The 57,671-nt window shown below is 31.6% G+C and carries 42 protein-coding genes and 13 pseudogenes (2 of these 55 cut by a window edge); 33 read left to right on the top strand and 22 right to left on the bottom strand.

Translation table 11 applies throughout. From position 1 onward, the window contains the following. Both porZ and gdhA read right to left on the bottom strand, forming a co-directional pair. Positions 1-2,119: the 5' portion of a type IX secretion system anionic LPS delivery protein PorZ gene (gene porZ, locus JJC05_RS10000; RefSeq protein WP_235877333.1), read on the bottom strand. The gene continues 170 nt to the left of window position 1, outside the view; only the first 2,119 of its 2,289 coding nucleotides appear in the window; it begins with the start codon at positions 2,117-2,119; its stop codon lies beyond the left edge, outside the window. 116 nt (positions 2,120-2,235) lie between these two features. Continuing rightward, positions 2,236-3,578 (bottom strand): annotated as a pseudogene (gene gdhA, locus JJC05_RS09995) (NADP-specific glutamate dehydrogenase). 193 nt (positions 3,579-3,771) lie between these two features. Between gdhA and JJC05_RS09990 the strand changes: the two are divergent. Then, positions 3,772-4,575 (top strand): THC0290_0291 family protein, encoded by an 804-nt coding sequence (locus JJC05_RS09990; protein ID WP_181142844.1) that lies wholly within the window; start codon positions 3,772-3,774, stop codon positions 4,573-4,575. A 149-nt stretch (positions 4,576-4,724) separates the two neighbouring features. Here the strand turns inward: JJC05_RS09990 and JJC05_RS09985 are convergent. The 4 genes and pseudogenes from JJC05_RS09985 to JJC05_RS09970 form a co-directional block, all read right to left on the bottom strand. Next, positions 4,725-5,873, bottom strand: a pseudogene (locus tag JJC05_RS09985) (cystathionine gamma-synthase). A gap of 986 nt (positions 5,874-6,859) precedes the next feature. Further along, positions 6,860-8,428 carry an L-piperidine-6-carboxylate dehydrogenase gene (gene amaB / locus JJC05_RS09980; protein WP_105195646.1) on the bottom strand — a complete coding sequence of 523 codons (1,569 nt, stop codon included), beginning with the start codon at positions 8,426-8,428 and terminating at the stop codon, positions 6,860-6,862. Between the two features lie 78 nt (positions 8,429-8,506). Further along, complete coding sequence (locus tag JJC05_RS09975; protein WP_235877332.1) at positions 8,507-9,037, bottom strand: 3-hydroxyanthranilate 3,4-dioxygenase; 531 nt, start codon at positions 9,035-9,037, stop codon at positions 8,507-8,509. A 54-nt stretch (positions 9,038-9,091) separates the two neighbouring features. Next, a pseudogene (locus JJC05_RS09970) lies at positions 9,092-10,185 on the bottom strand (endonuclease/exonuclease/phosphatase family protein). 137 nt (positions 10,186-10,322) lie between these two features. On the opposite strand from JJC05_RS09970, the gene JJC05_RS17240 reads away from it, so the two are divergent. The 8 genes and pseudogenes from JJC05_RS17240 (at position 10,323) to JJC05_RS09940 (ending at position 19,750) form a co-directional block, all read left to right on the top strand. Then, entirely contained in the window at positions 10,323-11,039 is a 717-nt protein-coding gene (locus JJC05_RS17240; protein WP_258928518.1) for a carboxypeptidase-like regulatory domain-containing protein, read from the top strand. Between the two features lie 22 nt (positions 11,040-11,061). Then, positions 11,062-11,532: a hypothetical protein gene (locus JJC05_RS17235; protein WP_258928516.1), complete on the top strand. Its 471-nt coding sequence runs from the start codon at positions 11,062-11,064 to the stop codon at positions 11,530-11,532. A gap of 155 nt (positions 11,533-11,687) precedes the next feature. Beyond that, positions 11,688-12,968, top strand: a complete 1,281-nt coding sequence (locus JJC05_RS17230; protein ID WP_258928514.1) for a TonB-dependent receptor — start codon at positions 11,688-11,690, stop codon at positions 12,966-12,968. A gap of 176 nt (positions 12,969-13,144) precedes the next feature. Beyond that, complete coding sequence (locus tag JJC05_RS09960) at positions 13,145-13,777, top strand: choice-of-anchor J domain-containing protein (protein WP_164849087.1); 633 nt, start codon at positions 13,145-13,147, stop codon at positions 13,775-13,777. A 6-nt stretch (positions 13,778-13,783) separates the two neighbouring features. Next, a complete protein-coding gene (locus JJC05_RS09955; protein WP_127823293.1) occupies positions 13,784-15,220 on the top strand; it encodes a DUF5689 domain-containing protein in 1,437 nt (478 codons plus the stop codon). Between the two features lie 98 nt (positions 15,221-15,318). After that, positions 15,319-16,540, top strand: a pseudogene (hflX, locus tag JJC05_RS09950) (GTPase HflX). Positions 16,541-16,836: 296 nt separating this feature from the next. Continuing rightward, positions 16,837-17,763, top strand: coding sequence for a PfkB family carbohydrate kinase (locus tag JJC05_RS09945; protein WP_105195640.1), 927 nt, complete (start codon positions 16,837-16,839; stop codon positions 17,761-17,763). A gap of 89 nt (positions 17,764-17,852) precedes the next feature. Beyond that, a pseudogene (locus JJC05_RS09940) lies at positions 17,853-19,750 on the top strand (amidophosphoribosyltransferase). A 342-nt stretch (positions 19,751-20,092) separates the two neighbouring features. On the opposite strand, the gene JJC05_RS18860 reads toward JJC05_RS09940, so the two are convergent. Together JJC05_RS18860 and JJC05_RS18855 are read right to left on the bottom strand one after the other, a co-directional pair. Further along, positions 20,093-20,440 carry a CvpA family protein gene (locus JJC05_RS18860; protein WP_258928511.1) on the bottom strand — a complete coding sequence of 116 codons (348 nt, stop codon included), beginning with the start codon at positions 20,438-20,440 and terminating at the stop codon, positions 20,093-20,095. Further along, positions 20,434-20,664, bottom strand: coding sequence for a CvpA family protein (locus JJC05_RS18855; protein WP_258928509.1), 231 nt, complete (start codon positions 20,662-20,664; stop codon positions 20,434-20,436). The genes JJC05_RS18860 and JJC05_RS18855 overlap by 7 nt, the downstream gene beginning before the upstream one ends. 198 nt (positions 20,665-20,862) lie before the next feature. On the opposite strand from JJC05_RS18855, the gene JJC05_RS09930 reads away from it, so the two are divergent. The 3 genes and pseudogenes from JJC05_RS09930 (at position 20,863) to JJC05_RS09920 (ending at position 22,994) form a co-directional block, all read left to right on the top strand. After that, positions 20,863-21,219 (top strand): hypothetical protein, encoded by a 357-nt coding sequence (locus tag JJC05_RS09930; protein WP_088394792.1) that lies wholly within the window; start codon positions 20,863-20,865, stop codon positions 21,217-21,219. A 97-nt stretch (positions 21,220-21,316) separates the two neighbouring features. Beyond that, positions 21,317-22,335 (top strand): annotated as a pseudogene (pheS, locus tag JJC05_RS09925) (phenylalanine--tRNA ligase subunit alpha). 252 nt (positions 22,336-22,587) lie between these two features. Continuing rightward, positions 22,588-22,994 (top strand): annotated as a pseudogene (locus JJC05_RS09920) (hypothetical protein). A 72-nt stretch (positions 22,995-23,066) separates the two neighbouring features. On the opposite strand, the gene JJC05_RS09915 reads toward JJC05_RS09920, so the two are convergent. Continuing rightward, on the bottom strand, positions 23,067-24,062 hold the full coding sequence (locus JJC05_RS09915) for an NAD(P)H-dependent glycerol-3-phosphate dehydrogenase (RefSeq protein ID WP_088393923.1): 996 nt from the start codon (positions 24,060-24,062) through the stop codon (positions 23,067-23,069). Between the two features lie 203 nt (positions 24,063-24,265). On the opposite strand from JJC05_RS09915, the gene JJC05_RS09910 reads away from it, so the two are divergent. After that, complete coding sequence (locus JJC05_RS09910) at positions 24,266-24,463, top strand: hypothetical protein (RefSeq protein ID WP_235877331.1); 198 nt, start codon at positions 24,266-24,268, stop codon at positions 24,461-24,463. Positions 24,464-25,236: 773 nt separating this feature from the next. On the opposite strand, the pseudogene JJC05_RS09905 reads toward JJC05_RS09910, so the two are convergent. Next, positions 25,237-26,399: pseudogene (locus JJC05_RS09905) on the bottom strand (iron-containing alcohol dehydrogenase). Between the two features lie 390 nt (positions 26,400-26,789). Between JJC05_RS09905 and JJC05_RS09900 the strand changes: the two are divergent. From JJC05_RS09900 to JJC05_RS09850, 12 genes and pseudogenes are all read left to right on the top strand, one after another. Beyond that, a pseudogene (locus JJC05_RS09900) lies at positions 26,790-27,482 on the top strand (NUDIX hydrolase). Between the two features lie 382 nt (positions 27,483-27,864). Next, positions 27,865-28,707 (top strand): ribose-phosphate diphosphokinase, encoded by an 843-nt coding sequence (prs, locus tag JJC05_RS09895; RefSeq protein WP_235877330.1) that lies wholly within the window; start codon positions 27,865-27,867, stop codon positions 28,705-28,707. Further along, positions 28,692-29,222: a riboflavin biosynthesis intermediates N-glycosidase gene (gene ybiA, locus JJC05_RS09890; RefSeq protein ID WP_235877329.1), complete on the top strand. Its 531-nt coding sequence runs from the start codon at positions 28,692-28,694 to the stop codon at positions 29,220-29,222. The genes prs and ybiA overlap by 16 nt, the downstream gene beginning before the upstream one ends. 17 nt (positions 29,223-29,239) lie before the next feature. Next, positions 29,240-30,874 carry an SIR2 family protein gene (locus tag JJC05_RS09885; protein WP_235877328.1) on the top strand — a complete coding sequence of 545 codons (1,635 nt, stop codon included), beginning with the start codon at positions 29,240-29,242 and terminating at the stop codon, positions 30,872-30,874. Between the two features lie 41 nt (positions 30,875-30,915). After that, complete coding sequence (locus tag JJC05_RS09880) at positions 30,916-31,188, top strand: hypothetical protein (protein ID WP_235877327.1); 273 nt, start codon at positions 30,916-30,918, stop codon at positions 31,186-31,188. A 99-nt stretch (positions 31,189-31,287) separates the two neighbouring features. Beyond that, the gene (locus tag JJC05_RS17215) at positions 31,288-31,422 is read left to right on the top strand and encodes a hypothetical protein (RefSeq protein ID WP_258928497.1); all 135 of its coding nucleotides are present in this window, start codon (positions 31,288-31,290) and stop codon (positions 31,420-31,422) included. Continuing rightward, a complete protein-coding gene (locus JJC05_RS09875; protein WP_127823302.1) occupies positions 31,419-31,733 on the top strand; it encodes an MBL fold metallo-hydrolase in 315 nt (104 codons plus the stop codon). Before JJC05_RS17215 ends, JJC05_RS09875 begins: the two co-directional genes overlap by 4 nt. Positions 31,734-31,823: 90 nt before the next feature. After that, positions 31,824-32,234, top strand: a complete 411-nt coding sequence (locus tag JJC05_RS09870; RefSeq protein ID WP_235877326.1) for an MBL fold metallo-hydrolase — start codon at positions 31,824-31,826, stop codon at positions 32,232-32,234. A 199-nt stretch (positions 32,235-32,433) separates the two neighbouring features. Continuing rightward, positions 32,434-32,976, top strand: a complete 543-nt coding sequence (locus tag JJC05_RS09865) for an RNA 2'-phosphotransferase (RefSeq protein ID WP_127823306.1) — start codon at positions 32,434-32,436, stop codon at positions 32,974-32,976. Next, complete coding sequence (locus JJC05_RS09860; protein WP_235877325.1) at positions 32,973-33,698, top strand: metallophosphoesterase family protein; 726 nt, start codon at positions 32,973-32,975, stop codon at positions 33,696-33,698. The genes JJC05_RS09865 and JJC05_RS09860 overlap by 4 nt, the downstream gene beginning before the upstream one ends. Before the next feature lie 124 nt (positions 33,699-33,822). Next, positions 33,823-35,271, top strand: a complete 1,449-nt coding sequence (locus JJC05_RS09855; protein ID WP_235877324.1) for a nicotinate phosphoribosyltransferase — start codon at positions 33,823-33,825, stop codon at positions 35,269-35,271. A gap of 843 nt (positions 35,272-36,114) precedes the next feature. Further along, positions 36,115-37,017, top strand: a complete 903-nt coding sequence (locus JJC05_RS09850; protein ID WP_235877323.1) for an N-acetylmuramoyl-L-alanine amidase — start codon at positions 36,115-36,117, stop codon at positions 37,015-37,017. A gap of 59 nt (positions 37,018-37,076) precedes the next feature. Here the strand turns inward: JJC05_RS09850 and nadD are convergent, their stop codons facing one another. From nadD to JJC05_RS09830, 4 genes are all read right to left on the bottom strand, one after another. Then, entirely contained in the window at positions 37,077-37,658 is a 582-nt protein-coding gene (nadD, locus tag JJC05_RS09845; protein ID WP_105195601.1) for a nicotinate (nicotinamide) nucleotide adenylyltransferase, read from the bottom strand. A 74-nt stretch (positions 37,659-37,732) separates the two neighbouring features. Then, on the bottom strand, positions 37,733-38,101 hold the full coding sequence (locus tag JJC05_RS09840; protein ID WP_105195600.1) for a four helix bundle protein: 369 nt from the start codon (positions 38,099-38,101) through the stop codon (positions 37,733-37,735). An 80-nt stretch (positions 38,102-38,181) separates the two neighbouring features. After that, entirely contained in the window at positions 38,182-38,757 is a 576-nt protein-coding gene (gene gmk / locus JJC05_RS09835) for a guanylate kinase (protein WP_105195599.1), read from the bottom strand. A 74-nt stretch (positions 38,758-38,831) separates the two neighbouring features. After that, positions 38,832-39,692: a YicC/YloC family endoribonuclease gene (locus tag JJC05_RS09830; protein WP_105195598.1), complete on the bottom strand. Its 861-nt coding sequence runs from the start codon at positions 39,690-39,692 to the stop codon at positions 38,832-38,834. 226 nt (positions 39,693-39,918) lie between these two features. Between JJC05_RS09830 and JJC05_RS09825 the strand changes: the two genes are divergently transcribed. After that, a complete protein-coding gene (locus JJC05_RS09825; protein WP_105195597.1) occupies positions 39,919-40,941 on the top strand; it encodes a cytochrome-c peroxidase in 1,023 nt (340 codons plus the stop codon). Positions 40,942-41,095: 154 nt separating this feature from the next. Here JJC05_RS09825 and sufD read toward each other — a convergent pair. From sufD to JJC05_RS09800, 5 genes and pseudogenes are all read right to left on the bottom strand, one after another. Next, positions 41,096-42,409, bottom strand: a pseudogene (gene sufD / locus JJC05_RS09820) (Fe-S cluster assembly protein SufD). A gap of 359 nt (positions 42,410-42,768) precedes the next feature. Beyond that, positions 42,769-43,518, bottom strand: coding sequence for a Fe-S cluster assembly ATPase SufC (sufC, locus tag JJC05_RS09815; protein ID WP_235877322.1), 750 nt, complete (start codon positions 43,516-43,518; stop codon positions 42,769-42,771). Between the two features lie 12 nt (positions 43,519-43,530). Continuing rightward, a complete protein-coding gene (locus JJC05_RS09810) occupies positions 43,531-44,022 on the bottom strand; it encodes a flavodoxin family protein (protein ID WP_105195594.1) in 492 nt (163 codons plus the stop codon). Next, positions 44,022-45,470, bottom strand: a pseudogene (gene sufB, locus JJC05_RS09805) (Fe-S cluster assembly protein SufB). Before sufB ends, JJC05_RS09810 begins: the two are co-directional and overlap by 1 nt. Before the next feature lie 458 nt (positions 45,471-45,928). Then, complete coding sequence (locus JJC05_RS09800; protein ID WP_088392893.1) at positions 45,929-46,258, bottom strand: HesB/IscA family protein; 330 nt, start codon at positions 46,256-46,258, stop codon at positions 45,929-45,931. A gap of 816 nt (positions 46,259-47,074) precedes the next feature. Between JJC05_RS09800 and JJC05_RS09795 the strand changes: the two are divergent. The 3 genes and pseudogenes from JJC05_RS09795 (at position 47,075) to JJC05_RS09785 (ending at position 51,528) form a co-directional block, all read left to right on the top strand. Then, positions 47,075-47,936, top strand: a pseudogene (locus tag JJC05_RS09795) (MBL fold metallo-hydrolase). A gap of 59 nt (positions 47,937-47,995) precedes the next feature. Continuing rightward, positions 47,996-49,602: pseudogene (locus JJC05_RS09790) on the top strand (S8 family peptidase). Between the two features lie 60 nt (positions 49,603-49,662). Beyond that, on the top strand, positions 49,663-51,528 hold the full coding sequence (locus JJC05_RS09785) for a M1 family metallopeptidase (RefSeq protein ID WP_235877321.1): 1,866 nt from the start codon (positions 49,663-49,665) through the stop codon (positions 51,526-51,528). A 1,504-nt stretch (positions 51,529-53,032) separates the two neighbouring features. Here the strand turns inward: JJC05_RS09785 and JJC05_RS09780 are convergent. Both JJC05_RS09780 and JJC05_RS09775 read right to left on the bottom strand, forming a co-directional pair. Continuing rightward, positions 53,033-53,926, bottom strand: a complete 894-nt coding sequence (locus JJC05_RS09780; RefSeq protein WP_088391215.1) for a DMT family transporter — start codon at positions 53,924-53,926, stop codon at positions 53,033-53,035. After that, positions 53,919-54,275, bottom strand: a complete 357-nt coding sequence (locus JJC05_RS09775) for an arsenate reductase family protein (protein ID WP_088391217.1) — start codon at positions 54,273-54,275, stop codon at positions 53,919-53,921. The genes JJC05_RS09780 and JJC05_RS09775 overlap by 8 nt, the downstream gene beginning before the upstream one ends. A gap of 479 nt (positions 54,276-54,754) precedes the next feature. Here JJC05_RS09775 and JJC05_RS18285 point away from each other — a divergent pair, with 479 nt between their 5' ends. The 4 genes from JJC05_RS18285 to JJC05_RS18270 all read left to right on the top strand — a co-directional run bounded on the left by JJC05_RS18285 (position 54,755) and on the right by JJC05_RS18270 (position 57,047). Then, positions 54,755-55,405 (top strand): AAA family ATPase, encoded by a 651-nt coding sequence (locus tag JJC05_RS18285; protein WP_309597304.1) that lies wholly within the window; start codon positions 54,755-54,757, stop codon positions 55,403-55,405. Between the two features lie 203 nt (positions 55,406-55,608). Continuing rightward, a complete protein-coding gene (locus JJC05_RS18280; protein WP_309597303.1) occupies positions 55,609-55,992 on the top strand; it encodes a hypothetical protein in 384 nt (127 codons plus the stop codon). After that, complete coding sequence (locus tag JJC05_RS18275; RefSeq protein WP_309597302.1) at positions 55,943-56,935, top strand: helix-turn-helix domain-containing protein; 993 nt, start codon at positions 55,943-55,945, stop codon at positions 56,933-56,935. Before JJC05_RS18280 ends, JJC05_RS18275 begins: the two co-directional genes overlap by 50 nt. Then, the gene (locus JJC05_RS18270) at positions 56,925-57,047 is read left to right on the top strand and encodes a hypothetical protein (RefSeq protein WP_309597301.1); all 123 of its coding nucleotides are present in this window, start codon (positions 56,925-56,927) and stop codon (positions 57,045-57,047) included. The genes JJC05_RS18275 and JJC05_RS18270 overlap by 11 nt, the downstream gene beginning before the upstream one ends. Here the strand turns inward: JJC05_RS18270 and JJC05_RS09765 are convergent. Further along, positions 57,009-57,671, bottom strand: partial view of an aminotransferase class I/II-fold pyridoxal phosphate-dependent enzyme gene (locus JJC05_RS09765; protein ID WP_088391221.1) — the 3' portion only. Its footprint extends 504 nt past the window's final position; only the last 663 of its 1,167 coding nucleotides appear in the window; the start codon falls outside the window, past its right edge; its stop codon occupies positions 57,009-57,011. The genes JJC05_RS18270 and JJC05_RS09765 overlap by 39 nt on opposite strands.

Below are 57,671 nucleotides of genomic sequence, written 5' to 3'. Positions count from 1 at the left end.
TAATTTTAACATTACTTTTATCTTTTAATCCTGTAATTTTAACCATTCCTTTGTGTTCTGGTCTATAAGGGTTAGGGTAAATATAGGTATTTGAATAATCTTTAGTACCAGCTGTAGCTAAACTTTGATAAGAGACAGTTCCATTATTGGTAGCAAAATAAACCTTTCCTGTTGTTTGATCAATTTCTATATCATCTACTATATTACTGGGTAAAGGTGAATTTTCTTTTGTAAAATGTAATTTTGTTTGTTGTCCGTCTGGCGAAATCAGAAAAACCCCTGATTCTTCAACTGAAACCCATTTATTATTAGCTCCATCTACTTCTATATCTAAAATATTAGATTGATAAAAAAGTTCTTGAGCGGTTCCATCTTCTAATAAAATAATTTGTTTTGTATCTAACGTAGTATCTGTTAAAAATGAATTAACATTTGGTAAGTATCGTAAACCATTAAAAGTACCAATCCATAATTGATTGTTGTTGTCAAGAGCTAAAGAACGAACATCACTATCAGGCAAGCTTCCTTTTCCTTTTATATGATTTATAACTATGTTTTTATTTAATTTTTCATTAAATCCTATTACTCCTGTTTGTAATGTTCCCAACCATTTTGTCCCATTTTTATCAATTTTCATGGAGGAAAAATTATCTTCTTTGGGTTTTACCGAAATATCTTTTATTGAATAGCTTTTCCATTTATTATTTTTATCAAGAGAAAAAAGTGCATTTTCTGCTCGGCTACTTGTCATCCATAAATCGCCATTCGAATCAAAATTGGGTGTATTTAAAAGAACAACATTAGGTATTAACTCATCTTTTAACGGGCTATTTTCTTTATTATACAAATTAGTAGCTATAAAATTATCTAATTTTAGTAGTCCGCTAAAAAAAGAGCCTATAAATACTTCATTTTTATTTTTAGGATTAAATGCAATACTTGAAAGAGCTCTTGCTTCTAACAAATCTTTGTAATCGAGATTCGTCCATTTTTCATTGGAATAAATACTAATTCCAGATCTACTAGGTCCTCCACAGCAATACTGATAAGGGTTATATTGTTTGCTATATCCACCGAAAACCACCCAAAGCACATCATTGACTGCTTTTATCCTAAAAAAACGATTTTTTTCTGGACAGCTAGGAGTTAAATTAGTAATCAACTGAGGAGTATTTAAATCTATTGAATACAAACCATTGCTTTCTGTTCCTGTATAAATCTTATTATTTCTAAAAGAGGAACTGGTAAAAAATGATTTAAATTGATCTCCCCAAATTAGTTGTTTAATTGATGTTCCGTTTTCATCAAAAATATCAACGTAATTAGAAGAGGTTATAATTAATTTATCTTCATTATAATTGATATCTTTTGGATTTTGTAAAACGGATGTTATGTACGAAATGGAATTATCTTCTTTTAATTCATGTATCGCTCCTGTTTCTGATACTAAAATTTTTTTTGTTTTGGTTGGTTTTAAATTAAACCAACTTCCGGGTTGTATGATTTTCCACTGATTAAAATCAATTAAAAAAGGATTACTTAGTTTAGCGGCATAAAGACCATTAGATTTGACAATTGCATAAATAGTATCATTGACTATTGTAGTACTTATAATTTCTTGCTCTGAACCTCCTGTTCCTATAAAAAATGTATCTCCGAACTGGGAATTATTCATATCTAAAACGGTAACACCATATCCTGTAGAAATATACACTTTCCCTTTATATTCTTCAAAGTGATTGATTCTTTTTTTACTTGCCAAGATATTAGGTTTATCCTCTATTCCTTTTAGATAAAACATCGAACCATCTGTTTCATTTACAATAATAACTAAACCGTTAGAATGACCTACGATTGTTTTATTATAAGTTGGGCTATAATGAATTTGGGTAATAGGATCTCCTGAAAGACCTTCTATTGTTGATTTTTTTTCTGATTGGTTTGTATCGAGATTAGATAAAAAATAGGCATTATCGGCCGCTATTACTATTTTGTTTTCTACTAATTGAAGATCTTTAACTGCATTATAAGAATAATAGCCTTTCCAAGGATTGGCTTCTTGTGTAAAAACGTAAGAAAAGTTTAGGAGTATAAATAAAAATGCAGCCCAATTCTTCATATCTTTTTGATTTCTGGTCACAAATATACTCTAAAAACGAAACAAGTTTATTTTTTGGTATCAATAAAAAAGCACTTGAAAAAACAAGTGCCTTTTATTATTCGAAATGACAGGTATTATACTACTCCTTGCGCTAACATAGCATCTGCTACTTTCACGAAACCAGCAATATTTGCTCCTTTTACATAATCTACAAAACCAGATTCATCTTTACCATAAGTAACACACGCTTCGTGAATATCACTCATGATACGTTGTAATCTTTGATCTACTTCTTCTCTAGTCCAACTTAAACGTAAAGAGTTTTGTGACATTTCAAGACCAGAAGTAGCTACTCCTCCTGCATTAGAAGCTTTACCGGAGCAAATAAGATTTTGTTTTTGATAAAGATTTCAACTGCTTCTGGAGTAGAAGGCATGTTAGCACCTTCAGCTACACAGATACATCCGTTAGTTACTAATAACTGTGCTTCTTCACCATTTAATTCGTTTTGTGTAGCACACGGTAATGCAATATCACATTTTACTTCCCAAGGACGTTTTCCTTCAACGAATTTAGCGTTTGGATATTTAGCTACATACTCATTAATTCTTCCATAACGTTCATTTTTGATTTCCATAATGTACGCTAATTTGTCAGCATCAATACCATCAGCATCATAGATATATCCTGAAGAATCAGAAGCTGTAACAACTTTAGCTCCTAATTGTGTTGCTTTTTCGATAGCATATTGCGCCACATTACCAGAACCAGAAACAACTACTGTTTTACCAGCAAAGCTTTCACCTCTTGTAGCTAACATATTTTGAGCAAAATATACATCCCCGTAACCTGTAGCTTCAGGACGAATTAACGAACCACCAAAAGTAATTCCTTTTCCAGTTAATACACCTGTAAATTCATTACGTAATTTTTTGTATTGACCATACATATAGCCTACTTCACGACCTCCAACACCAATATCACCAGCAGGAACATCTGTATCAGCTCCAATGTGACGTGCTAATTCTGTCATGAAAGCTTGACAAAAACGCATGATTTCATTATCTGATTTTCCTTTAGGATCAAAATTAGAACCACCTTTACCACCACCCATTGGTAATGTAGTCAAAGAGTTTTTGAAAACTTGTTCAAAAGCTAAAAATTTTAAGATGCTTAAGTTTACAGAAGGATGGAAACGTAATCCTCCTTTGTATGGACCAATAGCCGAATTCATCTGAATACGGTATCCTTTATTAACTTGTGTTTGCCCTTTATCGTCTACCCAAGCCACTCGGAACATAATTACTCGCTCTGGTTCTACCATACGCTCTAACAATGTCTTTCCTTGGTATTTAGGATTTGATTCAATGAAAGGTATAACTGTTTCTGCAACCTCTCTTACAGCTTGTAAGAACTCAGGTTCATTTGGATTGTTTTTTGCAACTGCTTCAACAAAAGCTTCAATACTTTGTGACATAATTTTATTCTTTTATTTTCGTTTTAATATAAAAAACGTTTTTTCGTTTGGTGAGCAAATATACAGTTATCTAAATAATTTACATAGTAAAAAATTAATAAACTTCGCGCTTTTTTTTAAATATTTTAAACAATTTATCTCCAAAATGGGTGATGTTTTTATATATTTGTCTAATCAAGCTAAAAATGAGTTTATGCTAAAAATATATCGTTTTGTTTTACTTTTTCTTTTAGGAACGAATTCTAATTTGTTTGCTCAATCTGGTTTTTCCAATGAGCTAGGATTGGTTATAGGCCCTGTTGCTCTTCAATCAGATTACGGAGAGCGTAATAATTTAGAAACAGATGCAGGAAACACAGGAATAGGTATTGGGCTTGTACATTATATAAATTTTGCCTACCGATCTGACTGTAATTGTTATACACATGACACTTATTTCAATGATCACTTTAAAATAAGAACCGAGTTATCATACAATAAAACAAAACTAAATCATTTTGGTAAATTAGCTGACAAAACTTCTATTGGAGGCAGACAACTAAATGCGATGGAAGGATCTTCTTCAATAACTAATATCGGAATGCAGTTAGAATATTATCCTTTAAGCATTCGTGATTTTTCTTCTTACACTGGAAATTTTGCTCCATACATTAGCTTAGGCGCCCAATATAGCTTTTTTAATCCTCAAGTTAAAACTTCTTATGGAAATGGAGTTCTTTTAAATCAAAACAATATTTTTCCAAAATACTGGAGTCCTTCTGACGGAAAGCCTCATGGTTTTTCTAATGATTCTGGAAGCACTTGGTCTGTCGTTGGAAGTGTCGGATCAAGATACAAGCTAAATCTGATGTCTGACTTAATAATTGATTTACGTTGGCAATATTTTAATTCAAACTGGGTAGACGGATTAAATCCAAACCAAAATTTATACCCTGAAAATAAAGCCAATGATTGGCTAGTTTGGTTAAATTTTGGCTATATTTATTATTTAAATTAGCAGGAAGTACAAAAAAACTATCTAAAAAGCAATCAATAAACATCTAGTTTATCACTTCGACAAGGGGAGAAGTCACATTATCAATATTATGCGATTTCTCCCGCTGATCGAAATAAGAAAATGACTATCTTTCTGAGCAACCTTATTTTTTACGCAAATGCTTGCTGTAAATCATCTATCAAATCTTGAATATCTTCAACCCCAACACTCAAACGTACTAAATCATCCGATATTCCTATTTCTTTTCTTTTATCTTCTGGTATTGAAGCATGGGTCATTAAAGCTGGATGATTGGCTAATGATTCTACTCCACCTAAAGATTCCGCTAGTGTAAATACTTTTAATTTCTTAAGAAAACTAACGGCGTCCTCCTTAAGCCCTGATTTAAATGTAAAAGTCACCATACCACCAAAACCTCCTATCATTTGTTTTTTTGCTACCTCATAAAAAGGATGGGTTTCTAACCCGAGGATAATACACCTTTTCAACTTTGGGATTATTTACTAAAAATTCTGCAATCTTGGCTCCATTTTCGCAATGACGCTGAACACGTAAATGCAAAGTTTTAATTCCTCTCAAAACTAAAAATGAATCATTAGGCCCTAAAGTAGCTCCTGTAGCAAATTGTTGAAAATGCAACTGATTTCCTAATTCTTCATCTTTTACAATTAAAGCGCCTGCAATTACATCAGAATGCCCTCCTAGGTATTTAGTAGCTGAGTGCATTACGATATCCGCTCCTAAATCAAGGGGTTTTTGCAAATAAGGTGTTGCAAATGTATTATCTACAGCAAAAAGAATATTAGAGTACTTTTTAGTAATTTGAGCAATCGCTTCAATATCAGCCAATTTCATTAATGGATTAGTTGGTGTTTCAACCCAAACTAAACGTGTATTTTCGTTAATTAATGATTCAAATTTAGGCAGATCATTCATATCTACAAAATGAAACTTTATACCCGATTCTTTATAAATACGGGTAAACATACGATAAGTTCCTCCATATAAATCATCCATAGCAATTACCTCATCACCTGACTTTAAGCCTCTTAAGACACAATCCGTAGCTGCTAAACCCGACGAAAAAGCTAATCCTCGTGTTCCGTTTTCTATACTTGCCAAAGCATTTTCTAAGGCTGTACGAGTAGGATTTGCTGCTCTACTGTATTCATATCCGTTATTTGGAACACCGGATCATGTTGCGCAAAAGTAGAGGTATTATAAACAGGAGGCATAACAGCTCCTGTACTTGGGTCATGCTGTTGACCACCGTGTATGGCTTTTGTATTAAATTTCATATATTTAAATTTTATTTTTAGAAAACATTGTATTGCCTTTTATCATGGGCATTTAAATATGCCGACTAATAGTTTATGATTATTTCATCATTTTTATTTAAAATCAAAAAACAAACCGTTTTGTCTGAACAAAAATAATTAATTAAACACTTGTGCGCCATTTTTTATAAAGGTTTCTTCTGCTGCAATACTTTTCTTATTTTTATTAATAGAATACCTTAGAAGAATTTATTTATATTTTGAATTAACGAATTTTACTCGTTATTCATTTCCAAGAGGGTTTTGTTAGTATGTAATAATTCAGGCAGAGTAACTTCTATTTGATACATCTTATAAATCAGTTCTATGGCTTTATCTGGCGATAGCGCATATTTTCATTTTCAATGTCCTTTCAAGTTTTTTATGAACAGTATAAACAGCAAACAACAGGTAAATGTAAGCTTCGATTCTTTTTGTAAATGATGATAAATGGAACCAGTTCGTAAATCCGTTTTGACATTCTAAAAGCTCTTTCTATCTACCACAAGCTTTTATCGCTATCCATGATTCCCTCTGGTTTTAGGTTCTAATTTGGCTACATAGCTTTTCAAACCCAGATTATGTCTCAGAAATTTATTATAAATAAAAAAGACTTTGAATCTAAAAAAGTGTACTTTTTACCTTCTATTAGGTTATCTTGAAAGTTTGTAATCTTGCCATTTACACAAAAGGGGAGATTATATAATATTAATAATGTGACTTCTTCATTCAGCCTAAGCGGACAAATGAATCGTCAATTTATGGATTTTACCCACACATCTACAAGAAAATTTTCCTTGCCTTTTTATTTTCTTCATCTTCTCATCTTCACCCCGAAATCTGGATTACCTCCTTCTTTCTTAGAATCATCTATATAAATACTAGTTCTATAAATGTCTGAATATTTTTAAAAAAAGAGGTTGTCTAAAAATTTAGAACAACCTCCTAAAAAGATATTATAACTTATATTACAAATCAAATTTTATACCTTGTGCTAAAGGCAAATCCGTTGTATAGTTAATTGTATTGGTTTGTCTTCTCATGTATACTTTCCAAGCATCAGATCCAGACTCGCGTCCACCACCTGTTTCTTTTTCACCACCAAATGCACCACCAATTTCTGCTCCTGATGTACCAATATTTACGTTAGCAATACCACAATCAGAACCTGCGTGTGATAAGAATGCTTCTGCTTCGCGTAAATTATTTGTCATAATTGCAGATGATAAACCTTGCGCTACACCGTTTTGAATTTCAATAGCATTCATAACGTCTCCACTATATTTCAATAAATATAATACAGGTGCAAATGTTTCGTGTTGAACGATTTCAAAATGATTTTGAGCCTCTGCAATTGCTGGTTTCACATAACAACCACTTTCATAACCTTCTCCTGTTAATACGCCTCCTGACACAATAACATTACCTCCTTCTGCCACTACTTTTTCTAATGCTTTGTTATAAGCTACAACAGCATCTGTATCAATAAGTGGTCCTACGTGATTATTTTGATCTAATGGATTCCCTATTCTTAACTGACCATAAGCGGCAACAATAGCATCTTTTACTTTATCATAAATATCTTCATGAATAATTAAACGACGAGTAGAAGTACAACGTTGACCTGCTGTTCCTACTGCTCCAAACACAGCACCAATTACAGTCATTTTAATATCAGCATCTGGAGTAACAATAATTGCGTTGTTTCCTCCTAATTCTAGTAATGAATTTCCTAAGCGTGCAGCACAAGCTTGAGCAACTATTTTACCCATACGAGTTGAACCTGTAGCAGATACCAAAGGAACTCTAGTATCATGTGTCATTAATTCACCTACTTTATAATCACCATTAATGATACAAGAAATACCTTCTGGCAGATTATTTTCTTTTAAAACTTCTGCTATAATATTTTGACAAGCTATTGAACACAAAGGGGTTTTTTCAGATGGTTTCCACACACATACATCTCCACAAATCCAAGCTAAAGCAGTATTCCAAGACCAAACCGCTACAGGAAAGTTGAACGCTGAAATAATCCCTACTACTCCTAGTGGATGGTATTGTTCATACATTCTGTGTCCAAAGCGCTCAGAGTGCATCGTTAAACCATGTAATTGACGAGAAAGACCTACTGCAAAGTCACAAATATCAATCATTTCTTGAACTTCTCCCAAACCTTCTTGGTATGATTTACCCATTTCATACGAAACTAATTTCCCAAGAGGTTCTTTATATTTTCTCAATTTTTCACCAAACTGACGAACGATTTCACCTCTTTTGGGAGCTGGCATCATCTTAAAAGTTTTAAATGCGGTAGTAGCCGCTTCCATTACTTTTTCATAGTCTTCTTTTGTTGAAGCTTTTACTTTTCCAATTAATTGACCATCTACAGGTGAATACGACTCCATGATTTCACCATTAGCAAACCAATTAGATCCTGTTGAGGTACCTAAATTGATATCTTTTACGCCTAATTGCTCTAATGCTTCAACAATTCCAAATTGTTGAGCTACTGTTGATTGTGTTATTGTTGACATTGTAACTTTTTTATCAAGTTTTGTTAAAATAGATTGCAAATTTATAACTTATTATCTAAATAATTAAGTCTATGATTGTTAATCTTGAACAAATCGAGAGTCTGTTTCCATAACATGACGACATTTCGTACAAGTTCTTTTTTCTTTGGAAGAATAAAATGCTTTAAAATGGCTCAGAAAATCTTTTTCAATATCATTTAATTCAAAATATACCTCGTGTAATTTTTCATTACAATTATCACAAAACCACAACAAACCATCTGTGGCTTGTGTTCTTTTACGCTCTATTACTAAACCTATAGAGTTTTCTGTACGACTAGGTGAATGTGGAATTTTAGCTGGATGTAAATACATATCGCCAGCGGCAAGCTTTATTTCTTTTTTTTGTCCATTTTCTTGAATGTAAATGGTTATTTCTCCTTCTAGTTGATAAAACAATTCTTCTGTTTCATTGTAATGGTAATCTTTACGAGCATTAGGTCCGCCTACTATCATTACAATATAATCGTCTGAATCAACATACAGGTTTTTATTAGCAACAGGTGGTTTTAAAAGATGGCGATTATCTTCTATCCATTTATTTAAATTGAATGGTTTTTTCACTGACATTTTTTATGTAAAAATATGAATAAAAAAATCCCGAATAAACGGGATTTTATTTTTTTAGAATTCTTTTATTAGGTAAACATAGGAAGGAAAGTGATCAGAAAACCCCAGGGCCCTTCAGTGGTATTCCTAAGAGCATATCCTTTATATTGTCCCGTTTGTTGAATCATAAATGATTTATTATACACACCTGCTTTCCAATATTTCCAAGTTGAATAATCATTGTTATGTGGCAACAAAGTTTCTGTAAAAATAATTTGATCAAAAAAATCCCAAGCATCACGATGTGCTAAGGTGCCAATTCCTTTTTTTAACATTTTTTCTGCTGGATTATATAACCCTTGTGGTTTAACATCCTCTATCTCTCCTTTAGCTCCTAAAATTTCTTTAACACTCTTATTAAATGGTCCATCATTTAAATCCCCCATTGTGAAAATTTTCGCATTGGGATTAACAGTTTGTAAAGAGTCTATGATTTTCCTATTTAAAGCAGCAGCAGCTTCGCGTAATGGGCTACTAGCTTTTTCTCCTCCACGACGTGAAGGCCAATGATTTACTATAAAACTCATTTCTTCACCATCTAAAGTACCTGTTACCAAAATTTGATCTCTTGTATAAATCCTTCTAGTTTTAGTATCTACACTATTATCATCTGTTTCTCCTTCATTTTTATCTTTATCTTTTGCTTTTTTATCTTGTTGATCTTCCGATATAATTAAAGGGTAATTTTGATAGCTACTTGGATTAAAATGTTTTTTTTGATATAAAAATCCACAATCAATACCACGACGATCTGGAGAGTCAAAATGTACAATTCCGTAATTTAAATTAACCAATAATGGATGTTTAATAAGATCTTCTAAAACACGACGATTTTCTATTTCAGCTACACCTAACACTACGGGAGCGTTTTTTTGTTTATCACTTGTTCCTAACTCCGAAATAACATGAGCTAAATTATCTATCTTCTTTGCATAGTTCTCAGGAGTGTAAACAAAATCTTCATCATTTGTATTGGGGTCATTTACAGTATCAAAGAAGTTCTCCAAATTGTAAAATGCTATTGTATTAATAGCCACTCTTTTTGCCTGCGCAACACCTTCTATCGCCAATATCATAAAAAACAGACAAGTAATTTTAGTAAATTTCATATCTTTATATTAAAAAATCATTAAAACATAGAATATTTTCGCACCAAAAGTAAATAATTATATCAAATGTCATACATTTGTCGCCCTATTTTTAACCATTTAAAGTAGGAAAAGTAAATTAATTTTTAATTTTATTTATGAAAAAACTAGTTTTTAGTACCTTATTGGTACTACAGGCAGTTTTAGTTTTTGCACAACAACCAACAGGAATTTCAGGAAAGGTTATTGACTACAAAACTAATAAGCCTCTACAGAATGTAGTGACTACTATTGAAAACACTAACTTATCGCAGTTAACAAATTCGGAGGGTAAGTTTACCATTAAAGGCCTTCGAGCTGGTAAGCAGCTATTAAAAGTTAAAAGTGATGGCTATAAAGAACAACTTTTAGCCTTAGAAATTATGACTAATCAAATTTTAGATTTAGGGGTAATTATTCTTGAAGATGATTCTCAAAATCAAGAACAACAATTAAGTTTAGTTACTTTAACAGAAAATGATTTAGGTGACGACAATAGTGGCTCTGAAAGCACTTCTGGCCTTTTACAAGCCACCAGAGACACTTATCAACAGGCTGCTGCATTTAACTGGGGAGGAGCTCGTTTTAGAATTAGAGGATTAGACAATGAATACGGGAATACTATGATAAATGGTGTTTCCATGAACAAAATATGGGATGGTCGTGCTCAATGGAGCAATTGGGGTGGCCTTAATGATGCTACTAGAAATCAAGAATTTACTATGGGAAGCACCGCTTCCGACTATACATTTGGTAGTATATTAGGCACTCAAGAAATAAATACTAGAGCTTCTTTGTACAGACCTCGGAACGCGAATTTCTTTTTCAGGAACTAACACTAATTACAACTGGAGAGCAATGGGTACTCATGCTTCTGGTTTAGACAGTAAAGGATGGGCTTTTGTGGTATCTGCTAGTAGAAGATGGGCTCAAGAAGGACATTTTGAAGGAACGGATATGGCGGCCAATTCATTATTTGCAAGTGTTGAAAAAAGATTGGGTAAAAAACATGTTTTAAACTTCACTTCCATTTATGCTCAAAATAGAAGAGGCAGAACCTCTCCTAATACAGATGAAGTAACAGATATTAAAGGATATAAATACAATTCTTATTGGGGTTGGCAAGAAGGAAAAAAACGCAATAGTAGAGACCGTTTTATAAATGAGCCTATCGTAATGTTAAGTCATTACTGGAAATTTAGCGACAAAACCAGATTAAATACGAATTTAGCATTTCAATCGGGTTCTATTGCCAATGCAAGACTAGAATATCCGGTAGTAATAATCCTGATCCTACATACTACAAAAAGTTACCAAGTACTTATCTAAACCTAACAAATGAAAATACGGGTGCATGGATTCCAGACTACACAAGAGCCGCAAACGCTTTAGCTGATTTTAAAAACAATGGTCAAATCAACTGGGATGAAATATATTATGCTAATACAAACCCTAACAATGTAGCTGGAAAAGCCTATTACTTATTGACTGAACAAAGAAATGACGATACACAAATTACCGCCAACTCAATATTAAATTCTCAATTTTCAGAAAAAATAAGTTTTAATGCAGCTGTAAATTTCAAAAAATTAAAATCACATCAATATGCTGTGGCAGCAGATCTTTTAGGCGCTAAATACACCGAAAACTTTGATCCTTTTTATATATCAAAAGGTGATTTTGCCCAATTTGACCTAAATAATCCTAATCAAAAAATTCAACTTAATGATATTTTTGAATATAATTATAATTTAAGAGCTACTGTAATTGACGCTTTTACGCAATTTAAATTTAACTTCAAAAAAGCAGACTTCTACCTATCTCAAACTTTTTCCAGATCGGAATATGAAAGAGAAGGCTTATACAGAAATGGAAAATATGCCGCTAACTCATTCGGGAAAAGCGAACGCCCATCTTTTGACAACTATGGTTTTAAAGGAGGTATAACATACAAATTATCAAGCCGTCATTTATTTGACTTTAATGGTGCCTTTTTAACCAAAGCTCCTAACTTAAGAAATACGTTTGCTAATACTCGCTACAATAACAATGTAACGATTGATCTTGCTAGTGAAAAAATAGTTAGTGCAGATGCCAGCTATATCATTCGTACCCCTAAATTTAAATCTAGAATTACAGGGTTTTATAACAAAGTATCAAACACAACAAATGTAGCTTTCTTTTTTGCCGAAGGAGTTATTGACGAAGACACAAACAACGGTAATGACGATGCTTTTGTAAGTGAAATTGTAACAGGTATGGACAAAAAGAGTATTGGTAGTGAGTTAGGTATAGAATACCAAATTAGCTCCACAATCAAAGCTTCATTAGCTGGTTCATACGGTGAATACACTTACGACAACAATCCAACACTAAGACTTAACAATGATGCTGCGGCTACAGAATCTAACAACTATCCAGTTGAAAATTTTGGAAAAACATATCTAAAAGGATATAGAGTTGGTGGCATGCCACAAATAGCAGGTTCATTTGGTTTAGAATATCGTAATCCTAATTTTTGGTATGTAAGTGCTAATTATAACTATTTTGATCAAACTTATGTTGGCGTTTCAAATATTTTAAGAACAAATAATTTCACTATTGATGATAAAACAGGTATTTCTTACGATGGTGTTAATGAAAATTCAGTAAGAAAAGCTTTACAACAAGAGCGTTTGCCAGCGTACTTCTTATTAAACTTAAGCGGGGGTAAATCTTGGAGAGTAAAAAAAGGAGTTACCTTCGGTTTTTTTTGCCACAGTTAACAACGCTTTAGATAAAATATTTAAAACAGGTGGTTTTGAACAAGCAAGAAAAGCAACATTCCCTTTACTAAACCAAGACTCACAAAGTGGTATCAGAACTTTTGGTTCAAAATATTTCTACGGTTATGGAAGGAATTTCTTTGTGAATTTATATGTTAATTTCTAAAAACACAACTATGAAAAAATTTTTAAAATCAATTATTACTTCAGTTATCGCTGCTGGATTATTCATAGCTTGTGATAAAGAAAAGGATTTTGACATTCCTGAAATTAAAGTGGCCTATTTATTTGAAAACTTTGAAGCAACAACATCAGGTTCAGGATCTACAGAAATACCCATTAATATTAAAGGTTGGTCTAATTATAATCTAAGTACAACAGGAACTAGATTATGGAATAGCCGTTTAGCAGACTCTAATAAGTATGCCGAGTTCTCATCTTTTTATTCCGCTGCTAATACAACAGATGAAGCATGGTTAATCACTCCAAATACGCTACTTGACTCTCAAAAAGAAACTTTTTTCTCTTTCGACACCAAAGTTAGATTCTGGACAGGTAGCAATTTAACCGTTTTGATTTCCGAAAATTACGACGGTACAAAAGCAGGTATCAGTACTGCCACATGGACTCCTTTGAACGTTAAGTTACCCACTTCTACAGAAGTAGATAAATTCATTTCAAGTGGAATCCTTAGCTTATCAGCTTATAAAGGCAAAAATATCCAAATTGCGTTTAAGTACGCAGGAAACAAAACAAACGGTTTAACTACTACTTATCAGTTAGACAATATTAAACTTTTTATGAACTAAGACGTTATGAAAAATATAAATATTAAAAGTTTTTTAGTTTATTCGTTTATACTATGTACAAGCGTAGCCTGTGTAAATGAAAAGTTCGATACACCCAGTACGAATAACCTTTGTGAAAGTCTAACGCCTAATAAAAAAGTTACTGATTTTACAAATCAAGCTCCTACCAATGGTTTTACAACTCATAAAGCAGATGATATCATTGAGGCAATCGTTACTTCAAGCGACGAAGGAGGTACTTTTTACAAATCCATTTCATTTGAATCAGTTGATAATGGATCTGGTACTGTAGGCTTTAGTATACCCGTAGATCAAAGCAATTTACATACTGAATTTGAGCCAGGAAGAAAAGTTTACATAAAAATGAATGGCCTATCCTACACCAATAAAAACGCTTCTACAATAATAGGTGAAATATTTAATAATGAAACACCTAATAATACCGCAGACGATCAAGTTGGAAGAATTTCTTTCGTTACCTATAAAAATATTATCAAAAAGTCATGCGAAAACGTAGGAGAGGAAAAAATTGTTAAAAAACCTTTATTTATCAATCAAATATTAAATGATTCTTATATCAACAAATTAATTGAATTAAAGGATGTTCAATTTTTGGATGCTTCAGTTGGTAAAAAATACTTCGACCCTACTCTTAACAATTTAGGTAGTGCGACAAACCATTTAATAACAGACTTAAATGGTAATAAAATTATTGTAAGAATTAGTGAGTTTGCAAAATTTGCTAGTAAAACCATTTCTAACAAAAATGGTAAAATTAGAGGGGTTTTAACAAAATTTGGTTCTGATTACCAATTTATACCACGTACAGAAAGAGACATTCAGTTAACTGAAGACAGAAAAGAAGTTGATTTAGCTCCTGCTTTAGGAGGTTCTGCTTTAACCTATTCTGGCTCTTTTACAGAAAATTTTGACACCTATACTGCTGGAAGTATTACAACTGGAACAAAAGATTTCCCTAAATATATTAATGACCCTTTATTAGGATCTAAATATTGGTATGTAACGAGCTTTAGCAGTAATAAATACATCGTTATGTCTGCTTTTAACTCTGCATCTAGCGGACAAGAACAAAACAATAAATCTTATTTTATTGTTCCTGTAGATTTTACAGCAGCAAATAGTATGTCATTTAAAACACAGGATCGTTTTAATACAGGAAATGTTTTAAAAGTTTATTATTCTACTAACTATGTTCCTTTTTCAAAAGTAAGTGATGCTTCTTTAACAGATATTACTTCTAATTTTACAATTGCTTCAGGTACTTTAACGGGAACAACAAAACCTTTCGTTAATAGCGGTGTATTTAATTTCCCCGTTAATTTAACAGGTAACGGTTATATCATCTTTGAATACTCAGGAGGCTACAGTTTTAGTCCAGCTAGAACAACTACAATTCACCTAGATGACATCGTAATAAACTAAATAAAAAAATAAATTTAGTATAAAAACCCAATTCAGATTGAATTGGGTTTTTTATTTCTATCATTTTATTGCTTAATTTTGTACCTCAATTAAATGAAATGTTAGAAAAAGAAAAACATATTTTTGAAAGAACAGTAATTGTAGGGATCGTAACTCAAAGTCAAAACGAAGACAAACTAAATGAATATTTAGATGAATTAGAATTTTTGACCTTTACTGCTGGTGGTGAAGTGGTAAAACGTTTTACACAAAAAATGGACAAACCTAATCCTAAAACATTTGTTGGTACAGGAAAACTTGATCAAATTAATATATACATCAAAGAAAACGATATCAAAACAGTTATTTTTGATGACGAACTTTCACCCGCACAACAAAAAAATATTACCCGCGAATTAGATTGTAAAGTATTAGATCGTACCAATCTTATCCTAGATATATTTGCCCAACGTGCTGAAACCTCGTATGCTCGCACGCAAGTTGAATTAGCACAATGTCAATATCTACTCCCAAGACTAACTGGTATGTGGACCCACTTAGAGCGTCAACGAGGTGGAATTGGAATGCGTGGTCCTCGGAGAAACAGAAATTGAAACCGACCGTCGTATTGTACGCGATCGCATTGCGCTATTAAAAGAAAAAATTAAAACCATAGACAAACAAATGGCTATTCAGCGCAGTAATAGAGGAGCTATGGTTCGCGTTGCCTTAGTTGGTTATACGAACGTTGGAAAATCTACTCTTATGAATGCCGTTGGAAAAAGTGAAGTATTTGTTGAAAACAAATTATTTGCAACTTTAGACACTACAGTAAGAAAAGTAGTAATCAAAAATTTGCCCTTCCTCCTTTCAGATACAGTAGGATTTATTCGGAAATTACCTACTCAATTAGTCGAATCTTTTAAAAGCACACTAGATGAAGTACGAGAAGCTGATCTCTTACTACATGTAGTAGATATTTCACATCCTGAATTTGAAGATCATATAGAATCCGTCAATCAAATTTTACAAGACATCAAGAGCTCGGATAAACCCACTATTATGGTATTTAACAAAATAGACTCTTACCAACATTTAACCATCGCAGAAGATGATTTGATTACAGAAAAAACAACTAAGCATTACACTCTTCAAGATTGGAAAAACACATGGATGAATCGTTTAGGTGAAAATCATGCCTTGTTTATTTCAGCTACTGAAAAACATAATTTTGAAGAATTTAGAGAAAAAGTTTACGAAGCCGTAAGACAAATTCACATTACACGATTTCCTTATAATAATTTCTTATATCCTGATTATAAAGAAGCTGATGGAGAATAAAATAAACGAGAAAGCATCCAAAAAATAAAACAATTAGTTTACAACTTTTACTTGCCTAATCATCTTGTATTCTAAAATATTTCAATCTTTAACCAATGATAACAAATCAATTAAAGAAAACACAAGATTTATTTTTTTTGGATGCTTCCTCATTTTATTATCTTTTTCACAAAGCTTTAGAACGATTTGTTCTTTATTCTTTTTCTTAAATTAACGCCTTTCCTTTTTCTAATACTTAAAACTTTGCACTTTACAACTTATAATTGTAACTTTGCGCTCTAATTTTCAATTCGTTTATGAACAAATTATTGATTGTAGGAACAGTAGCTTTTGACGCTATTGAAACGCCGTTTGGTAAAACTGATAAAATTTTAGGAGGAGCTGCTACCTTCATCGGTCTATCTGCTTCTAATTTTAATTTACAATCAGCCATCGTATCTGTTGTGGGAGAAGATTTTCCTCAAGAATATATTGACTTATTAAAATCTAGAAACATAGATGTAAATGGCTTAGAAGTGGTAAAAGGAGGCAAGACTTTTTTCTGGAGTGGAAAATACCATAATGACTTAAATTCTCGCGATACATTAGTAACTGAATTAAACGTATTAGCTGATTTTAAACCTGTAGTTCCTGATAATTTCAAGAATGCAGATGTCATAATGCTAGGTAATCTACATCCATTAGTACAGTCAAGCGTATTAGATCAATTAACCGACAAACCCAAATTAGTAGTTCTGGATACAATGAATTTCTGGATGGATTGTGCTCTAGAAGAATTAAAAGCCGTAATGAAACGTGTAGACGTAATCACAATCAATGATGAGGAGGCACGCCAGTTATCAGGTGAGTATTCTTTGGTTAAAGCTGCCGCTAAAATTCATGAAATGGGACCTAAATATGTCGTAATCAAAAAAGGAGAACACGGCGCTTTACTTTTCAATGAAAAAGAGGTTTTCTTTGCACCCGCATTACCTTTAGAAGAAGTGTATGATCCAACAGGCGCTGGTGATACCTTTGCTGGAGGATTTTCTGGCTTCATTACACAAAGCGAAAATATTTCTTTTGAAAATATGAAATCAGCAATTGTACATGGATCTAACTTAGCTTCTTTTTGTGTAGAAAAATTCGGTACAGAACGCATGGTAAACTTAACAAAGGAAGAAGCCCAAACTCGATTAAGACAATTTAAAGCCTTAACACAGTTTGAGATAGAATTATCATAAATTTTCGCCCCGTTTTTTCGGGGCTTTTTTAATTAAAATTTTACGACACCGATGCTTTTCGGTCTTAACTACACACAACCAACAACACAATGAGCGATGCAATTAAACACGAGTGCGGTATAGCACTTTTGAGATTAAAAAAACCCTTAGAATATTATAAAGAAAAGTATGGCACGGCTTTTTACGGGGTTGAAAAAATGTACCTGCTTCTTGAAAAACAACACAACAGAGGTCAAGACGGTGCTGGCTTAGCAAGTATTAAATTAGATGTAACCCCGGAGTACGTTATATCAGTAGAATACGTTCTAACCAAGCACAACCCATTCAAGATATTTTCGCACAAATTAATTCGCGCATCAATCAAGAACTAGAATTACACCCCGAATATAAAAATAATATAAATTTATTGAAGGAAAACATTCCTTATATAGGAGAGGTTTTTCTTGGACATGTTCGCTATGGGACATTTGGCAAAAACAGCATTGAAAATGTACATCCTTTCCTTCGCCAAAACAACTGGATGAACCGCAATTTAATTGTGGCTGGTAATTTTAACATGACCAATGTAAAAGAACTTTTTGGCGACTTAGTTCGTTTAGGACAACACCCTAAACAAATGGCTGACACAGTAACCGTTATGGAAAAAATAGGTCATTTCCTTGATGACGAAGTAACCGATTTATACCAGAAATGCAAAGAAGAAGGCCTTAGCAAACAAGAAGCATCCCCTGTAATTGCTGAACGACTGGATGTTGGACGTATTTTACGAAGAGCTTCTAAAAATTGGGATGGCGGATATGCCATGGCTGGTTTAATAGGTCATGGAGACGCTTTTGTTACACGTGATCCAGCAGGTATACGCCCCGCTTTTTATTACCATGATGACGAAATTGTAGTAGTTGCCTCTGAACGCCCTGTAATTCAAACTGTTTTCAATGTTCCTTTTGAATCTATTCAAGAAATTACGCCCGGGCACGCCATTATCATTAAGAAAAACGGCCTTGTGATTGATGAAAAAATAAGAGAAGCTACTCTAAAAAAAGCATGCTCTTTTGAACGTATTTATTTTTCTAGAGGAAGTGATGCCGAAATCTATCAAGAGCGAAAAAATCTAGGAAAATTAATCCTTCCCGAAGTTTTAAAAGCAATTGAAAATGACACCGACAATACCGTTTTTTCATACATCCCTAATACAGCTGAAACTTCTTTCTTTGGAATGATAGAAGCCGCTAATGACTTCTTAAACCAACGCAAAATAAACACCATTCTTGAGCAAAAAGAACAATTATCACCCGATCGTCTAAAAGAAATCTTAGATGTTAAAATACGTTCTGAAAAAATTGCGATCAAGGATGCTAAACTTAGAACTTTTATTACAAATGATGATTCTCGAGATGACATGGTAGCTCATGTATACGATGTAACTTACGGAGTCGTAAAAAAATCTGACAATCTCGTAATCATTGATGATAGTATTGTAAGAGGAACAACCTTAAAGAAAAGTATTATCAAAATGATGGATCGTTTAAATCCTAAAAAAATCATTATTGTTTCTTCTGCACCACAAATACGCTACCCCGATTGCTATGGTATTGACATGGCTAAATTAGAAACTTTAATCGCCTTTCAAGCCATGTTAGATTTACTAAAGCAAACCAACAAATACCATCTGGTAGAAGACATTTATACAAAATGTAAAGCACAAGAACACAAGCAAGATTCAGAAGTAATAAATTATGTAAATGAGTTATATGCTCAATTTACAGATGAACAAATTTCAGATAAAATTGCTGAAATGCTAAAAGAATCTACCATAAATGCCGAAATAAAAATAATTTTTCAATCAGTAGAAAACCTACACAAAGCCTGTCCAAAAAATTTAGGCGACTGGTATTTTACTGGCAATTATCCTACGGATGGAGGAAACCGTGTGGTAAATAGGGCTTTCATAAACTTCTACGAAGGAAATAACATGAGAGCATACTAAAAGTGTATTTTATCGTGTTTTTAGGTATTTCATCGATTTTATTTCAATACCACTCCCTCTCTCCATAAATTTGAGGCACCATTACAATAAGTAGGTTAAGTTTATGGTAGATTTGAGGGCAAAAAAGACAGAATTAGGTTCTGTCTTTTTTATTTTACTCCCTTTTCAACTCAAAAATAAAGTTCATACAAATTAGATTTTCCCATTCGCTTCGAATCTAACAAGAAATCTAGGTTAAATTTAAACCATCTTCCGAAAGAACAAAAAACGCTAAAAATAACACTCTAAATGATTAATTCTTATTCCCTAAGTACAGAAAAAGAACCTAACCATTAATCAAACCTACATTTTTTCTTCACTTTTATTTTTTTCTTCACTTTTTGTAGACACTTCCTTTTTATCCCAATTTGCCGTTTTTTCTTTTAAATCAGTAAACCAATCTCCTAAAATAGGTAATAAAAAATACGACGTTTTCATACAAGGATTAAAAAATAAAGAACTTTCTTGCGTCTCCTTGCTAATCATCACATCATTTATATTTACTTTTTGAAAAAGATTTAAAAAAATACCAATTAATAAGGCCGATTTTAAAACAGCAAAAACGCCTCCAGCTAATATATTAGCCCAGCCTAAAAATGCAAAATTAGCAACACTAGAAAGTAATTTTGCAATAAAATGAATTCCTAGCACAACAAATACCAAAGTAAGGACAAAAGCAAAAACTTGAATAGTTTTAGATGACCATAAAAAAAATCTTTTAAAAGATCACTTACAGCATAAGAAAATTTAATAGCAATAAAAACGCCTATAAAAAACGCTATTAACGAAGCTAGTTCTACAAATAAGCCATTTTTTAAACCTTTATAAAAAGCAAAAACTAATAACGCTCCTATTATAATATCTACAAATCCCATTTTTCTTTTTTTCAAATATAACAAAAAGAGAAAAGAAGAAAGAAAAAAGATAGCTATGCTTTATTAGTCTTATATTTGCACAAAAAAGGGAGTATCTCTAAAAGATCGCGATCTTGTTATTTCTCCCATCGTTGAAGAGATAAACAAGACGTTAAATTACTACTTTTTAGATACTCTAAAATTATTCTCTATATTAAAATGAGTCGAGATATACAATTGAAAAAAAGATGGGAACAAATTACAAGTTTCTTATCTAATAAATTTGCAGATGGGGATGAGCTAGACTTAGACGCTATTATTTATTTAATAGGAGTACAAGAATTAGGTAAATTTAACCAGACCTTTAAGAAAGACGAAAAGGTTAATTTAATGCATATAGCCATTTGTAGATTGTTAGAACCTTATGGATATTATGAATTTGATTATTTTGATCAGGAAGGCTGGCCTCATTATAAGATAAAAGAAGAACTACCACCGTTAAAAGCAGGTGAACAATCCGTTTTAATGAAAGAAGCAATTGTAAACTATTTTGTAGAGAAAAGAGTTATAGATTAATTAGATAATGGCTACTGTTGTAATGCTATAACTAATGACTATTTACTTTTGTCTAATACCTAAAAAACCTTAAATTAGCACCTTCAAAGGAGAACCGATGATAGATAAGATTAAAGAATACATTGCAGAAGCACAAACGTTTGATACACAAGATAAGGAAAAATTAGAAGCATTCCGAATTAAATTTCTTGGAAGTAAAGGATTAGTAAAGGATATTTTTGCTGAATTTAAAAATGTTCCAAATGATCAAAAAAAAGAATTTGGTCAGATTATTAATACATTAAAAAAGACAGCCGAAGAAAAGGTAAAATCAATTCAAGAAGACCTAGAAAGCAAAGAAGAAGTTAAGGGGTTATACGGCGATTTAACACGCCCTGCAGAGCCTATTAAGTTGGGGTCAAGACATCCTATATCATTAGTTAAAAACCAAATTATTGATATTTTTTCGAATATAGGTTTCAATGTTTCAGAAGGGCCTGAAATTGAAGACGATTGGCATAACTTTACAGCCTTAAACTTGCCAGAATACCATCCAGCAAGAGATATGCAAGACACATTCTTTATTCAAACCAATCCTGATATTTTATTACGTACACATACATCATCAGTGCAAGTGCGTTATATGGAAAATAATACACCTCCGATCCGTACAATTTCTCCGGACGTGTTTTTCGCAATGAAGCCGTTTCCTCTCGTTCACACTGTATTTTTCATCAAGTAGAAGGTCTTTATATAGACAAAGATGTTTCGTTTGCCGATTTAAAACAAACCTTGTTGTATTTTACAAAAGAAATGTTTGGTAAATCAAAAATCCGTTTGCGTCCATCTTATTTTCCATTTACAGAGCCAAGTGCAGAAGTAGATATTTATTGGGGGTTAAAAAACGAAATTGATTACCGAATAACTAAAGGAACAGGCTGGTTGGAAATTATGGGATGCGGTATGGTAGATCCAAATGTATTAAAGAACTGTGATATTAATCCTGATGACTATAATGGTTTTGCTTTTGGTATGGGAATTGAGCGTATTGCCATGTTATTATACCAAATTGGAGATATTCGTATGTTCTATGAAAATGATGTACGTTTCTTAGAACAATTTAAATCAAGTATATAATAACTATTAAATCTAGATTCAGTATTTGAAATCTATTCTAAAATTATTTTTTTAATAAATTAAAATGCTTACGGAAAATCCTGTATAGAAGAACATATTATTACATGAAGTAATAAAATCAGTATACATACTTGAATTTGAAACAAATAAAACAGAATAGATTCCCAAGATTGACTTTAGATTAAAGTCAAAAATAAAAATCAAAAGTTTAAAAATCAACTTTTGATTTTAGCCTTTAAACTAAAGACTAAAATGAAAAAAGACATTATAATCCCTAAAGTAGAAAATGTATTTTTAGCCGCTATACAAGAATGGAATGATGACTTTATGGATAAAGTATGGAACGTCTACCTAATTAATGATTCCGATTACGATTTAGAAAATATTATAGTAGTTTCTAAAGCTTATGGTAAAATAGAAGGCGAAATGCGTAAAACATCCTTATTACGTCACGGATTTAAAGCTTTACCAAGTGTTTCTGCTTTAAAAATAGAAATGATAGAAAATAGTGTTTTAGTACTTAATAATGAGTTTATGGTGACTTATTTTATAGGAAACACACTTTATGATAAAAATTCACTTTTCGCTCCAATACAATTAATGAGCGAGCTACAGAAGAAGTGCCTCATATATGGCAAAATGGAGTGGTCGTAAAATAAATAAAAAGAAGAGAAAAGAAGACTATAAATTTCAGTATTCTTTTCTCTTTCTTTTTTATATTGCCCTAAAAATCAATCTAATTTTTCAGTTAGTTTTTTAAAGACCTTTTTAGCCTCTTTACCCTCATACAAAACCTGATAAACAGCATCTAATATAGGTGTTTTAGCTTGGTATTCTTCATTTAGTGTCCAAGCACTTTTAGTAGCATAATACCCCTCAGCAACCATACTCATTTCCATTTGAGCTGATTTTACAGTATATCCTTTGCCTATCATATTACCAAACATCCGATTTCTTGAAAAAACAGAATAACCTGTTACAAGTAAATCACCTAAATAAGCTGAATTGTTTATATTACGTTTCATACGATGTACTTGTTTAATAAATCGTTTCATTTCACGAATGGCATTACTCATTAAGACCGCTTGAAAATTATCACCATATCCTAATCCATGGGCAATCCCAGCTGCAATGGAATAAATATTTTTTAAAACTGCAGCATACTCTGTACCTACAATATCATCTGAAGTTTTAGTTTTAATATAATAACTAGAAAGATTAGTAGCTACAATTTTTGCTTTTTCCATATCCCCACAAGCTATAGTTAAATAAGAAAGACGTTCTAATGCAACCTCTTCAGCATGACAAGGTCCTGTAATTACCCCTATATTTTCATAAGGAATAGAATATTTTGTGTGAAAATGTTCCCCTACTATCAAGCTACTTTCAGGAACAATTCCTTTGATAGCAGAAAAAACTACTTTATCTTTAAGATCTTCCGTCATTTTTTCAAGTTCCGTACTTAAAAATGCAGAAGGTATTGCAAAAATCACATAATCAGCGTCTTTAATCGCTTGATTAATATCATTAGTAAGTTGTAATTGGTTAATATTAAATGCTACAGAACTTAGATAATTAGGATTATGTTTGTGCAATTTCAAATGCTCTAATGCGTAAACACTTCGCATATACCAAGCAATTTGATCTACATTTTCACATAACATTTTTACGATTGCGGTAGCCCAACTACCACCACCAATAACAGCAAATTTGGGTTGTGTATTCATATTTTATTACTCCCGATCAATTTTACCACGCTCAGGATAAACGCTTCATCACCTATCTATTAGATTAAGATAAAATATCTTTATGCGTAAAGATGCAATTCTAAATAAAAATCCAAAGTTACAAAAAAATGGCACGTATATTGGTTAGCTAAGTTAGGAAACTTCAAATTCTTAATAGTATGAAAATGATAAAAATATTTTTATTGATAATAATAATACCCTCCTTATTTCAGTCGTGTACTAACGAAGCTATAATTGAAGACCATAGTGAACCGGCTGCAACGAATACAAGCATATCAAAACGAATAGAAAGTTATGATTTATGGTATATAGATTATAATGCTACAGAAGGTTCAGGTAATATCCCTTTCATAACACGCGCTTTCACCATTTCTTTTTAAATGGAGCTTTATATACTAATAATAACTTAGCAGGAATCGGCTCTACAGGCAATGGATTTGGAACAAGAGTAGGAGCGTATAATTACAACTCCAATTCTATTCGTGTTTTTCACGATGTATACGGAACATTTGAATTACAAATAAGCCAACTAACAAAAAATAAAATAAGATTATATGATCCTTTTCGCAAAGTAAGCTACTACTTAATAGGGTATCAACGAAGTAACTTCGATTACGATAAATTATTTAATGATAATATTCATTACTTCTTACAAGAATACAAAGCATGGGAAAAAGTATATACCAGCAGAATAGGAGCTTTAAATGATTTTGATAAGGAAAATTTTATACAATTTTTAGCAGGAGGAACTGACAAACGTTTTCGTTCATCTAAAGATTCACCCAGAACGAATGTAAACAACATTTATTGGGATTTTACAGGTCTGTACGGTATTTCAAATAATCTGAATCCATACACTAAAAAATTAACATTAGATTATGATTTTTGGGGCAATGAATCTTTCACACTAAGCGTTATTAATGACCATCGAATTCGATTGTTTCATAATACAAGTGGAACAACGTATGAGTTTGAAGGGAGAGGATTCATTGAATATCTTCGATTGACTGTTAGCAAAGCAAAAACAGATGTAGAAAAATAATTGGGTTAAAAGTTAAGTTACGTTTTGTTTTTGGTGTTTAGTAAAAAAGCGCACATTGAGTAAATCAAGTGCGCTTTTTGAATTATAATTCAAGTTTTTTAAAAAAACGTTTTAATAGCTCATTTCTATGATAGCTCTTACTTTTTCAGGAGTAATATTTTGTTTTTCCCCTAAAGCTTCCCAGCCTCTTTCTTCAAAACGATTCACAACAATAGAAGCTGTTTCTGAGTAGTTTTCTGTATTTTCAGATAAACGAGTAAGCATTCCCATTACATGAAAAAATGCCGTTGTCTTTTCAATTGCTTTTTCAGCAATTTCATCGTCAGATCCAGTCAAATTCCAAACTCTTTTTCCATATTGTGCTAATTTTTCTTTTTTCGTATCAAACATTACTCTATACAAATTAGGCCCAATAATTGCTAAAGTTCTAGCGTGATCTATTTCATATAAAGCCGTTAATTCATGACCTATCATGTGGGTAGCCCAGTCAGAAGGTACTCCCTTTTGAATTAATCCATTCAATGCCATTGTACAACACCACATAAAATTAGATGCCAGTTTATAATCAGCTGGATTTTCAACTATTGAAGGTCCTATTTCTACTAAAGTTTGTAAGATACTTTCTGCTATTCTATCTTGTAATAACGCATCATGTGGATAAGTTAAATATTGCTCCATAACATGTGTAAAAGCATCTACTACACCATTTTGTAACTGACGTTTAGGTAATGATTCTATCACTGTTGGATCACAAATAGAAAATTGCGGAAATAAAGCACTACCTCCTAAAGTTAGTTTTTCTTGTGTTTCTTCAATTGTAATTACAGCACCCGAATTCATCTCAGATCCAGTAGCAGGTAAAGTTAAAACAGTTCCAAAAGGAACTACCTCGCTAAGCTCTTTAAATAACACTCTTTGACGAAGAATTTCTACTTCATCTCCTTGATATTTAACGGCTCCCGATATAAATTTAGTCCCATCTATTACACTACCACCTCCAACAGCAATAATAAAACCTATATTTTGTTCACGAATAATCTGAACTGCTTTCATCAACGTTTCAAAACGCGGATTGGGTTCAATTCCTCCAAATTCGACCACATCAAATCCCTTTAAAGCAGTTTTAACTTGATCATAAATTCCGTTTTTAAAAATACTCCCCCACCATATGTAAGTAAAATCTTGGTGTTTTGAGGAACTAATTCTGTCAATTTTGTTATCTGCCCTTTCCCGAAAATATAATTTACAGGATTGTATAACTCAAAGTTTGTCATGTTTTTTGTGTTTAAAAACATAAAATTAGGAAACAATTTATCGGGATATTATAAAATAAAGTTAAAATTCAATAGAGAATAGCTTCAAAAATATAAAAAACTGTATTGCAGTTAATTAGCTTGTTAATCCAAACCATTCATTTGTTTAAAACATAAAAATATAACCTAAATTATATTGAAAACGGAATTTTGCACTACATGAAAATCTTTCAGATTTCCAAGATTAATACTTTTTGTATAGAGAATGAAAATCCTCTTTTACTTATATACTTTTACGACATCATAATTTTAAAATCTGTTGTACGATAATATCGTACAACAGATTTTAAAAATGCCTTTTTCAAAAAATTAAAACATATTTTCTAATTTTGCGTAAAATACACGCAAGATATGAGTTTCTCACAAAATATAAAAATAGCGGTCGATGCAGTCGTTTTTGGCTATGCAAATTCATCATTATATGTTTTACTTATCCAACAAAAATTTGGTACAGATACCTTACATTGGGCGTTACCCGGAGGTTTAGTAAAAGCCAATGAACCTTTAATCGATGCAGTTAAGCGTGAATTAAAAGAAGAGACTAATGTTACAGTAAATTATATTGAGCAACTTTATACTTTTGGCGATGATGTGTATCGCGATTCTCGTAACCGAGTAATATCGGTGGCCTATTTTGCGCTTGTTAATCCATCTAAATTAAAATTAATTGCCGATACGGATGCTGACGCTGTTTGCTGGGTAAAAGTAGATGAAATACCAAAAATGGCATTTGATCATAACAAAATTGTGTCTAAAGCATTGGAGCGTTTGAAAGCCAAATTAACTTACCAACCCATAGGTTTTGATTTGCTCCCTCACGAGTTTTTATTTTCTGATTTGGAACATTTATATACTTCTATCATTGGAAAAGAAATCGACCGACGAAATTTTAGAAAAAAATACTCAGTTTAGGTTTTATAGAAGAAACAGATCATATACATCACCCCAAATCGGGTCGCCCAGCTAAATTTTTTTAAATTTAACGTTGCTAAATACGAAGAACTTTCTAAAGACGGAATGGTTTTTGAAATCAAGTTTGCGTAAAGCTTTTATTTCAATAAACTTTTGTTATTGAATTAATTAATAATTCATATAGCACATTTAAAAATTACCACAGATACACCGATTAAAATCATTCATTTAGTTTATTTTATATTTATTACACCCAAGTTTAAAACATAATATAAATTTGGAAGGTAATTATTGCAAAATCTGTGCATCTGTGGCAAATGAAATTATTTTATTATAGTAGTAATACAATTCTTAAAAAAATATACGTTTTAAAAGATGTTATCTGTGCTATCTTATAAACCATTCAACGATTAAATTTTTTCAAAATTAACTTTGCGTAAAAAAACACAAAATATTTTGTCAGTAAAAAAATACGTTTTATATTTGCGTAACATTAACGCAAACCTATATAAATATGTTCGTATTAAATTTAGATAAAGACTTCACTCCCTTTGGAATACAAAACCAAATTGAATGTCAAACATTCACTTTTTCTGGAGGAGAACCACATATAAAAATTCAACCGTTTGATACTACTCAAAAAGTTATCATTACACATCGTGCAAATAGCTTTAACGATTTTGGATTAATCATTTTAACGATTGATGCCTTAAAAAGAATGGATGTAAAAGAAATTGAACTTTTCATTCCGTATTTTCCAGCAGCAAGACAAGATCGTGTGATGATTCCCGGCGAACCACTTTCAGTTAAAGTATATGCTGATATTTTGAATAGCCTCAATCTTTCTAAAGTATATGTTTTTGATGCGCATAGCGAAGTAACTCCAGCCGTTCTAAACAACTGCCAAGTGGTTACCAATTATAAATTTATTGAAAAAGTAATTGAAAACATAGGACAAGAAGTAATTTTAATTTCACCAGATGGTGGCGCTTTAAAGAAAATTTACAAAGTGTCTGAATATTTAGGCGGTGTGGAAGTAGTTGAAGCAAGCAAAAGCCGCGATGTAAAAACAGGAAAACTAAAAGATTTTAAGGTTTATACCGATGATTTACAAGGAAAACCTTGTTTGATAGTAGATGATATATGTGACGGAGGCGGAACTTTTATAGGATTAGCCGAAGCATTACAAAAAAAGAACGCTGGCAAATTATATTTGGCCGTAAGCCACGGAATTTTTAACAAAGGATTCGATCAATTACAAATTTTTGAAAAAATCTTTACGACCAATTCATTTAAGGATTTTGATAATGAAAAAGTAGAAACAATTAAGATTGAAATGAAATGCAATACACAATAGAAAATATAGATAAAAATGCGAAGTTCCTTTTCTTTTGGGGGCATCAACCTTCAAATGACGGAAGTATAACCAAAACTTGTTTTAGTCAATGGTGGCAGAGTTCATTTACTGTGGACGGGATTACGTATCCCACTGCCGAACATTGGATGATGGCACAAAAAGCGAAATTATTTAACGATGAAGAAATGTTTGATAAAATCATCAAAGCAAATTCTCCTCATCAGGCTAAAAAATTAGGTCGATTGGTAAAAGGTTTCGATAATGAAATTTGGAATGCCCAACGTTTTGATATAGTAGTTCAAGGGAATTACCATAAATTCTCTCAAAATGAAGCATTGAAAGAGTTTTTACTAAATACCAATGACAGAATCTTAGTCGAAGCGAGTCCCGTGGATAAAATTTGGGGTATTGGTCTCACAGGTGATGACCCAAAGGCAAATAATCCTAAAACTTGGAACGGACTAAATTTATTAGGATTTGCATTGATGGAAGTGAGGGATGAATTAAATAAATAATCAAATAAACACAACAAATGATAAAGCGCGATATTGATGATTTAGTTTATATATTGAATGAAATAAAACCTAATTCAAGTAAACCAAAGCCGATAGTTTTTATAGGAGCAGGAGCATCTGCCTCAGCAGGAATACCACTTACAGGTAAGATTATTGAAGACATATTGGAAAAATATAAAGAAAAGCCTTTAATAAAACGAATAGATAAAAGTAAAGAATTAAGCTATTACGAATTGATGAGTGCTTTGTCTGCTGATGAACGTAGAGAACTTTTTTCAAACTATATAAATAATGATAACGTTAAATTGAATGTAACGCACATCTTTCTTGCACAATTATTATTAGAGGGGTATGTAGATTATGTATTTACGCCAAATTTTGATGATTTGTTATTGAAAGCATCAATATTGTTTAATAAAATTCCACCCGTTTATGATATAACACACGGTAATGAATTTACTACAACTAATTTTCAAAAGCAATCTATAACCTATTTACACGGTCAACATTTTGGTCAATGGTTATTAAATTCAAAAGGAGAACTTGACAAAACTAAAAATATTGTTCCTTCATTATTCCGTATGGTTTGTAATCAACGAACGTGGATAATCATTGGTTACAGTGGTGAGGATGAGTTGTTAGACGAAATAGCAAAATTTGAAAGTTTTGATAATGAATTGTATTGGGTAGGTTATAAGGAAAATGAACCGAATGAGAAGGTAAAGAATCAATTGCTAAATGCACCTAATAAAAATGCATACTTGATTTCTGGTTACGATTCAGATACTTTTTTTCTGGATTTACATTCTAAATTAAAATTGAAAACACCAGAAATTATCAATAGACCTTTTACCTATTTATCAAGTGTTATTGAAAAAATTAAAGATGTTGAAGAATATAAAATGACAGAAAAAAATTATATTCAAAATTTTGATTTTTTTAAAAATAGATTAGATCGAAATAAAGAAATTACGAACAATGCAATTGAAGAATATGAGAAAGCTGAGGAATTTGAATTAGAGGGTAAAATCTATGATGCCATTTTAAATAATAAGTTTGATGAAACTTTACATTTTAAAGAATTAGTAGAAAGAAGTTATGAAAATTTAAAGCCTTTATTGTCAAATTTATATTATAGGTGGGGAACTTTTGAAGGAACAAAATTTAAAGAAACAAAAGATAACATACAGCTTCAGATAAGCATCGATAAATTTAAAATTGCTACAGGCTTAAATGATAATAATTATGAAATTTATTTTAACTGGGGTTTAAGTTTATATAGTCTAGCTAAAGGCTTAAAAGTTCAAAAAGTATATCAAGAAAGTATAAAAATCTATGAAAAAGCTCTTATGAAATATTATGAAAAATATTCAATGAATAATCATAAAATTTTAAATAATCTAGCTGTATCTATTTTTGACTTAGCAATATTAAAAAATGACAATAAGCTTTTGAATGAAAGTATTGAAAAATTAGAAGAAGCTCTAAAAGTTAAACCTGACTTTATCTTGGCACATAGAAATTTGGCAAATTTTTATCAAAAAATAGGGGAAGAACAAGATGATGATAATTATTTAACTAAAAGTGTTTCAGCATATGACAAGGTAATCCAACTTGCTTCACAAAAAGGAAAGATGATGAAGAATATATAAGCGATATAGATTATGTTAATTGGGGTTTTGCGTTATATAAATTGGCTAAAAACAATGAAAGTTCACTAGAAGATGTGATTGAGAAGTGTGAGCAGGCATTAAAATTTAATTCTATTAATTCATCAGCTTATCAATTGTTGGGATTGACATTTTCAAAGATAGCGAAAATTAAAGGAGATATTGAGATCTATAAATTAAGCCTTCAAAAGTTTGAAGAAGCATTAAAAATAGATAATAGAAGATTTGAAGTTTTAAATAGTTATTCAGCTACACTAATAGAAATTTTCAATTTCACCAAAAAGATAAATACTTGAAGGAAGCTAAAAAAATGCTCAAGAAGCTTATAATCTAAATAACAAAAATTCATATAATCTTGCTTGTTGCTATGCGTTAGAGAACAATAAAAAGAAGCATTGAAATACCTTGAAGAAGTGTTAAAAAATAAATCAGTTTCTATTAAGCACATTTTAAATGATGATGATTGGGGAAATTATAAAGATGATACTGAATTTATTCAATTAATTGCAAAATACAATATAGTAAAATGAAACTCACCATACACGGCTATTCTACTGCATTATTTGCCACTTGGTATGCCATAGAAGAACTCGGAATTATTTTTGATGCAGGCGACGGACTCGTTTCTGGCTTGATGGGAAAGTGCGGAAAGTTCAAAAATCTCTTTATTACGCATCCAGACAGGGATCATCTTACGGGTTTATTAGCATTCAATCAAATGTATGGGTATAATAAACCAACGATTTATTATCCAAAAGATTGTAAATCTTTCCCGTTTTTGGAGACGTTTACAGCAAATTTTGATCCGCAATCAAAAGGGCACCCAATGGATAGGCATTGAAGCTAAGGAATTGGTAACCTTAAAAGAAAAATTAGTAGTCGAAGCCATAAAAACGAACATATTTATACACCCAATGGTGAAAATAAAAGTTTGAGTTACAAAGTTTGGGAAACCAAAAAGAAACTGAAACAGGAATTTTTAGCTTGTTCGGCTAATGAATTAAAAGAATTACGAATACAAAAAGGAGAAACAGCACTATTCAAGGAACAAAAATCACTACTTCTATCCTATTCAGGCGACACCCCTGTAACGGATTACCAACGGTATAACGGTTCAAAAGTTTTAATTCACGAAGCCACTTTTTTAACCAAAGAAGAGCAAGTCACTAAAAATGACAAAAACCAACATAGCTCACTGGAAGAAGTAATGCAAATGATCGCAGAAATTGAAGTCGGAGAAGTTATTTTAGGGCATTTTTCATCACGCTACGCCAACGAACAAATTATCGATGCCATCAAAAATGGAGTACGCATTACAACATCAAAGTACCTATTTATTTGATGCCTATTGGGAAAATGAAAAAGGATATTTTGAATGGGAATACTGTAAATTAAAAACCTAAAAAGTTGAATTATAAAAATTAAATACCACAGAGAAGTACAGAGAAATAACTCAGAGATTCACAGAATTTTAAAAAAAACTTTGTGTGACTTCGTGAAAAAACTTTGTACAACTCTGTGTAACAAAAAATAAAATTACAATGAACGAAAAAGAAATAAAAAATATAAGCAAATTCCTGAGTCTAATTCTCAGACATTCACCCGAAACCATACATCTAAAGTTAGATGAAAACGGATGGGCAGATGTAGAAGAACTCATTACAAAATCGAACAAAAATCGGAAAGCATTGGATTTCGAAACACTTCAATATGTTGTTGAAACCAATGACAAAAAACGATTTTCCTTCAATGAAGATTTAACAAAAATCAGAGCCAATCAAGGACATTCCATTTCAGTCGATTTAGAACTTCAACCACAAACCCCACCGGATGAATTATATCACGGGACTGTAGCTAAATTTATGGACACCATTTTAAAAGACGGATTGCAGAAGATGAGTCGGCAACACGTACATCTAAGCAAAGACAAAGAAACTGCAATCAAAGTAGGAAGCCGTAGAGGAGCAGCGATCATTTTAAAAATTAATACCCACCAAATGGTAAACGATGGTTATCTGTTTTATTGTTCCGAAAATGGCGTTTGGCTAACCGATGAAGTACCACCAAAATATATTCAGCGATGAGAACACTAGTTTTTGGCGATATACACGGAGGACTTCGCGCCTTAGAACAATTGATAGAAAAAGTAGGAATTACTCCAACTGATAAATTAATTTTTCTTGGTGATTACGTCGATGGGTGGAGTGAATCTGCCCAAACCGTAGAATATCTTATCCAATTAAGTAAAAAATATCATTGTGTTTTTATACAAGGAAATCACGATTTGTGGTGCGGACGTTGGTTAAACTTGGGAGTATCAAACCCAGTTTGGGAAGAACACGGTGGAAAAGCAACCATTCAGAGTTATATCCAATCAGGTTTACTAGCTTCCGCTGAACACAAGAGCTTTTATCAAAATCTCCAAGAATACCACATCGACAAGGATAACCGACTTTACATTCACGCAGGTTTCACCTCTATGCACGGAGTAGAAAAAGAAGAAAACCGATTGGATTTTTGTTTTGACAGAACCCTTTGGGAAATGGCATTGACAATGGACAAACGAATTAAAAAAGATTCCAAATTGTTCCCAAAGCGATTATTGCATTACCACGAAATCTTTATTGGACATACACCTACACTAAATTATGATGTTGATGTTCCTATGCAAGGTTGCAATGTTTGGAATATCGACACTGGAGCTGGTTTTTCAGGAAAATTAACCTGTATGGATGTTGCTACGAAAGAGTTTTGGCAAAGTGATATCGTGTGGGAGTTATACCCAAATGAAAGAGGGAGGAATTAAACGCCCCTTAGTGTAACTTTGTGAAAAACTTAGTGCACTTTGTGTAACTGTTTTTGGGTTACACAATGTCACACAAAGTACAAGCACAAAGTTTATAGAAGTTTTTAATTTTATAAAAGAATATATGAACCCATTATTATTAACAGACGGCTACAAAGTAGATCACCGTCGTCAGTACCCAAACAACACCACTTTAGTATATTCCAACTGGACGCCTCGTAAATCCAGAATAGAAGGGGTAAACGAAGTCGTATTTTTCGGCTTACAGTATTTCATCAAGAAATACATTATTGAAGATTTTCAAACCAATTTCTTCAACCAACCCAAAGAAACTGTGGTGTCGCGTTACGCCCGACGTATCAACAACTACTTAGGCGAAAACCAAGTCGGTACAAAACACATCGAAGACCTACACGATTTAGGTTACATCCCAATGGTTTTCAAAGCCCTACCCGAAGGAGTGAGCGTACCTGTTCGTGTGCCAATGTTCACGATGTACAACACCAAATCCGAATTCTTTTGGTTGACCAATTATTTCGAAACCCTATTATCTGCCGTGGTTTGGTTGCCTTGTACCTCTGCAACTATTGCTAAACAATACAGAAAAGTATTAGGTGCTTATGCGCAAGAAACATCTTCCATCCCCGAATTTGTCGATTGGCAAGGACACGATTTTTCAATGAGAGGAATGGGCGGAATAGAATCGGCGGTGATTTCAGGAATGGGTCACTTGTTAAGTTTTACAGGAACTGATACCATACCAGCGATAGATGCATTGGAAACCTATTATAATGCCAACTCCGATGCTGAATTAGTGGGAGGATCCGTAGCAGCAACAGAGCATTCTGTAATGTGTATGGGAACAACCGAAGGCGAGTTTGAAACCTTCCAACGTTTAATCTGCGAAATTTACCCTAAAGGAATTGTATCCATCGTTTCAGATACTTGGGATTTATGGAAAGTTTTAACCGATTATATGCCTCGACTAAAAGAAACGATATTAACAAGAGAAGGTAAAGTAGTCATCCGACCTGATAGCGGGAATCCAGTACTAATTTTATGCGGTAACCCTGATGGAAAAACCGAACAAGAACGCAAAGGAGTAGTAGAATTACTTTGGGATGTTTTTGGAGGAACGACCAATGCCAAAGGGTATAAAGAATTAGCAGCACAAATTGGCGCTATATATGGCGATAGCATTACAGTTGAAAGAGCCACTCAAATTTGTGAAAAGCTAAAACAAAAAGGGTTTGCTTCAACTAATGTCGTGTTAGGAATTGGCTCTTATACCTATCAATATAACACCCGCGATACCTTTGGTTTTGCAATGAAAGCTACTTATGGCGAAGTAAACGGCGAAGGACGCGAAATTTTCAAAGATCCAATTACAGATGACGGTACTAAAAAATCAGCTAAAGGATTAATGAAAGTCGTTTTAGAAAACGGAACGTATCAGTTAATAGATCAAGTTTCTTGGGAAGAAGAAAAACAAGGCGAATTAAAAGAGGTTTTTCGTGATGGGAAATTGACAATCGACCAAAGTTTAAGCGAGATTAGAAGCCGAATCAAATAATAAGTTTTTAACCACAGATGCACAAATGCAAGAGATATTCAATAAGTAATAATTAATCGTTTATTTGTCACTTCGACAAAAGGAGAAGTCACATTACGAATATTATGCGAATTACTTTGTTAATCTAGGATTGTTTTCAAATAAGGTGAAATAAAGTTATATCATTTGAAAATTGAATATCTGTGCATCTCTGGTTAATAATTACAAATAAAATCAATGGAAGGAATCCTGTATATAGAAAATTTCATTAGAAGGCAGAATGAGTTTGACTTTTAGGAAAATTAAATAAAATAGAAATAGACAGAGAAAAGTTCAAAAAATTATTAGGAACAAATTGGTTCAGATTTTATTTAATTAGTATATTTGAATTTATAAATCAATCGCAATACAAAAGATTCAATTTTTATCTTTTTTAAGATTCACTTTGTTTTCACTTAAACTAATTGGGCAAAATTCAATAATGGATATGGCAACAATGAAAGAATGAGCCTAATAAACCAAATGAGCCTAAAACTACACAAAGCACTCTAAAACCGTCCTCTAGTGAAGAAACGGCTAGCAGAGTAATGGAAAATCTTAAAACAGAAATGAATTTGGATGCTTTGCAAGAGATTGTTATTAAAAACATTTTGATCCAAAGTCTAAATACGCGGACGTAATTCTAAAAAAAGGTTCTAACGAAAGTAAAAGCGAGGGTATTAAAGTAATCTCTTAAAATACCGACCAAAAACACTAGAGTTATTAAATCCAGATCAAAAATATATTTACAAAAAAATTATTGCAGTAGGATTCAAAAAGAAATAAAAGAAGCCATACTAGCTATAACAACTAATCAACTTACAAATGTACAAACAACTTTTACTTAGTATTACTTTGGGCTTACTTATAAGTTCATGTGGAACTAATCCTTATAAGGAAAGCAATAAAATATACACGCAACAACTAAAAGTTTTACAGCAAAAACTAGCCGAAAAAAAAGCTATTACCCTAAAAAAAGTAGAGACTAGCACCACTTCTTTGGACACGCTTTACACGAAACAAATTAAAACCCGAAAGGATTCTATCTCTAAATTTAACCCAACTGCGTCAGAAAATGTAACGACAGAATGGATTGGAACAGTAAACTTTAATCTAAGGAAACCAAATTTTGTAATTATACATCACACCGCACAAGATTCTTTAAGACAAACATTGAAAACCTTCACATTAGCAAGTACACAAGTTAGTGCACATTATGTAATCGCAGAAGATGGAAAAGTGGTACAAATGCTAAATGATTACTTAAGAGCATGGCATGCAGGCAGTGGAACTTGGGGAAGAAATAGCGACATCAACTCTGCTTCTATTGGGATTGAACTTGACAACAATGGACTTAAACCCTTTTCAGAACAACAGATCAATAGCTTATTAGCTCTATTAACAAAATTAAAGAAAGACTATAATATTCCTACACAAAATTTCATAGGTCATTCTGATATTGCTCCAACTAGGAAAGTAGATCCTAGTGCTTTATTTCCTTGGCAATTATTAGCTGAAAAAGGTTTCGGAATCTGGCCAGATGCACTATTAGAAACAGCACCTACAGATTTTAATGTCGAAATGGCTTTACGCATAATTGGGTATGATACCAAAAACTTGAGTGCCGCAATCAAAGCGTTTAAATTGCATTATATCAAAACAGAAATCGACTCGGTTATAGACCAAAAAACATTAAATGTTATCTATGCGATTTATAAAAAACAATAAGAGTGTTATCTAAATAAAAAAAGGGGTGAATATCACCCCCTTTTTCTTTATTACTTAATTTATTTCCTATAAAACAAATTATGCTCCACATAACCCCAAACTTTATTGGGTAGCATGGGAATTACATTTTTGTTATTCTTAATACTTTCACGGATAAATGTTGAGGATAGTTCAATGACAGGTGCATCTACTCGGTGAATTTTAGGGTGAGCCACAAATTGACTATCTAGTATTTCCGAATTCATTCTTGGATACACATAGATTTCATGATTTTGAAGAATGACCTCATAGTTCTTCCATTTATGAAACGAATTTAAATTGTCTTCACCCATAATCAGCGAAAACTCATGATTTGGGTGTTTTTCTTGTAAATGAGCCAATGTATTTACGGTATAGTTAGGTTGTGGTAACTTGAATTCAATATCACTGGCCTTGATTTTTGGATAATCTTCAGTTGCTAAATGTACCATGTGTAAACGATGGTAATCCTCTAACAAAGTGTTTTTCTGTTTGTGAGGATTATGAGGTGTAACGACCATCCAAATTTGATCTAAATCAGAATGCTCCGCTATATGATTAGCAATAATCAAATGCCCAATGTGGATGGGGTTAAAAGTTCCAAAGTAAAGTCCTATTTTCATTTTTTGGTTCTTAGTCCTTAGTTCCTAGTCCTTAGTTCAGTATATGGTATTGCTCAGGACAAGTAACCAAGTATTTATAACTCTTTAAGTGATTTAGAGAATGCATTTAGCATTTTAGATTCTTCTTCTATTAAAGAAATAACTTCTTCGAATAAAATTTCGTCAGTAATAAAGTTTAACTCTTTGGCTATGAATATTTGTGTTTCCAATTCATTTAAAGAACCTCTGGAAATATTCAAAAAATGACCAAAAGATTTGTCAGTTCTTCTTCCAAAACCCTCAGCAATATTTGATGGAATTGAGACTGATGCTCTTTTAATTTGACTAGTAAGTGCATAAATCTCATCTCTGGGAAATTTTTCAGTAAGTTTATATACTAGAACTACTAATCTGATTCCCTTTTGCCAAATAATTAGTTCTTTGTAAGTATTCACTCCACTCATTAGGTGTTCTTTTAATGTTTTATTACTTTTTGTAAAAACTAAGTACTGTGAACTAAGTACTGTGAACTAAGTACTGATTACTATTTGGATATAAACTCCTTAACCAATTCATACGCTTCTTGCTTTGCCACATCAAGATCATAATTTTTAATGATGGTGTCAAACTGTGGTGCTGTAGCTAATTCTACGTGTGCTTTAGCAATACGCATATTAATTTTGTCTTCACTTTCGGTTGAACGTTCTTTTAAGCGACGTTTTAATTCGTCCACACTTGGCGGTTTCACAAAAACAGCCAATGTTTGTTCAGGGAATTTCTTTTTGATACGTAACCCACCTGCTACATCAATGTCGAAAATTACATTTTTACCCATAGCCCAAATACGTTCTACTTCCTTTTTTAAAGTACCATAAAAGTTGTCACGATACACTTCTTCCCATTCTACAAAGTCTTCCGCTTTAATATGCTTTTTGAACTCTTCAATTGATATAAAATAATAATCTTTACCATTAATTTCTTGTCCACGAGGTTCACGCGTGGCTGCGGAAATTGAAAATTCTAAATTTAGTTCTTCAATCCCTAATAAATGTCTTACAATAGTGGTTTTTCCAGATCCTGATGGTGCTGAAAATACGATTAATTTGCCTCCGTTATTCATAATTTAGTAATTAGTGAAAAGTGAAGAGTGATTAGTTTTGATTTGCTATTTACTAATCACTCTTTACTCATTACTTATAAAACATTCAATACTTGTTCCTTAATTTTTTCCAATTCATCTTTCATCATTACAACTATTTTTTGCATTTCAGAATGGTTTGATTTAGATCCCATTGTATTAATTTCACGTCCCATTTCTTGCGTGATGAATCCTAATTTTCGTCCGTTAGCTTCATTTCCATTTAACGTCGTTAAAAAGTAATCTAGATGATTTCCTAATCTAACTTTTTCTTCTGTAATATCATATTTTTCTAAATAAAATATCAATTCTTGTTCAAAACGATTTTCATCTACAGTTGCTTCAAGTTCATCTAAAGCGGTACGTAACCTTGTTTTTACAGTTTCTATGCGTTCGGGATCATAAGATACAGCACGATCCATTAATTGTTGAATATTAGCAATTCGTGTTTTAAATTCATTTTCAAGAGCTTGTCCTTCGTCTTTTCTAAATTGATTGATATTAATCAGTGCCTCACTAATAGTTTTTTGAATTTCAGCCCATTCTGTTTCTTCTATTTCTTCACGTTCTGTTTTTAAAGCATCTGGCATACGTACTGCCATCTTCATTAATTCAGTAAGATCTGCTTCGGGTAGTATTTCTTTCATTTGGGCTATATAAGCCTTTATGATAGGAGCATTTATTTTAGAAGTGGTTTCTTCACCTGTTACTTCTAGATATAATGAAAAATCAATTTTACCTCTTTCTAAACTTTGAGAAATTTGATTACGTAAGCCAAGTTCCATCTCACGATAAGTAGAAGGCATACGAACATTTAAATCTAAACCTTTACTGTTTAAGGATTTAATCTCAACGGTAATTTTTTTGGTAGGCAATTGTAATGTTGCTTTTCCAAACCCTGTCATTGATAGTATCATTCTTTTTTATTTGGTCTCAAAGATAATTATTTTTAGTTGTAGTTATCGATTCTTTGTGTAGTTTTCGAGGTTAATTTTCAAGTGATAAAAATCATTTTTTTGGTTATAAAAATGAAGTAATTTGGTACAAATTAAAATAAACAACTACGAAATTGTATCAATAATAAAAAGTGGTAAAAGCTTTAATAGAGATAAACAATTTCCTGCTATTAACTAAATTTTTTTTATGAAAAAAATCGTATTTTTAATTCCGCTAATTTTGACCACTTGTAAAAAGGATCATCAAGAAGATTTCTCTAAACCAACTGAAAATAAAGAGTCTAGGAGTGAATTATTAATTCAATCTTCTCGTTTTTTCAAGTCAATTTCTACAGTTTCGGAAGAGAATATTCCCGAAGAAAAAATCAATTTGGGTAAAAAATTGTATTTTGATTCTTCGCTTTCTAAGAATGGAACTATTAGTTGTAACTCTTGTCACAATTTAGAAAATTTTGGTGTTGATAATAAACCATTATCTTTAGGAGATACCAAAAAAATGGGAGGTAGAAATTCGCCTTCTTCTTTGTATGCTTCCCTGCATTCCATGCAGTTTTGGGATGGAAGGGCAAAGGATGTAGAAGAACAAGCAGGAGGACCTTTGTTAAATCCTATTGAACACAGTATTCCAAATAAAGAGTTTTTGGAAGAAAAATTACGTAAAAAATCAGATTACATAATGTTATTTAAGAAGGTTTATCCAGATGAAAAACAACCTATTACTTTTTTAAACATAACAAATGCAATTGGAGCTTTTGAAAGAAAACTACATCCTAAAAGTAGATTTGATGCTTATTTAGATGGAGATGAACAGGCAATATCCGATACAGAAAAAGAAGGACTGAAATCTTTTATGGATAATAATTGTGTAATGTGTCATAGTGGGGTTGCTTTAGGAGGGCAAATGATGCAAAAATTCGGAATTTATGGGGACTATTCTAAACTTACACATAGTAAAAAAATAGATAAAGGTGTTTTTGAAAGGACTAAAAAAACAGGTGATGAATTTATGTTTAAAGTACCTAGTTTGAGAAATGCTGAAAAAACATATCCTTATTTTCATGATGGTTCCGTTGCTTCATTGTCAGAAGCTATTAAAATAATGGGGAAGGTACAGCTCAATAAAGATTTATCAAAACAAGAAATTAGTAGTATTGAAGCGTTTTTAAAGACATTAACAGCTGAGGTAGATACAAAGTATAAAAAATCATAAATATACTTATAAAGGGGCTATTTTGTAAAAGTATAAATTAAGGCATTTTTAAAACCCCGTTTTAGTTATTCTTGCTAGAAACGGGGTTTAATATTTTCAGAAAAATACTTGATGTAATTTTAGTTATTTGTTTTTAAGGGTATTTGTATTTTTTTTACAGATCAAAACCCATATTGACACCTAATTTAGTGGCAATAATTTTTCCAATTTTTTCTTTTAATTCAGGTATTTTAATGCTTGAGGTTACTTCGCTAGTAAAAGCATACATTAATAATGCTTTAGCTTCTTTTTAGGAATCCCTCTTTGTTGCATATAAAACAAGGCTTTTTCATCTAACTGACCAATTGTGCATCCGTGTGAACATTTTACATCGTCAGCAAATATTTCTAATTGTGGTTTTGCATTTATCGAGGCTTTTTCGCTTAGCAAAACATTATTATTTTGTTGGAAAGCATCTGTTTTTTGGGCTTCTTTTTCAACATAAATCTTTCCATTAAAAACACCTGTTGACTGATCATCTAAAATACATTTGTAATTTTGATGACTCTCGCAATTGGGTTGTGCATGTTGCACCAAGGTGTAATGATCTACATGTTGTTTATTTCCAATAATTGTAATTCCTTTTAAAGTAGAGTCAATACGCTCTCCTTGGTGATAAAAATTTAAATTATTACGTGTAATGTTTCCCCAAAAGAGAATGTATGTACGGAAACTCGACTTTCTTGTTTTTGAGCAATATAAGTATTGTCTACCAAGTTAGCTGATTGTAAATCGTTTTGAATCTTATAATAATCAACAATTGCTCTTTTTTGAGCAAAAACTTCTGTCACTGAATTAGTAAAAACAGGATTTTCATGTAAACTCTGATGACGTTCTATAATTTGTACATGTGCATTTTCGCCTACTACTATTAAATTACGAGGCTGTACCATTAAGGCACTTTCGACTCCAGTTGAAAAGTAAATGATTTCTATTGGTTTTTCAACCACTTTACTTTTTGGGATATTTACATAAGCACCTTCGTAAGCAAATGCTGTATTTAAGCTTGTTAATGTTTCTTCTTTGCTCGCAATTTGATTAAAGAAGGTATCAATAACCATTTTATATTTTGGTTTTGTTAGTGCTGAAGACATTAAACAAACATCTAATCCATCATGTGTAGTTGATGATAAGAAGGTACTAAAAACACCGTCAATAAATACTAATTTATAAGTATCTACATTGTTAACGAAATATTTTTTTACATCCTTAATTTCTACTGCATTTTCTTTTTTAGGAAAAATACTAAAATCGTTTTTTAGTACCGCATTTAACGATGTATACTTCCAAGCTTCCTCTTTTTTGAGGGGAAACCATTCGCTTCAAAATTCTTTAATGCTGAAGTACGAAGATCATGTAATTCGGTTGTTACATCTACCTTCTCTTCAAATGCCATAAAAGAGGAAAGTAATTTTTCTTTTAAATCCATATTAACTGTCGAAAGCCGAAAGTCGAAAGTCAAAAGACGTTCGTAACGACTATCCTATTTTGCTAAATATTTAATAAATCCGTTTATTAACCTCGATGTTTCTAAAACTTTAAAAGCTCGTCTTTTAAAGTTATCTTCATTAATATAATCTAAATCAAAAGTTAAACATAATCATGATTTTACTTTATTACTAAGGCTTTAGCAGTGTAAAGAAAAAGGATCATTTTTTATCTGTATTTCTTTCAAAATTTCCAGCAATATTAGAAGAATTTAAAAAACATGTTCTTCTAATTCATTTGTTAAAATCAATTTTTATTTGAAATTATCTTAATTTACTTTTGACTTTAGACTTCTGACTGTTATATTAATTCATTTTTAATCCAATCATACCCTTTTTCTTCTAATTCAAGGGCTAATTCTTTGGTGCCTGATTTTACAATTTTACCATCCATTAGTACATGAACAAAATCTGGAACAATATAGTCTAACAGGCGTTGATAGTGTGTAATTACTAAAACCGCATTGTTTTCATTTTTTAATTTATTCACCCCATTTGCTACAATGCGTAATGCGTCAATATCTAAACCAGAATCTGTTTCATCAAGGATTGCGATTTTTGGTTCTAGCATTGCCATTTGAAATATTTCATTTCGTTTTTTTTCACCGCCAGAAAATCCTTCATTTAAGGCACGAGAAAGGAATTTTCTATCCATTTCTAACAATTCTGATTTCTCACGGATTTTTTTCAACATTTCGTTAGCAGGCATTTCTTCTTCACCATTTGCTTTACGTTTTTCATTAATAGCTGTTTTAATGAAATTGGTCACTGAAACTCCCGGAATTTCGACAGGATATTGAAAAGATAAGAAAACTCCTTTGTGTGCTCTTTCTTCAGGAGCCATTTCTGAAATTTCTTCACCATCTAAGATAATTTCACCTTCCGAAACTTGGTAATTTTCATTTCCTGCAATGATGGAAGAAAGTGTTGATTTACCAGCACCATTAGGTCCCATAATTGCGTGAACTTCTCCTGCTTTAATTTCAAGGTTTATACCTTTTAATATTTCTTTGTCTTCTACCGAAGCGTGTAAGTTATTAATCTTAAGCATTTTGTTTTTATTTTATAAAAAAGCTAATTCTATGTCGTTTAATTCTTTTGGATCATCTGCATTAATATGCTTATTTCCGAGATATTGTATTCCTAAATATGCTGCTGATTTTTGAAAAGGTATATAGAAGTTATAATCTAAATCTTTTTCTAAATCATGTGAATTCGATATCACAGCCATTTTTTTTTGTCTTAATTGTCTGCCTAAATCTTTTTCAATTCGGATTAAATCTGAAAATCGGTCAAAAAAAACTTTCATGATACCACTCATATTGTACCAATATATTGGAGTTGCAAATAGGAGTGTATCGTATTTTTTTATAATTTGCTTCATTAGTGGAAGAAAATCATCGGTTTTATTCTTATTTTCATAATCATAATAAGAAAATTGATAATCACTTAAATCAATCACATCCATTTTATATTGCTTTGCGATTGTTTCTGCAATTCTGGCCGTATTACCATTCTTACGAGATGACCCCACTATAATTACTGAATTACTCATTATCCTACGGAACCTTCTAAAGAGATTTCTAATAATTTTTGGGCCTCTACAGCAAATTCCATAGGCAATTTATTCAATACTTCTTTACTAAAACCGTTTACAATTAATGCAATCGCTTTTTCTGTAGGAATACCACGTTGGTTACAATAAAAAATTTGGTCTTCACCAATTTTTGATGTGGTTGCCTCGTGTTCGATTTTTGCTGTTGAGTTATTGGATTCAATATAAGGAAAAGTATGTGCTCCACAATTGTTCCCCATCAATAAAGAATCACATTGAGAGAAGTTACGTGCATTCTCAGCACGTGAACTAATTTGTACTAATCCTCTATAACTATTTTGTGATTTTCCAGCGGATATCCCTTTAGAAATGATCGTTGACTTGGTATTTTTGCCCAAATGAATCATTTTGGTTCCAGTATCTGCTTGCTGAAAATTATTAGTTACTGCAATAGAGTAAAATTCGCCTATTGAGTTATCTCCTTTTAATATACAAGATGGGTATTTCCAAGTTACAGCAGAACCAGTTTCTACTTGTGTCCGGAAATTTTGGCATTTTTCTCGCATAAACCACGTTTGGTTACAAAATTATATACCCCTCCCTTTCCTTCTTTATTACCTCGGATACCAGTTTTGAACTGTTGAATATTTAATTTCAGCATTATCTAGTGCAATTAATTCAACAACTGCTGCGTGTAGTTGATTTTCATCACGACTAGGTGCTGTACAACCTTCTAAATAGGAAACGTAACTGCTTTCATCTGCAATTACTAAAGTTCTTTCAAATTGACCTGTTCCGCCTTGGTTAATACGGAAATAAGTTGATAATTCCATAGGACAACGAACTCCTTTTGGGATATAACAAAAACTTCCATCAGAAAAAACAGCAGAGTTTAGAGCTGCATAAAAATTATCTGTTTTTGGCACTACGGTTCCGATATATTTACGAACTAATTCAGGGTGTTCCTGAATAGCTTCTGATATCGAACAAAAAATAATACCTTTTTCAGCTAAGGTCTTTTTAAATGTAGTAGCAACTGAAACGGAATCCATTACGATATCAACCGCAACGCCTGCCAATTGTTTTTGTTCATCAATTGATATTCCTAATTTTTTAAATGTTTCTAATAACTCTGGATCTACTTCGTCTAAACTGTTGTATTTATCTTTTTTCTTAGGTGCTGAATAATATGATACGGACTGAAAATCTGGTTTTTCGTAATGAACATTTGCCCATTCTGGCTCTGCCATTTCGTTCCAAATACGAAATGCTTCTAACCGCCATTCCGTCATCCATTCTGGCTCATTTTTCTTTTTAGAAATAGCACGAACAATTTCTTCGTTTAAACCCGCAGGAAACGTTTCTGATTCGATGTCAGTATAAAAACCGTATTCGTACTCTTTGTTTTCTAATTCTATTTTTAAATCGTCTTCGGTATATTTTGACATAATTTATCTAAAAATATAAAAATTTAAAAAATCTAAAAAACTATGAAAACTTGGACATAATGCCTTACTCTTTTTGTTTTTAAACTTTTTATTTTTTTGATTTACCTTATTCTTTTTATTATTAAAATATTTAACGTTATTCTCTGATTATATGAAAATTCTAGTATTTTACTTCTTTTTCACGAATAACTTTTTTACTAAAAATTTCAAACTAGAGATAATTAAATATAATTTATATTACTAGCTTATACTTTTTGAAATGCGTAAATAGAATTATATCTTTTTATTTATTTCTTAAAATCATTCAGCCATATCGTTTAAAACGGATAGAACGACTCTCTAATAATTAATCCTCGTTAATCTAAAATATTAAATATTGTATATATTTCAATTCTAAAATGAATATCTTTATTATACTTTACTTTTTTAAATTTATTTTTTTTGATTTTTAGATTTAATTATAAAGAAAAACTTTCTCCACAACCACAAGTCCTTTGCGCATTAGGATTGTTAAAAACAAAACCTTTACCATTAAGACCTCCTGAGTATTCGAGCACGGTACCTATTAAATACAAATATGATTTTTTTTCAACAGCTATTTTAATCTTATTATCTTCAAAAACCTTATCATTTTCAGTGGTTTCTTTATCAAATTTAAGTTCATAAGACAAGCCCGAACAACCTCCGCTTTTTACCCCTACTCTTACGAAATCTTTTGAAGCATCAAAGCCGTCTTCTTTCATCATATCCATGATTTTCTTACTTGCTGATTCTGAAACTTTTATCATTTCTTATTTTGATTTTGTCTAAATTAATGACAAAGGTACAACATAAAAATTCTTTTTCATAATATCTAACATTTTTGTAATCAATTTTATAATAAAAAATAATTATGATACATTATTGAAACACTTTACTTAACAAGACAATTTAACTATTATAAAAAATATGAACGAAGTCTAATACGAAATCTAGTTAAAATAATTTCACCATCATGAAGGCCTCTTCTAGTGTTTTCTTATGATCAATGCCTTTTAAAACATCATCAATTAAACCCAGATTACGCATTAGACCCGAGCGTAGCGAATAGACGAAGTAAATCTATTCCACTTTATTTTTCTTCCAATTCAAGCATGTACTCAAATTTTAATCATCAAAATAGTTCACTATTTCTTCTTCTAAAATTTTCCGTGAGCACTTGAATTTATTGAAAAATTTTGTTTCACAACGAAGTCTAATGCGTAATCTGAGTTAAACAAAAAATGATATAATTTTGTTTTTACTAACATCGGTTTTGCTTCTGGTTCGCAAAAAAATTACTTAACCCTTATTTTTCTTCCTTACCTCTTTTAAAGTAGCAACTTGAGTTAATTAATTAGATTTTTTTTAGAAATCAATCCAAAATATAAAATTTGATATTAACAGAAAAACATACTACACAACAATATCTCCCAATAATGATTTTTAAGTAAATAGATTTTTAAGAAAAACTCCAATAGGTTTAGTATATTTGACACAAACTAAAGATATAAACACCTTCTCAAAATCAAGCATACAATAACAATAACTTCATGTATAAACATAACAATTAAAGTTTAAACAGTATGAAAATATATCCCATAGAATCAGGTAATTTTAAATTAGATGGAGGCGCCATGTTTGGAGTTGTACCCAAAACTATTTGGAATAAAACCAATCCCGCAGATGCTAATAACTTAATAGATATAGCAGCTCGTTGTATGTTAATTGAAGAAGGAAACCGACTAACTTTAATTGATACAGGAATGGGTAATAAGCAATCTGAAAAGTTTTTTGGTTATTATTCTTTATGGGGAGACGATACTTTGGACAAATCATTAGCTAAACATGGTTTTCATCGTGAGGATATAACAGATGTATTCATGACCCATTTACATTTTGATCATTGTGGAGGATCTGTCAATTGGAATAAGGATAAAACAGGATACGAAGTTGCTTTTAAAAAAGCAACATATTGGTCTAATAAAAATCATTGGGAATGGGCTACAAAACCGAATCCGAGAGAAAAAGCGTCTTTTTTGAGTGAAAATATTATCCCTATACAAGAAAGTGGTCAATTAAAATTTTTAAACAAACCTGATTCTGACTATGGCTTTTCAGAAGAATTAAACTTTGGAATTTTATATGTTGATGGACATACTGAAAAACAAATGATACCGCATATACAATATAAAAAATAAAACAATCGTTTTTATGGCAGATTTGTTAGCTACTGCGGGACATATACCGCTGCCTTATGTAATGGGATATGACACTCGCCCGTTGTTAACATTATCAGAAAAAGAAAAGTTTTTAAACATAGCTGCTGAAAAAAACTTTTATTTATGGTTAGAACATGACACATATAACCCGATCATAACCGTAGAAAAAACAGAAAAGGGAATTCGACTAAAAGAAAAATTTCAGTTAGACGATATATTAATCTAATGTTAAAACAACTTTTTATATTAATATAAATAAGATATTTACAGCCTAAAATTATATTTATGAGAATTTTAAAAACGATAACTTTTACAGGTGCTATAGGAATGATGATGGCTAGTTGTAGTACGCCAAAAGGAATTGTAAGCATTGATCCTAAAAAAATTGATCAAATGCCTTTAAAAATGACTCCTATAAAAGAAACAGATTTAAAACGTTGGAGTCATTTAGATCTTGTTAAGGATACCGTTCCGGGAATGGGAGTGGATAAAGCCTATGCTGAATTATTAAAAGGTAAAAAAGCAAACAAAATCATTGTAGGAGTTGTCGATTCAGGAATTGATATAGAACATGAAGATTTAAAACCCGCTATTTGGAAAAATGCCAAAGAAATTCCGTGTAATAAAAAGACGATGACAACAATGGCTATGTTGACGATATACACGGATGGAATTTTTTAGGAGATGCCGATAATGAACAATTAGAATTAACTCGTATTGTTAAAAAGGAAATGATGGTTCAGCTCAGTATGAAAATGCTTTAGCCCTTTTAACCCAAAAAAAATCTGAATTAGAGCCTCAAAAAATCAAATAGATGCCATTATAAATGCGGATAAAAACATTACTGAATATTTTAAAAAGAAAAATTATACACTTGCAGATGTCAAGTCAATAAAAACAACTGACCATACCCTACTTCAATCCCAAAATATTATTGGTCAAGTATTGAGTAATATGGGAGGTGATAAAACCAAATTTGATACTGAAATAGGAGAATATAAGGATTACGTTTATGACCAATTAAATTATAATTTAAATACTGAATTTAATGGACGTAAACCTGTAGGAGACAATCCGTATGACATTACCCAAACACAATATGGTAATAATAATGTTATAGGACCTAAAAAGAGAGTGGTAAACACGGAACACATGTAGCAGGTATTATTGCACAAACTAGAAATAATAATAAAGGAGGAGATGGTGTAGCGTCAGAATTCGTTCAAATTATGGCATTACGGGCTGTCCCTAACGGAGATGAATATGATAAAGACATTGCGTTAGCTATTCGTTATGCAGTAGATAATGGAGCCAAAGTAATTAATGGTAGTTTTGGAAAAGCTTTTTCTCCTAATAAAGAATGGGTACAAGATGCCATTAAATACGCCGCATCCAAAGATGTTCTTTTTGTACACGCAGCAGGAAACGATGCGGAAAACATTGATATTAAACCTAATTTTCCTAATGATACTGAAGGAAGTAATCCTGAATTTGCGGACAATGTTATTACCGTTGGAGCTTTAAATTATGAATATGGATCTAAGGTTATGGCTAATTTTTCTAATTATGGAAAAGTTAACGTAGATGTTTTTGCCCCAGGAGTTAAAATATATGCAACAGTCCCTAATAATCAGTATGAATATTTACAAGGTACTTCTATGGCATCTCCTAATGTAGCGGGAGTAGCGGCTTTAATAAGGGCTTTTTACCCATCTTTAAAAGCAGCTCAAGTAAAACAAATTATAATGGACTCTGGTATTCCTTTAACCAATACTTTTGCCTTAGCAGGTGAAAATAGCGAACCGACTACATTAGACAAAATATCAAAATCAGGTAAAATTGTAAATGCCTATAACGCTTTAAAGATGGCTGAAAAATTAGCAAAAAAATAATTATTAGTTTTAAATGTTATATTTGGAAGGGATTTTATCCCTTCTTTTTATTTAATAGATATGAAAAAATACGCATTATTCCTTTTCCCCTTATTATCCTTAGCTCAAAAAATCCTAATCCCCGGTTATTGGCAACAACATGTTGATTACAAAATGGAAGTCAATATGGACATAAAAAAATATCAATATAAAGGAAAACAAACTTTAGTTTATACTAATAATTCACCTGATACTCTAAAAAGAGTATACATTCATCTTTACAATAACGCTTTTCAACCTAACAGTCCTATGGATGCGCGTTTAAAATCAATTAAAGATCCTGATGGGCGCATGGTAAACAAAGTAAAAGTAGATGGTAAAGAAGTAAAAGAAAGTAAAATTAATAACCTACAACCAAATGAAATAGGATATTTATATGTAAACAATCTGAAACAAGACGGTATAACAGTTACAAGTAAACAAGTTAGTACTATTTTGGAAGTAGATTTAGCAAAACCTCTAATTCCTAAATCATCTACTGTTTTCACAATGGATTTTGACGGACAGGTTCCCATTCAAATTCGTAGAAGTGGTAGAAACAACAAAGAAGGAATCGAACTATCTATGTCGCAATGGTACCCTAAAATGGCTGAATATGATATAGATGGGTGGCAAGCAGACCCTTATATCGGCCGTGAGTTTCATGGCGTTTGGGGAAATTTTGATGTTAAAATTACCATTGATAAAGATTATGTTTTAGGAGGAAGTGGTTATCTTCAAAACGGAAATGAAATAGGAAAAGGCTACGAAGACAAAGAGTTTAAAGTAGTATATCCTAAAAAAAGCAAAACCTTAACTTGGCATTTTATAGCTCCTCAAGTTCATGATTTTACTTGGGCTGCTGACAAAGAATATCTTCATGACAAATTAATTCGACCTGATGGCGTTACTTTACATTTCTTATATCAAAACAAACCCGAAATTATTCAAAATTGGAAAAATTTACAATCCAAAACTTCTCAGTTAATGGATATATATAACAAAACCGTTGGCTCATATCCTTACAAACAATATTCTGTCATACAAGGCGGTGATGGGGGGATGGAATATGCAATGTGTACTTTAATTTTAGGAGAAGGAACTCAAGAAGGCTTAATTGGGGTTACCGCTCATGAAATGGCACATTCTTGGTTTCAACATATTTTAGCAACTAATGAAAGCAAACACAGCTGGATGGATGAAGGTTTTACAACTTGGCTGGAAAATTATGGGCTAAATGAAATAACGGAAAAAAAAGCAGAAAATCCTCATGAAGATTCCTATAAAGCCTATTTTTCATTAGTCAAATCGGGAAAAGAACAACCGCAAACAACGCACGCTGATCATTATGATGAAAATAGACCTTATAGCATTCAAGCTTATAGTAAAGGTAATCTATTTCTAACTCAATTAGAATATCTTATAGGAAAAGAAAATTTACTAAAAGTTTTAAAACGTTATTATGCAGACTTTAAATTTACACATCCAACTCCAACAGATATTATTCACACAGCCGAAAAAGTAACAGGAGCTAATTTAGATTGGTATCTCACAGAATGGACTAAAACAACCAATACTATTGATTATGCGATTAAACAAGTCATTGAAGAAAATGAACTAACAAAAGTTACTTTAGAGCGAATAGGTAGAATAGCTATGCCTCTTGAAATAACCGTTACTTATGAAAACGGAGTACAAGAATTATATTATGTACCCCAAACAGCTATGCGCTGGTCCAAACCTAATGATTCTAATTTAAAAAGACACGTTTTAGAAGGTTGGGATTGGGCCTATCCAACTTATGATTTTAAAATCCCTTCTTTAAAACAAAATATAAAATCAATAACAATCGATGCAAAAGGAAAAACAGCTGATATAAAAAAAGAAAATCAAATCTATAAATCCTAATTTTACAAGGGCTTGAATAAATCAAAATTATTTAAGCCTTTTTCTTTTCATAACTAGATTAACGAATTCTTACTAAACCCAAATTGCGCATTAAACTCAATCGAAGTTAATTACTGAAGCCTATCTATTCACTTTATTTTTCTTCCAATTTAAGCACGTAATCAAATTTTAATCATTAAAATAGTTCTCTATATCTTCTTCTAAAATTTTTCGTAAGCACTTGAATTATTATTGTTTTTTTTTCACAACAAAACCTAACCTAAAATCTGAGTTAAAAGTTATATTTTCTGCTTGATTTCAGCTCTAAAAGTTTCCGCTTGCTCTTTTTATTCAAAATATAAATAAAAAAGACAGAATTATATTCTGCCTCTTTTGCCCCAAATTTACCATAAACTTAACTTACTAAGTGGTACCCCAAAGCTAGTCTTGTAGTACTTTTTTTCCAAAAATAATCGTTAAAGAGGATGAATAATCGTTGAAAATATAATAGTTATTTTTATAGAACAAAGAAATGAAATAAAAAAGACAGAACCGAGTCCTGTCTTTTTTGCCCCAAATCTACCATAACTTAACCTACTTACTGTAATGGTAGATCAAAACTACAATGAACACCCCTTTTATCCAAAAATAATCGTTGAAAGAAACGAATAATCGTTAAAAGCTCTATAACGCTATCTAACTGATTATCAAAAGATATAAAATAAAAAAAAGACAGAACCGAGTCCTGTCTTTTTTGCCCCAAATCTACCATAACTTAACCTACTTACTGTAATGGTAGATCAAAACTACAATGAACGTCCTTTTTATCCAAAAATAATCGTTGAAAGAAACGAATAATCGTTAAAAGCACTATGACACTATCTAACTGATTATCAAAAGATATAAAATAAAAAAAGACAGAACCGAGTCCTGTCTTTTTTGCCCCAAATCTACCATAACTTAACCTACTTACTGTAATGGTAGATCAAAACTACAATGAACACCCCTTTTATCCAAAAATAATCGTTGAAAGAAACGAATAATCGTTAAAAGCACTATAACGCTATCTAACTGATTATCAAAAGATATAAAATAAAAAAAGACAGAACCGAGTCCTGTCTTTTTTGCCCCAAATCTACCATAACTTAACCTACTTACTGTAATGGTAGATCAAAACTACAATGAACACCCCTTTTATCCAAAAATAATCGTTGAAAGAAAAGAATAATCGTTAAAAACACTATAACGCTATCTAACTGATTATCAAAAGATATAAAATAAAAAAAGACAGAACCGAGTCCTGTCTTTTTTGCCCCAAATCTACCATAACTTAACCTACTTACTGTAATGGTAGATCAAAACTACAATGAACACCCCTTTTATCCAAAAATAATCGTTGAAAGAAACAAATAATCGTTGAAAGCATTATAATTCTATCTAACTGATTATTAAAAAGATAAAAACAAAAAAAAAGACAGGACTCGGTTCTGTCTTTTTTCCAAAAATCTACTAGAAAACTGATATTTTATTTTTTTAACAAACTTGTTTTTTGTGTTACAAGATATATTCCTATAAAAATTAAAATAGCTGAACCTACTTTTATCCAGCTTAATTCATCTTTACCTAAACCAATAGCAAAAATTGAAGCGAAAAACGGTTGTAAATAAATAAAAGTAGCGACAGTCGTTGGTTTTAGTTCTCGCATTGACAACAAATTTAAAAGGTAAGTTAAAAAGGTTGAAAACACTATTACAAAACCTATTTTTAAAAATGCCGATGTAGGAACAGTAGCCCAATTTACTACTTGAAATTCATCCCATCCAAATGGAATAACCATTAAAAAACCGAAGAAATAAATCCATTTTACAAAAGACAAAGCATGATATTTATTCATTAGTTTTTTAACAATAATCAGGTAAAAACCATACGAAACGGCATTAACAAAAACTAAAAAATTACCGAAACTAGCATTCGGAGCATTCTTTAAAGATTTCCCATAAAGTATTAGGCTCATGGTACCTGCTAAACCTAATAATATTCCTATCACTTTTTGTTTTTCCATTCTTTCTTTCATAATAATTGCAGAAAGTACTAAAACAATCATCGGTGTAGTTACCATTAAAACAGCTCCCATAATAGGAGAAGTATAACTAAGTCCTTTAAAAAAGGTTAGCATATTAAATGCCACTCCAAAAAATGAAGCCGCAATAATTCTTGGAAAATCTCTTTTTTCTACACGTTCCGTTTTAACAAACAAAGTGACTAGCCAAAATAGAAATAAAGTTCCTCCAACACGTAAGAATATAAAACCAAAAGGATTGATATACTTTGGCATTACGTCTTTTGCAACAGTAAAAGTTATTCCATAAATGATAGCCACACACCAAGCGGCTATTAAAGCCCAAGTTCTTTTACTCATTTTTTAAGAAATTTTGGACTGCTTCTATAACTTTAGAACTATTCCCTACAAATATTTTTCCATCAACGATCATTATAGGACGTGATAAAAACGTATAATGTTCTAAAATATATCTTTTATAATCTGCTTCTATTAAGATTTGATCTTTTAATCCCTTTTCTTTATACAAGGTTGCTCTTTTACTAAATAAAGCTTCATAACTACCTGCCAACTCTTTCATTTCATCAATTTGTTCAACCGTCATTGGTTCTGTCTTGATATCCTGCAAAATGAAGGTATCTAATGCCGGTAATGTTTTTAGTATACGTTGACATGTACTACATGTTTTGAGATAATATATTTTTCGCATAAAAAATCTTTATTTGCAAAATTAAGGAAGTAAATTTTAAAGTAGTTCTACACAATCAAAAAATACATAGTGAAATGGTTTAAACTTTTTGGATTAAAGTGAAAGATAGGTATTTTCTTATAAATCTTTGCTTTCTTGCGCAATATAACAAGGCTACGAAGTAAAGACAGTTGAAATATAAAAAAGACCTTTACAAACAATTATAAACCCTTTATTTAAATCAAAATTTAGTATTAGAACAAAGTGAATAAGCAAAATCTATTCGACTTTATTTCTTTTCAAATTCAAGCATGTAATGTACTCCATTTTAACCCCAAAAAGTTCCCTATTTCTTTTTCTAAAATTTTCAGTGAGGAGTTTAATCTATTGATTTTTTTGTTTCTCAACGAAGTTCAATATAGAATCTGGATTAAATTCCGTTATTAAAATCTTATGAAAAGATTTATTTTATAAATTTGATAATCAAAAATATATGCCACGTGAAAAACATATCGAATATAGCTCGTTTTGCCCTACAATTTGTCAATCAGACTCATAAAAACGTTTTTTTAACGGGAAAGGCAGGCACTGGAAAAACCACTCTTCTTAAAGAAATTATTGCTACTTCTCATAAAAATACTGCTGTAGTTGCCCCTACAGGAATTGCAGCTCTTAATGCTGGAGGTGTTACAATTCATTCTTTATTTCAGCTTTCTTTTTCGGCATTTATTCCTGACTATGCTTCCAATTCTTTACAAAGTGAATCCATCCGCTTTGAAAACAAAACAAGTTTGGGAAAATTATTTAAAATGAGTGCTACAAAAAAACAAGTTCTTCGTAATCTTGAATTATTGATTGTAGATGAAGTTTCAATGTTGCGTCCTGACGTGTTAGATGCAATAGATTTTATATTACAAAAAGTACGCAGATCTAACCAAGCGTTTGGAGGAGTTCAAATACTTTTTATTGGCGATTTATGGCAATTACCTCCAGTCATAAAACAAGAAGAATGGTCTATTTTACAAAAATATTACCAAGGGACGTACTTCTTTTACTCTAAAGTTTTACAAAAAGAGCCTCCTTTATACTTAGAATTAGATAAAATTTACAGACAATCCGATTCTTTTTTATTGACATACTTAACAATTTAAGAAACAATAGCATTACTCCCGAGGATATTGCCGTTTTAAACAAACATGTTCAACCAAATTTTGATATTAAAAAAGATAAAGGCTCAATAGTTATTACGACTCATAATGCAAAAGCCGATAGCATAAATAGAGAAGCTTTAGAAGCTTTAACTTTTGATAGTGTTTTTTATAAACCTGAAATTATTGGTGATTTTCCTGAAAAAATGTATCCTTTAGATTCTATTTTGGAACTAAAAATAGGAGCACAAGTCATGTTTATTAAAAACGACACAAGCATTGAAAAACGTTATTACAATGGCAAAATAGGAATTATTAAATCTCTTTCAAAGGAAGAAATTTTGGTAGAATTTCCTGAGGAAAATAAAATCATAGAAGTTGATTTATATACATGGGAAAACATTCGCTACGAATTAAATAGCAATACACAAGAAGTTGAAGAAAAAATAGAAGGCACTTTTAGTCAATATCCACTAAAATTGGCTTGGGCTATAACAGTACACAAAAGTCAAGGATTGACTTTTAAAAAAGCGGTATTAGATGTGGCATCTGTATTTGCTCCTCGGTCAAGCTTATGTAGCCCTTTCTAGACTCGAAGATTTAAACGGACTTACCTTATTAAAACCAATTAATATACAAGGAATTCCATCTGATCAAGCTATAATTAATTATGCACAATACAGGGCTAACACAGCTGTTTTATCTAACACACTTGATCTAGAAACTAAAAATTATTTAGTTACAGAAATAATAAGAGCTTTTGATTGTCAGAATATGACGCAATTATGGCGTAATTTTTCTTTTTCATTTAAAGAAGAATTACCCAATTCCCAAAAATTAAAATATAAATATTGGGCTGAAAAAACATTAACAAATTTAACAGAACTTACTGAAACATCTAAAAAATTTATTTCCCAATTACAAAAAATAGGAAATCAACCTACTATAGATCTTACTTTTTTAGATGAACGAAGTCGAGCAGGATATCAGTATTTTTTCAATCAATATGACATTCAATACAGCGAATTATTATTAAAAATAGTAGAAGTAAAACAACTTAAAAAAATAAAAACCTTTATAGATGAATTATTACTTTTAGAAGAAGTACTTTTAAAATCAATTTTAGGACTAAAAAAAGTGCGATTACTTGTTAAAAACATGCAAGAAGGAGTTCCTCTCACTAGAAAGAGCATGCAGTCAGATGAAATATTATACTATAAAATTAATAAAGTAGCTCAACTATCAGAAAAATTCAAACAAATAACGGGCCTTATAGATGAAAACTATATACCTGATTTTACTGAAACTAACAAAAATAAAAGAAAACCATCTAATGAAACTAAACAAAATACTGTGGAAGTAACACTTAATTTATGGAAACAAAACAAATCTATTCTTGAAATTGCTAAAGAACGAAAACTTACGAATCAAACTATATATAATCATTTTTCTAAATTAATTTTAGTGGGACAAATTCAGTTATCTGATTTACTTACGTTAGAAAAAAATAAAAGAACTCGAAATGGCATTTGAAGGATATCAAAATGAAAGTTTAGGTCTTTTAAAGGAACAATTTGGAGATCAGTTTACTTGGGATGAATTAAGATTATATATGGCTAGTATAAAAAATAATAAACCGATTTAGCAATTCCATAATTTCTTCAGTAGTATTATACGAATGCAAACAAAATCGTAAGCGTTCTTGCCCCTCAGGCACTGTAGGTGATAATATAGGTTTCACATCAAAACCTGCTTGCTGTAATTGAGTTGCTAACGATTTAACTCTTTCATTTCCTTGTATTATAGCACATTGTATAGCAGATTTACTATAAACAAATAAAGGCTTTATTCCTAATATTTGTTTTGTTTGATTAAAGCAAGTAATATTAGCTCTTAATTGTTCATTTACAACTGATTGAGCTGACAAGATCTTATAAGCGGTATAAATAGTGGCTACAGTATGAGGTGAAAGGCCTGTAGTGTAAATAAAGCTTCTAGTAAAGTTAACCATATAATCTTTCAACTTTTGGCTTCCTAAAATGGCTGCCCCATGACATCCTAGGCCTTTTCCAAAAGTCATAATACGAGCAAAAACATGATCTTGTAGACCTAACAATTGAATCAATCCTTCCCCATTATTTCCAAAAACGCCCAAAGCATGTGCTTCATCTATTATTAAAAAACAATTGTACTTTTCGGTTAAAATAGTCAGTTCTTCTAGATTAGGAGAATCGCCATCCATAGAATAAACAGATTCTACAACGACATA

This window comes from Flavobacterium davisii (genome assembly GCF_019565505.1).
Classification (GTDB): Bacteria; Bacteroidota; Bacteroidia; order Flavobacteriales; family Flavobacteriaceae; genus Flavobacterium; species Flavobacterium davisii.
The sequence above is the reverse complement of the archived record's forward strand: the minus strand, read 5'-3'. Positions and strand labels throughout refer to the sequence as shown.

What these genes read in the sequence shown, in the direction of transcription:
- gmk (WP_105195599.1), bottom strand. Translation starts at nt 38,757, where the DNA reads ATGAATAACGGAGGCAAATTAATCGTATTTTCAGCACCATCAGGATCT.
- JJC05_RS18275 (WP_309597302.1), top strand. Translation starts at nt 55,943, where the DNA reads ATGTGGCATCTGTATTTGCTCCTCGGTCAAGCTTATGTAGCCCTTTCT.
- JJC05_RS09860 (WP_235877325.1), top strand. Translation starts at nt 32,973, where the DNA reads ATGAGAACACTAGTTTTTGGCGATATACACGGAGGACTTCGCGCCTTA.
- JJC05_RS18270 (WP_309597301.1), top strand. Translation starts at nt 56,925, where the DNA reads ATGGCATTTGAAGGATATCAAAATGAAAGTTTAGGTCTTTTAAAGGAA.
- JJC05_RS09945 (WP_105195640.1), top strand. Translation starts at nt 16,837, where the DNA reads ATGAACAAATTATTGATTGTAGGAACAGTAGCTTTTGACGCTATTGAA.
- amaB (WP_105195646.1), bottom strand. Translation starts at nt 8,428, where the DNA reads ATGTCAACAATAACACAATCAACAGTAGCTCAACAATTTGGAATTGTT.
- JJC05_RS09800 (WP_088392893.1), bottom strand. Translation starts at nt 46,258, where the DNA reads ATGATAAAAGTTTCAGAATCAGCAAGTAAGAAAATCATGGATATGATG.
- JJC05_RS09930 (WP_088394792.1), top strand. Translation starts at nt 20,863, where the DNA reads ATGAGTCGAGATATACAATTGAAAAAAAGATGGGAACAAATTACAAGT.
- JJC05_RS09775 (WP_088391217.1), bottom strand. Translation starts at nt 54,275, where the DNA reads ATGCGAAAAATATATTATCTCAAAACATGTAGTACATGTCAACGTATA.
- JJC05_RS09875 (WP_127823302.1), top strand. Translation starts at nt 31,419, where the DNA reads ATGAAACTCACCATACACGGCTATTCTACTGCATTATTTGCCACTTGG.
- JJC05_RS09955 (WP_127823293.1), top strand. Translation starts at nt 13,784, where the DNA reads ATGAAAAATATAAATATTAAAAGTTTTTTAGTTTATTCGTTTATACTA.
- JJC05_RS18855 (WP_258928509.1), bottom strand. Translation starts at nt 20,664, where the DNA reads ATGGGATTTGTAGATATTATAATAGGAGCGTTATTAGTTTTTGCTTTT.
- JJC05_RS09780 (WP_088391215.1), bottom strand. Translation starts at nt 53,926, where the DNA reads ATGAGTAAAAGAACTTGGGCTTTAATAGCCGCTTGGTGTGTGGCTATC.
- JJC05_RS09855 (WP_235877324.1), top strand. Translation starts at nt 33,823, where the DNA reads ATGAACCCATTATTATTAACAGACGGCTACAAAGTAGATCACCGTCGT.
- JJC05_RS17240 (WP_258928518.1), top strand. Translation starts at nt 10,323, where the DNA reads ATGAAAAAACTAGTTTTTAGTACCTTATTGGTACTACAGGCAGTTTTA.
- nadD (WP_105195601.1), bottom strand. Translation starts at nt 37,658, where the DNA reads ATGAAAATAGGACTTTACTTTGGAACTTTTAACCCCATCCACATTGGG.
- prs (WP_235877330.1), top strand. Translation starts at nt 27,865, where the DNA reads ATGTTCGTATTAAATTTAGATAAAGACTTCACTCCCTTTGGAATACAA.
- JJC05_RS09825 (WP_105195597.1), top strand. Translation starts at nt 39,919, where the DNA reads ATGAAAAAAATCGTATTTTTAATTCCGCTAATTTTGACCACTTGTAAA.
- JJC05_RS09785 (WP_235877321.1), top strand. Translation starts at nt 49,663, where the DNA reads ATGAAAAAATACGCATTATTCCTTTTCCCCTTATTATCCTTAGCTCAA.
- JJC05_RS18280 (WP_309597303.1), top strand. Translation starts at nt 55,609, where the DNA reads ATGTATCCTTTAGATTCTATTTTGGAACTAAAAATAGGAGCACAAGTC.
- JJC05_RS09830 (WP_105195598.1), bottom strand. Translation starts at nt 39,692, where the DNA reads ATGATACTATCAATGACAGGGTTTGGAAAAGCAACATTACAATTGCCT.
- JJC05_RS09885 (WP_235877328.1), top strand. Translation starts at nt 29,240, where the DNA reads ATGATAAAGCGCGATATTGATGATTTAGTTTATATATTGAATGAAATA.
- JJC05_RS09865 (WP_127823306.1), top strand. Translation starts at nt 32,434, where the DNA reads ATGAACGAAAAAGAAATAAAAAATATAAGCAAATTCCTGAGTCTAATT.
- JJC05_RS09990 (WP_181142844.1), top strand. Translation starts at nt 3,772, where the DNA reads ATGCTAAAAATATATCGTTTTGTTTTACTTTTTCTTTTAGGAACGAAT.
- JJC05_RS17235 (WP_258928516.1), top strand. Translation starts at nt 11,062, where the DNA reads ATGGGTACTCATGCTTCTGGTTTAGACAGTAAAGGATGGGCTTTTGTG.
- ybiA (WP_235877329.1), top strand. Translation starts at nt 28,692, where the DNA reads ATGCAATACACAATAGAAAATATAGATAAAAATGCGAAGTTCCTTTTC.
- JJC05_RS09915 (WP_088393923.1), bottom strand. Translation starts at nt 24,062, where the DNA reads ATGAATACACAACCCAAATTTGCTGTTATTGGTGGTGGTAGTTGGGCT.
- JJC05_RS09960 (WP_164849087.1), top strand. Translation starts at nt 13,145, where the DNA reads ATGAAAAAATTTTTAAAATCAATTATTACTTCAGTTATCGCTGCTGGA.
- JJC05_RS09810 (WP_105195594.1), bottom strand. Translation starts at nt 44,022, where the DNA reads ATGAGTAATTCAGTAATTATAGTGGGGTCATCTCGTAAGAATGGTAAT.
- JJC05_RS09850 (WP_235877323.1), top strand. Translation starts at nt 36,115, where the DNA reads ATGTACAAACAACTTTTACTTAGTATTACTTTGGGCTTACTTATAAGT.
- JJC05_RS09975 (WP_235877332.1), bottom strand. Translation starts at nt 9,037, where the DNA reads ATGTCAGTGAAAAAACCATTCAATTTAAATAAATGGATAGAAGATAAT.
- JJC05_RS09840 (WP_105195600.1), bottom strand. Translation starts at nt 38,101, where the DNA reads ATGAGTGGAGTGAATACTTACAAAGAACTAATTATTTGGCAAAAGGGA.
- sufC (WP_235877322.1), bottom strand. Translation starts at nt 43,518, where the DNA reads ATGCTTAAGATTAATAACTTACACGCTTCGGTAGAAGACAAAGAAATA.